This is a genomic window from Streptomyces mayteni, assembly GCF_054783955.1.
On record NZ_BAAGPR010000002.1, the window covers coordinates 55,753 to 110,937 of the forward strand.

At 72.3% G+C, this 55,185-nt stretch carries 55 protein-coding genes (2 of these 55 cut by a window edge); 27 read left to right on the plus strand and 28 right to left on the minus strand.

Annotated features, from left to right (window positions below):
* Window positions 1-4, plus strand: partial view of a hypothetical protein gene (locus ACYVPE_RS01315; RefSeq protein WP_461031450.1) — the 3' portion only. It extends 182 nt beyond the left edge of the window; the window shows 4 of its 186 coding nt (coding positions 183-186); its start codon lies off the left edge, out of view; the stop codon is at window positions 2-4.
* 138 nt (window positions 5-142) lie between these two features.
* Here ACYVPE_RS01315 and ACYVPE_RS01320 read toward each other — a convergent pair whose 3' ends face one another.
* A complete protein-coding gene (locus ACYVPE_RS01320) occupies window positions 143-754 on the minus strand; it encodes a TetR family transcriptional regulator (RefSeq protein ID WP_461031451.1) in 612 nt (203 codons plus the stop codon).
* Between the two features lie 155 nt (window positions 755-909).
* Between ACYVPE_RS01320 and ACYVPE_RS01325 the strand changes: the two genes are divergently transcribed.
* Window positions 910-2,130, plus strand: coding sequence for an MFS transporter (locus ACYVPE_RS01325; RefSeq protein WP_461031452.1), 1,221 nt, complete (start codon window positions 910-912; stop codon window positions 2,128-2,130).
* A 175-nt stretch (window positions 2,131-2,305) separates the two neighbouring features.
* Window positions 2,306-3,025, plus strand: a complete 720-nt coding sequence (locus ACYVPE_RS01330) for a helix-turn-helix transcriptional regulator (protein WP_461031453.1) — start codon at window positions 2,306-2,308, stop codon at window positions 3,023-3,025.
* A gap of 90 nt (window positions 3,026-3,115) precedes the next feature.
* Here the strand turns inward: ACYVPE_RS01330 and ACYVPE_RS01335 are convergent, their stop codons facing one another.
* The 3 genes from ACYVPE_RS01335 to ACYVPE_RS01345 are packed head-to-tail and all read right to left on the minus strand — an operon-like array spanning window position 3,116 to window position 6,572.
* A complete protein-coding gene (locus tag ACYVPE_RS01335) occupies window positions 3,116-3,868 on the minus strand; it encodes a succinate dehydrogenase/fumarate reductase iron-sulfur subunit (protein WP_461031454.1) in 753 nt (250 codons plus the stop codon).
* Window positions 3,865-5,829 (minus strand): fumarate reductase/succinate dehydrogenase flavoprotein subunit, encoded by a 1,965-nt coding sequence (locus ACYVPE_RS01340; RefSeq protein ID WP_461031455.1) that lies wholly within the window; start codon window positions 5,827-5,829, stop codon window positions 3,865-3,867. Before ACYVPE_RS01340 ends, ACYVPE_RS01335 begins: the two co-directional genes overlap by 4 nt.
* 8 nt (window positions 5,830-5,837) lie before the next feature.
* Window positions 5,838-6,572, minus strand: a complete 735-nt coding sequence (locus ACYVPE_RS01345) for a succinate dehydrogenase (RefSeq protein WP_461031456.1) — start codon at window positions 6,570-6,572, stop codon at window positions 5,838-5,840.
* 97 nt (window positions 6,573-6,669) lie between these two features.
* On the opposite strand from ACYVPE_RS01345, the gene ACYVPE_RS01350 reads away from it, so the two are divergent.
* Window positions 6,670-7,569, plus strand: a complete 900-nt coding sequence (locus ACYVPE_RS01350; RefSeq protein ID WP_461031457.1) for a LysR family transcriptional regulator — start codon at window positions 6,670-6,672, stop codon at window positions 7,567-7,569.
* A gap of 130 nt (window positions 7,570-7,699) precedes the next feature.
* Window positions 7,700-8,986: an RNA-guided endonuclease InsQ/TnpB family protein gene (locus ACYVPE_RS01355; protein WP_461031458.1), complete on the plus strand. Its 1,287-nt coding sequence runs from the start codon at window positions 7,700-7,702 to the stop codon at window positions 8,984-8,986.
* 24 nt (window positions 8,987-9,010) lie between these two features.
* Here the strand turns inward: ACYVPE_RS01355 and ACYVPE_RS01360 are convergent, their stop codons facing one another.
* The 6 genes from ACYVPE_RS01360 to ACYVPE_RS01385 all read right to left on the minus strand — a co-directional run bounded on the left by ACYVPE_RS01360 (window position 9,011) and on the right by ACYVPE_RS01385 (window position 16,936).
* A complete protein-coding gene (locus ACYVPE_RS01360; RefSeq protein WP_461031459.1) occupies window positions 9,011-9,616 on the minus strand; it encodes a hypothetical protein in 606 nt (201 codons plus the stop codon).
* 5 nt (window positions 9,617-9,621) lie between these two features.
* The gene (locus ACYVPE_RS01365; protein WP_461031460.1) at window positions 9,622-10,530 is read right to left on the minus strand and encodes a carbohydrate ABC transporter permease; all 909 of its coding nucleotides are present in this window, start codon (window positions 10,528-10,530) and stop codon (window positions 9,622-9,624) included.
* The gene (locus tag ACYVPE_RS01370; RefSeq protein WP_461031461.1) at window positions 10,527-11,489 is read right to left on the minus strand and encodes a carbohydrate ABC transporter permease; all 963 of its coding nucleotides are present in this window, start codon (window positions 11,487-11,489) and stop codon (window positions 10,527-10,529) included. Before ACYVPE_RS01370 ends, ACYVPE_RS01365 begins: the two co-directional genes overlap by 4 nt.
* Window positions 11,490-11,549: 60 nt before the next feature.
* Entirely contained in the window at window positions 11,550-12,839 is a 1,290-nt protein-coding gene (locus tag ACYVPE_RS01375) for an ABC transporter substrate-binding protein (protein WP_461031462.1), read from the minus strand.
* 304 nt (window positions 12,840-13,143) lie between these two features.
* Complete coding sequence (locus tag ACYVPE_RS01380; RefSeq protein ID WP_461031463.1) at window positions 13,144-15,126, minus strand: rhamnogalacturonan lyase; 1,983 nt, start codon at window positions 15,124-15,126, stop codon at window positions 13,144-13,146.
* 211 nt (window positions 15,127-15,337) lie between these two features.
* Window positions 15,338-16,936 carry a GDSL-type esterase/lipase family protein gene (locus ACYVPE_RS01385; protein WP_461031464.1) on the minus strand — a complete coding sequence of 533 codons (1,599 nt, stop codon included), beginning with the start codon at window positions 16,934-16,936 and terminating at the stop codon, window positions 15,338-15,340.
* A 304-nt stretch (window positions 16,937-17,240) separates the two neighbouring features.
* Between ACYVPE_RS01385 and ACYVPE_RS01390 the strand changes: the two genes are divergently transcribed.
* The 3 genes from ACYVPE_RS01390 (at window position 17,241) to ACYVPE_RS01400 (ending at window position 19,392) form a co-directional block, all read left to right on the plus strand.
* A complete protein-coding gene (locus tag ACYVPE_RS01390; RefSeq protein ID WP_461031465.1) occupies window positions 17,241-17,585 on the plus strand; it encodes a glyoxalase superfamily protein in 345 nt (114 codons plus the stop codon).
* Between the two features lie 106 nt (window positions 17,586-17,691).
* Entirely contained in the window at window positions 17,692-18,786 is a 1,095-nt protein-coding gene (locus ACYVPE_RS01395) for a hypothetical protein (protein ID WP_461031466.1), read from the plus strand.
* A gap of 63 nt (window positions 18,787-18,849) precedes the next feature.
* Window positions 18,850-19,392: an MOSC domain-containing protein gene (locus tag ACYVPE_RS01400; RefSeq protein WP_461031467.1), complete on the plus strand. Its 543-nt coding sequence runs from the start codon at window positions 18,850-18,852 to the stop codon at window positions 19,390-19,392.
* A gap of 69 nt (window positions 19,393-19,461) precedes the next feature.
* Here the strand turns inward: ACYVPE_RS01400 and ACYVPE_RS01405 are convergent, their stop codons facing one another.
* Both ACYVPE_RS01405 and ACYVPE_RS01410 read right to left on the minus strand, forming a co-directional pair.
* Window positions 19,462-19,665: a hypothetical protein gene (locus ACYVPE_RS01405; RefSeq protein WP_461031468.1), complete on the minus strand. Its 204-nt coding sequence runs from the start codon at window positions 19,663-19,665 to the stop codon at window positions 19,462-19,464.
* Window positions 19,662-19,820 (minus strand): hypothetical protein, encoded by a 159-nt coding sequence (locus tag ACYVPE_RS01410; protein WP_461031469.1) that lies wholly within the window; start codon window positions 19,818-19,820, stop codon window positions 19,662-19,664. Before ACYVPE_RS01410 ends, ACYVPE_RS01405 begins: the two co-directional genes overlap by 4 nt.
* 166 nt (window positions 19,821-19,986) lie before the next feature.
* Here ACYVPE_RS01410 and ACYVPE_RS01415 point away from each other — a divergent pair, with 166 nt between their 5' ends.
* Window positions 19,987-21,156, plus strand: a complete 1,170-nt coding sequence (locus tag ACYVPE_RS01415; RefSeq protein ID WP_461031470.1) for a helix-turn-helix domain-containing protein — start codon at window positions 19,987-19,989, stop codon at window positions 21,154-21,156.
* A gap of 70 nt (window positions 21,157-21,226) precedes the next feature.
* A complete protein-coding gene (locus ACYVPE_RS01420; protein ID WP_461031471.1) occupies window positions 21,227-21,460 on the plus strand; it encodes a hypothetical protein in 234 nt (77 codons plus the stop codon).
* A gap of 42 nt (window positions 21,461-21,502) precedes the next feature.
* Here ACYVPE_RS01420 and ACYVPE_RS01425 read toward each other — a convergent pair whose 3' ends face one another.
* Together ACYVPE_RS01425 and ACYVPE_RS01430 are read right to left on the minus strand one after the other, a co-directional pair.
* Window positions 21,503-22,489: an NAD-dependent epimerase/dehydratase family protein gene (locus ACYVPE_RS01425; RefSeq protein WP_461031472.1), complete on the minus strand. Its 987-nt coding sequence runs from the start codon at window positions 22,487-22,489 to the stop codon at window positions 21,503-21,505.
* 62 nt (window positions 22,490-22,551) lie between these two features.
* A complete protein-coding gene (locus ACYVPE_RS01430; protein ID WP_461031473.1) occupies window positions 22,552-23,472 on the minus strand; it encodes an NAD-dependent epimerase/dehydratase family protein in 921 nt (306 codons plus the stop codon).
* 159 nt (window positions 23,473-23,631) lie between these two features.
* On the opposite strand from ACYVPE_RS01430, the gene ACYVPE_RS01435 reads away from it, so the two are divergent.
* Entirely contained in the window at window positions 23,632-24,357 is a 726-nt protein-coding gene (locus tag ACYVPE_RS01435; protein WP_461031474.1) for a TetR/AcrR family transcriptional regulator, read from the plus strand.
* 30 nt (window positions 24,358-24,387) lie between these two features.
* Here ACYVPE_RS01435 and ACYVPE_RS01440 read toward each other — a convergent pair whose 3' ends face one another.
* Both ACYVPE_RS01440 and ACYVPE_RS01445 read right to left on the minus strand, forming a co-directional pair.
* Window positions 24,388-25,002, minus strand: coding sequence for a response regulator (locus tag ACYVPE_RS01440; protein WP_461031583.1), 615 nt, complete (start codon window positions 25,000-25,002; stop codon window positions 24,388-24,390).
* A gap of 53 nt (window positions 25,003-25,055) precedes the next feature.
* A complete protein-coding gene (locus ACYVPE_RS01445; RefSeq protein ID WP_461031475.1) occupies window positions 25,056-26,231 on the minus strand; it encodes a sensor histidine kinase in 1,176 nt (391 codons plus the stop codon).
* Between the two features lie 159 nt (window positions 26,232-26,390).
* Here ACYVPE_RS01445 and ACYVPE_RS01450 point away from each other — a divergent pair, with 159 nt between their 5' ends.
* Window positions 26,391-26,621: a hypothetical protein gene (locus ACYVPE_RS01450; RefSeq protein WP_461031476.1), complete on the plus strand. Its 231-nt coding sequence runs from the start codon at window positions 26,391-26,393 to the stop codon at window positions 26,619-26,621.
* Window positions 26,622-26,684: 63 nt separating this feature from the next.
* Window positions 26,685-27,278 (plus strand): NADAR family protein, encoded by a 594-nt coding sequence (locus ACYVPE_RS01455; protein ID WP_461031477.1) that lies wholly within the window; start codon window positions 26,685-26,687, stop codon window positions 27,276-27,278.
* A gap of 16 nt (window positions 27,279-27,294) precedes the next feature.
* Here the strand turns inward: ACYVPE_RS01455 and ACYVPE_RS01460 are convergent, their stop codons facing one another.
* From ACYVPE_RS01460 to ACYVPE_RS01470, 3 genes are all read right to left on the minus strand, one after another.
* Window positions 27,295-27,786 carry an SRPBCC family protein gene (locus tag ACYVPE_RS01460; protein WP_461031478.1) on the minus strand — a complete coding sequence of 164 codons (492 nt, stop codon included), beginning with the start codon at window positions 27,784-27,786 and terminating at the stop codon, window positions 27,295-27,297.
* The gene (locus ACYVPE_RS01465) at window positions 27,783-28,184 is read right to left on the minus strand and encodes a metalloregulator ArsR/SmtB family transcription factor (protein WP_461031479.1); all 402 of its coding nucleotides are present in this window, start codon (window positions 28,182-28,184) and stop codon (window positions 27,783-27,785) included. Before ACYVPE_RS01465 ends, ACYVPE_RS01460 begins: the two co-directional genes overlap by 4 nt.
* A gap of 78 nt (window positions 28,185-28,262) precedes the next feature.
* Entirely contained in the window at window positions 28,263-28,853 is a 591-nt protein-coding gene (locus ACYVPE_RS01470; protein WP_461031480.1) for a TetR/AcrR family transcriptional regulator, read from the minus strand.
* A 142-nt stretch (window positions 28,854-28,995) separates the two neighbouring features.
* Here ACYVPE_RS01470 and ACYVPE_RS01475 point away from each other — a divergent pair, with 142 nt between their 5' ends.
* Entirely contained in the window at window positions 28,996-29,883 is an 888-nt protein-coding gene (locus tag ACYVPE_RS01475; protein ID WP_461031481.1) for an NAD(P)-dependent oxidoreductase, read from the plus strand.
* Between the two features lie 55 nt (window positions 29,884-29,938).
* On the opposite strand, the gene ACYVPE_RS01480 is transcribed toward ACYVPE_RS01475, so the two are convergent.
* The gene (locus ACYVPE_RS01480; protein ID WP_461031482.1) at window positions 29,939-31,501 is read right to left on the minus strand and encodes a pectate lyase family protein; all 1,563 of its coding nucleotides are present in this window, start codon (window positions 31,499-31,501) and stop codon (window positions 29,939-29,941) included.
* 466 nt (window positions 31,502-31,967) lie between these two features.
* Here ACYVPE_RS01480 and ACYVPE_RS01485 point away from each other — a divergent pair, with 466 nt between their 5' ends.
* The gene (locus ACYVPE_RS01485; protein ID WP_461031483.1) at window positions 31,968-32,339 is read left to right on the plus strand and encodes a MerR family DNA-binding transcriptional regulator; all 372 of its coding nucleotides are present in this window, start codon (window positions 31,968-31,970) and stop codon (window positions 32,337-32,339) included.
* Window positions 32,340-32,939: 600 nt separating this feature from the next.
* Here ACYVPE_RS01485 and ACYVPE_RS01490 read toward each other — a convergent pair.
* Entirely contained in the window at window positions 32,940-33,533 is a 594-nt protein-coding gene (locus tag ACYVPE_RS01490; RefSeq protein WP_461031484.1) for a TetR family transcriptional regulator, read from the minus strand.
* 34 nt (window positions 33,534-33,567) lie between these two features.
* Window positions 33,568-37,116 (minus strand): DNA polymerase III subunit alpha, encoded by a 3,549-nt coding sequence (gene dnaE / locus ACYVPE_RS01495; RefSeq protein ID WP_461031485.1) that lies wholly within the window; start codon window positions 37,114-37,116, stop codon window positions 33,568-33,570.
* A 103-nt stretch (window positions 37,117-37,219) separates the two neighbouring features.
* Here dnaE and ACYVPE_RS01500 point away from each other — a divergent pair, with 103 nt between their 5' ends.
* Window positions 37,220-37,807, plus strand: a complete 588-nt coding sequence (locus ACYVPE_RS01500; protein WP_461031486.1) for a 3'-5' exonuclease — start codon at window positions 37,220-37,222, stop codon at window positions 37,805-37,807.
* Window positions 37,808-37,840: 33 nt separating this feature from the next.
* Window positions 37,841-38,407 (plus strand): DinB family protein, encoded by a 567-nt coding sequence (locus ACYVPE_RS01505; protein ID WP_461031487.1) that lies wholly within the window; start codon window positions 37,841-37,843, stop codon window positions 38,405-38,407.
* A 61-nt stretch (window positions 38,408-38,468) separates the two neighbouring features.
* Here the strand turns inward: ACYVPE_RS01505 and ACYVPE_RS01510 are convergent, their stop codons facing one another.
* Window positions 38,469-39,899, minus strand: coding sequence for an MFS transporter (locus tag ACYVPE_RS01510; RefSeq protein WP_461031488.1), 1,431 nt, complete (start codon window positions 39,897-39,899; stop codon window positions 38,469-38,471).
* Between the two features lie 120 nt (window positions 39,900-40,019).
* On the opposite strand from ACYVPE_RS01510, the gene ACYVPE_RS01515 reads away from it, so the two are divergent.
* Window positions 40,020-40,523 (plus strand): MarR family winged helix-turn-helix transcriptional regulator, encoded by a 504-nt coding sequence (locus ACYVPE_RS01515; RefSeq protein ID WP_461031489.1) that lies wholly within the window; start codon window positions 40,020-40,022, stop codon window positions 40,521-40,523.
* A complete protein-coding gene (locus ACYVPE_RS01520) occupies window positions 40,520-40,951 on the plus strand; it encodes an NUDIX hydrolase (protein ID WP_461031490.1) in 432 nt (143 codons plus the stop codon). The genes ACYVPE_RS01515 and ACYVPE_RS01520 overlap by 4 nt, the downstream gene beginning before the upstream one ends.
* A 16-nt stretch (window positions 40,952-40,967) precedes the next feature.
* Here ACYVPE_RS01520 and ACYVPE_RS01525 read toward each other — a convergent pair whose 3' ends face one another.
* The 3 genes from ACYVPE_RS01525 to ACYVPE_RS01535 form a co-directional block, all read right to left on the minus strand.
* Window positions 40,968-41,519, minus strand: a complete 552-nt coding sequence (locus ACYVPE_RS01525; RefSeq protein WP_461031491.1) for an NUDIX hydrolase — start codon at window positions 41,517-41,519, stop codon at window positions 40,968-40,970.
* A gap of 10 nt (window positions 41,520-41,529) precedes the next feature.
* A complete protein-coding gene (locus ACYVPE_RS01530; protein WP_461031492.1) occupies window positions 41,530-41,781 on the minus strand; it encodes a hypothetical protein in 252 nt (83 codons plus the stop codon).
* 96 nt (window positions 41,782-41,877) lie between these two features.
* On the minus strand, window positions 41,878-44,994 hold the full coding sequence (locus ACYVPE_RS01535) for a BTAD domain-containing putative transcriptional regulator (RefSeq protein WP_461031493.1): 3,117 nt from the start codon (window positions 44,992-44,994) through the stop codon (window positions 41,878-41,880).
* Window positions 44,995-45,116: 122 nt separating this feature from the next.
* Between ACYVPE_RS01535 and ACYVPE_RS01540 the strand changes: the two genes are divergently transcribed.
* The gene (locus tag ACYVPE_RS01540; protein WP_461031494.1) at window positions 45,117-46,016 is read left to right on the plus strand and encodes an NAD(P)-dependent oxidoreductase; all 900 of its coding nucleotides are present in this window, start codon (window positions 45,117-45,119) and stop codon (window positions 46,014-46,016) included.
* Window positions 46,017-46,084: 68 nt separating this feature from the next.
* Here the strand turns inward: ACYVPE_RS01540 and ACYVPE_RS01545 are convergent, their stop codons facing one another.
* Entirely contained in the window at window positions 46,085-47,302 is a 1,218-nt protein-coding gene (locus tag ACYVPE_RS01545) for a rhamnogalacturonan acetylesterase (RefSeq protein WP_461031495.1), read from the minus strand.
* Between the two features lie 281 nt (window positions 47,303-47,583).
* Window positions 47,584-48,219 carry a TIGR03085 family metal-binding protein gene (locus ACYVPE_RS01550; RefSeq protein WP_461031496.1) on the minus strand — a complete coding sequence of 212 codons (636 nt, stop codon included), beginning with the start codon at window positions 48,217-48,219 and terminating at the stop codon, window positions 47,584-47,586.
* Window positions 48,220-48,265: 46 nt separating this feature from the next.
* Between ACYVPE_RS01550 and hisI the strand changes: the two genes are divergently transcribed.
* The 7 genes from hisI to trpB all read left to right on the plus strand — a co-directional run.
* Entirely contained in the window at window positions 48,266-48,625 is a 360-nt protein-coding gene (hisI, locus tag ACYVPE_RS01555) for a phosphoribosyl-AMP cyclohydrolase (RefSeq protein ID WP_461031497.1), read from the plus strand.
* A gap of 203 nt (window positions 48,626-48,828) precedes the next feature.
* The gene (locus ACYVPE_RS01560; protein WP_461031498.1) at window positions 48,829-50,331 is read left to right on the plus strand and encodes an anthranilate synthase component I; all 1,503 of its coding nucleotides are present in this window, start codon (window positions 48,829-48,831) and stop codon (window positions 50,329-50,331) included.
* A complete protein-coding gene (locus ACYVPE_RS01565; protein WP_461031499.1) occupies window positions 50,328-50,942 on the plus strand; it encodes a TIGR02234 family membrane protein in 615 nt (204 codons plus the stop codon). The genes ACYVPE_RS01560 and ACYVPE_RS01565 overlap by 4 nt, the downstream gene beginning before the upstream one ends.
* A gap of 183 nt (window positions 50,943-51,125) precedes the next feature.
* Window positions 51,126-51,455 (plus strand): HGxxPAAW family protein, encoded by a 330-nt coding sequence (locus tag ACYVPE_RS01570; RefSeq protein WP_461031500.1) that lies wholly within the window; start codon window positions 51,126-51,128, stop codon window positions 51,453-51,455.
* 69 nt (window positions 51,456-51,524) lie between these two features.
* On the plus strand, window positions 51,525-51,926 hold the full coding sequence (locus ACYVPE_RS01575; RefSeq protein WP_461031501.1) for a DUF2752 domain-containing protein: 402 nt from the start codon (window positions 51,525-51,527) through the stop codon (window positions 51,924-51,926).
* A 146-nt stretch (window positions 51,927-52,072) separates the two neighbouring features.
* A complete protein-coding gene (trpC, locus tag ACYVPE_RS01580; protein ID WP_461031502.1) occupies window positions 52,073-52,879 on the plus strand; it encodes an indole-3-glycerol phosphate synthase TrpC in 807 nt (268 codons plus the stop codon).
* Window positions 52,880-53,952: 1,073 nt separating this feature from the next.
* On the plus strand, window positions 53,953-55,185 hold the 5' portion of the coding sequence (gene trpB, locus ACYVPE_RS01585; protein WP_461031503.1) for a tryptophan synthase subunit beta. 96 nt of this gene lie beyond the right edge of the window; the window shows 1,233 of its 1,329 coding nt (coding positions 1-1,233); it begins with the start codon at window positions 53,953-53,955; its stop codon lies beyond the right edge, outside the window.

Sequence of the window (55,185 nt, forward strand, 5' to 3'; positions counted from 1 at the left end):
CTGAGCGGGTCGGGCGAAGTCCGCCGGGGTTCGGCAGCGCCCCGAAGGGGCGCGGGGAAGTGATGCCTATGGGGGCACCTCCCAGACGGAGTCTGGGGGAGGCTTCGCCGCGTGGGCGCGACCAGCCACGACGCACCCGCGGCTAGACCTCCCCACCGGCCTCCCCGACCCGAGAGACCGGCGCGACCAGGCGCCGCACGCACTCCGCGACGAACCGCTCGTGTTCCTCCAGGATGGCCTCGTCCGGCTCCCGCCCGAACAGCAGCCGCACGATCTGCGGCACCGCGAACCAGTAGTTGACCATCCCGAGCAGCACGATCATCAGGTGCCGGGGGTCGAGTTCCGGGTCGACGGTGCCGTCCTGCTGCGAGGCCCGCACGGCGTCGATCTTGTCGGCGAAGTGCGCGGCCCGCTCCTCGACCGCCGCAGCGCCGCGCATGTCGATGCCCTCCATCCCCTCCCACAGACACAGGCGCAGATAGCGCGGGTCGTGCCGGTAGTGCCGGAACAGGCCCGCCGCGTACTCGTCGAGCGCGTTGGCCTCCGGGGTGACCGTCTCGCCGTTGCGCCGCAGATACTCGCTGAGCACCTGCTCGAGCAGCTCCTCCTTGAGGCCGTAATAGCGATAGATCGACTCCTTGTTGGCCTTCGCGTTCCGGGCGATCCGGTCCACCCTGGCCCCGGCCACGCCGTGTTCGGCGAACTCGGCCAGGGCCGCGGCCATGATGCGGCTCTTGGTGTCCAGCGACGTCATATGCCCACTCCGTCCACGGGGTTGCCACACGGGAAACCATGCGGTTTCATGACGATAGCGCCCAACCAAACGGTTTGACCGTGTGGTTTGACTCCTTCGTCTAACTAACAAGTTGCAGCTGGGTAAACGACCCGGCCCCGAAGGAAGACGTTCGCATGCAGATAACGCCATCACCCCGCTTTGTCTGGCTGTTGACCCTCGCCTGCGGCCTGACGGTGGCGAACCTGTACTACACACAGCCGCTGCTGCACGCCATCTCGGAGAGCTTCGGCGTCTCCCAGGGCAGCACGGGTGCCGTCGTCACCGCGACCCAACTCGGTTACGCGGCCGCCCTGGTGCTGCTCGTGCCGCTGGGCGACATCGTGCCACGCCGTCCGCTGGTGTGCGGGCTGTTGCTGGTCGACGCCGTCGCGCTCACGGCCAGCGCGGCCGCCCCCAACCTGCCCACCCTGATCGTCGCCGCCACCGTGGTCGGCGTCAGCTCCGTGGTGGTGCAGATCCTGGTGCCTTTCGCGGCGTCCGTGGCCGGCGACGCCGTGCGGAACCGCGTCATCGGCATGCTGCTCAGCGGGATGCTGGTCGGCGTCCTCCTCTCCCGCACCTTCGCGGGTCTGGTCTCCGAGGCGGTCGGTTGGCGTGCGGTCTACGCGCTCGCGGCGCTGTTCATGCTGGTGGCCGCGGGCGTGCTGTACCGGTTGCTCGGCCCGCGGCCGGCCGACCTCGCCATCACCTACCGGCAGCAGATGCGGGCCATCGTGGCGGTCGCGGCGAGCCAACCGGTGCTGCGCCGCCGGGCGTTCATCGGCGCCTGCGTCTACGCGGCCTTCAACTGCTTCTGGACCACCGTCGCGTTCCTGCTCACGGACGCCCCCTACCACTTCGACCAGGGGGCCATCGGGCTGTTCGGCCTGGTGGGCGTCGCCGGCGCGCTGACCACCAACCTGGCCGGCCGCTACATGACCGACGCGCGCCAGAGCGTGCTCTCCGGGCTGATGCTCTCCGCGTTGGCGCTCTCCTTCCTCGCGATGGGCGCCGGCGGCGAGAGCCTGCTCCTGCTCATCGTCGGCGTGTTGGTGATGGACGCCACCGTGCAGGGCGTGCACCTGCTCAACCAGGGCGTGATCTACGCCCTCCAGCCCAGCGCCCGCGCCCGGCTGACGGCCGTCTACATGACCAGCTACTTCATCGGCGGCGCGCTCGGCTCGGCCATCGGCTCCGCCACCTACCAGGCGGCGGGTTGGGCCGGCGCCACGGTCGCCGGCGGGGCGCTCTCGGTGGTCGCGCTGGTCGCGTGGGCCGTCAGGTCCAGGCCCCCGAAGAGGAAGGAGCCGGTCGGGGAACCGGCGCCCGAAGTCGCCACGGCGCGCACCTCCTAGCGCCTTACACGCACCTTTCCGAGACGGTGTGGGGCAATGTGCAGGGAGAAATTCTCGGCATACTCGAAAACGATTTCCGCGGCCTCAGCATGATATTTCTCGCATTACCTTCATGGTCTTCTTTTGGGTATCCCTTGGGGTAACCTTTAAGTGCACTCCAATGACCATGGCGTGCATGGCCATACGACTGGGGGTCGTTATGTTGGATGTCACGGGAAGTCAGGAGAGAGGGCTTGTCACCGGCAGAGTCACCGTGGGAATCGGGAATGGGCTGCTCCGCTTCGGGATCGAGCGGATGCTGCAACTCATGCCCCGCGAGCCGGAGATAAGCATGAGGTCGGGGCTGGCTGGGGCGCTGGCCTCCGAACTCGAGGCGGGCGATGTGCTGATCGCCCTGCTCGGCGAGGTCGACGAGGTGTCGGCCGACGAGCTGCGGGACCACGCGGCACGCGGCGTCGGCATCGTCCTGCTCATCGAGGACGGCGACCTCTTCGAGTTACCCAAGGTCATGGGGCTCCGCGCGGGATTCGTCAGGTCGAGCAGCGTCAACGAGTACAGCCTGCGCAAGGCGGTGGCCGCCGCAGCCGACGGCGGGGCCGCCATACCAGAGGAAATCGCCTACGATCTGGTGCGTTTCGCGGGCCGTCACAAGGCGCCACCACAGGTGCGTCTCCGACTCACTCCACGGGAACAGCAGGTCCTCGTTCTCATGGTCGAGGGAATGAGTAACAAGCAGATAGCTCGCGGCCTGCAGATATCCCAGAACGGAGCGAAGCGACTGGTGGCGAACATCCTCGCGAAGATGGACTGCAACAACCGCACGCTCGCCGTCTCGAGGGCCCTCCGCGAAGGTCTCTACGAACGCTATGCGCACGTCCGCCCGGCAGCCCCGTAACCGGCGCCGTCGGCCACCCTCGGCGCACAGTGAGCGGCCCCCGCCACCCCACCTGGCGGGGGCCGCTCCTCGTGCCGGCCGGCTCAGGCCCTAGCTCGGGCGGCCGCCCTTGCGGGTGGCGCGCAGGAACTCGCGGTTCATGGTCGTGATCGAGGACAGCGGGATGCCCTTGGGACAGACGGTCGTGCACATCCCGGTGACGGTGCAGCCGCCGAAGCCCTCGGCGTCCATGGTGTCGATCATGTCGAGCACCCGGCTCTCCCGCTCCGGCGCGCCCTGCGGCAGCGAGTTGAGGTGGACGACCTTGGCCGAGGTGAACAGCATCGCCGAGCCGTTGGGGCAGGCCGCCACGCACGCCCCGCAGCCGATGCACTCGGCGTGCTCGAACGCCTTGTCGGCCGCCGGCTTGGGCACCGGCGTGGCGTGCGCCTCGGGGGCGCTGCCGGTCGGCGCGGTGACATAGCCGCCGGAGCCGATGATCCGGTCGAACGCGGACCGGTCGACCACCAGGTCCTTGACCACCGGGAACGCGGCGGCCCGCCACGGCTCGATGTCGATGGTGTCGCCGTCCTGGAAGCCGCGCATGTGCAGCTGGCAGGTGGTGGTGCGTTCCGGGCCGTGCGCGTCGCCGTTGATCACCATGCCGCAGGCGCCGCAGATGCCCTCGCGGCAGTCGTGGTCGAAGGCGACCGGCTCCTCGCCGCGCAGGATCAGCTCCTCGTTGAGGGTGTCGAGCATCTCCAGGAACGACATGTCGGGGGAGACGTCGGCGACCTCGTAGGTGGTCATGGCACCGGGGGTCTCCGGGTCGCGCTGCCGCCAGATGCGCAGGGTGAGGTTCACGCGTAGCTCCGTTGCGTGGGGTGGACGTAGTCGAAGGTCAGTTCCTCGCGGTGCAGGACGGGGGCCGCTCCGGTGCCCCGGAACTCCCAGGCGGCCGCGTAGCCGAACTCCTCGTCCCTGCGGGCCGCCTCGCCGGAATCGGTCTGGCTCTCCGCGCGGAAGTGGCCGCCGCAGGACTCGGCGCGGTGCAGGGCGTCCAGGCACATCAGCTCGGCCAGTTCCAGGTAGTCGGAGATCCGGTTGGCCTTCTCCAACGACTGGTTGAGCTCCTTGCCGTCACCCGGCACCCTGACCCGGCGCCAGAACTCCTCGCGCAGCTCGGGGATCCGGCCGAGCGCCTTGCGCAGGCCGTTCTCGTCGCGGGCCATCCCGCACTCGTCCCACAGCAGTTCGCCGAGCTCGCGGTGGAACGAGTCGGGGGTGCGGTCGCCGTTGTTGGAGAGCAGCCGGTAGAGCCGGTCGGTCACCTGGAACACGGCGTCGGTCACGGCCGGGTGGTCCTGGTCCACCTCGTCCTGCGGGTGCGTGGCGAGGTAGTCGGCCAGGGTGGTCGGCAGGATGAAGTAGCCGTCCGCCAGGCCCTGCATCAGGGCCGAGGCGCCGAGCCGGTTGGCGCCGTGGTCGGAGAAGTTGGCCTCGCCGATCGCGAACAGGCCGGGGATCGTGGTCCCTAGGTCGTAGTCGACCCAGAGGCCGCCCATCGTGTAGTGGATGGCGGGGTAGATCCGCATCGGCACGCGGTACGGGTCCTCCGCGGTGATCCGCGCGTACATGTCGAAGAGGTTGCCGTACTTCGCCTCGACGGCCGGGCGGCCCATCCGGGCGATGGCGTCCGCGAAGTCGAGGTAGACGCCCTGGCCGCCGGGGCCGACGCCGCGGCCCTCGTCGCAGACGTTCTTGGCGGCCCGGGAGGCGATGTCGCGCGGCACCAGGTTGCCGAAGGAGGGGTAGATCCGCTCCAGGTAGTAGTCGCGCTCGTCCTCCGGGATGTCGGCCGGGGCGCGGTCGTCGCCGGCGCGCTTCGGCACCCAGATACGGCCGTCGTTGCGCAGCGACTCGCTCATCAGCGTCAGCTTGGACTGGTGGTCGCCGGAGCGCGGGATGCAGGTGGGGTGGATCTGGGTGAAGCACGGGTTGGCGAAGTAGGCGCCGCGCCGGTGCGCCCGCCAGATGGCGGTGGCGTTGGAGTTCTTCGCGTTGGTGGAGAGGTGGAACACGTTGCCGTAGCCGCCGCTGGCCAGCACCACGGCGTCGGCCAGGTAGGTGTCGACCCGGCCGGTGATCAGGTCGCGGGCCACGATGCCGCGGGCCCGGCCGTCGATCACGATCAGGTCCAGCATCTCGGTGCGCGGCCGCATCTCGACGTTGCCGGCCGCGATCTGCCGGGAGAGCGCCTGGTAGGCGCCGAGCAGCAGCTGCTGGCCCGTCTGGCCGCGGGCGTAGAAGGTGCGGGAGACCTGCACGCCGCCGAAGGAGCGGGTGTCGAGCAGGCCGCCGTACTCGCGGGCGAACGGCACGCCCTGCGCCACGCACTGGTCGATGATCTCCACCGAGACCTGGGCGAGCCGGTGCACGTTGGACTCACGGGCGCGGAAGTCGCCGCCCTTGACGGTGTCGTAGAACAGCCGGTGGATCGAGTCGCCGTCGTTGCGGTAGTTCTTGGCCGCGTTGATGCCGCCCTGGGCGGCGATCGAGTGGGCCCGGCGCGGCGAGTCCTGGTAGCAGAACTGCAGGACGTGGTAGCCCTGTTCGGCCAGCGTGGCGCCGGCGGCGCCGCCGGCGAGACCGGTGCCGACCACGATCACCGTGTGCTTGCGGCGGTTGGCCGGGTTCACCAGCTTCGCCTCGAAGCGGCGCCGGTCCCAGCGCTCGGCGATCGGCCCGCCAGGCGCCCTGGTGTCGCTGATCGGGTCGCCGACGGTGTAGTCGAGGTAGGCGAGGTAGTCGCGAGAGTCGGGCATGTTCCTCACTACTCCACGATTCCGGTCATGACGCCGACCGGTACGGACAGGAAACCCACGGTCAGCAGCAGGGCCAGCCCGTTGGCGGTCGTCCTGAGCAGCCGGTCGCGGGTGCGGCCGCCGGCGCCCAGGGTCTGGGCGGCGCCGTAGAAGCCGTGGCGGATGTGCAGGCCGACGGCGAGCATGGCGACGATGTAGATCGTGTTGCCGTACCAGGTGTTGAAGGCGGCGACGATGTTCTCGTAGGGGCGGCCGGCCTCGCCGTTGGGGTTCACCGTGCCGGTGGTCAGGTCGAGGATGTGCCAGACCAGGAAGAGCGCGATGATCACGCCGCCCCAGCGCATGGTGCGGGTCGCGTAGCTGGTGCGGGCCCTGCGGTGCTGGTAGCCGACCGGCCGGGCGGCCACGTCGCGCCGGCTGAGCTGGTAGGCGGCCGTGGCGTGCGCGACGACGGCGGCCAGCAGGGCCACCCGCGCGATCCACAGGAACCACTCGTGGTGCAGCACCGGCTCGCCGACGGTGCGCAGCCAGTGCGCGTAGCCGTTCATCTCGTCGGGGCCGAAGAAGACCTTGAGGTTCCCGGCCATGTGGAAGACCAGGTAAAGCAGCATGATCGCGCCGCTGACGGCCATCACCGTCTTCTTGCCGACCGTCGAGCGCCAGAACCTGGCAGGCGCGGACGGTGGCCTGCGGGGTGCCGTGGTCTTGGAGGACCGAGTCGGCGTGCGTGTCGCCAGAGCCATGACACAGACGGTAGGAGCCACCCACGGAATCAGTCCAAGACATAGATCACCTGATTTCGATAGGCGATGGCTATCGTGTCACCGTACGCTTTCGGCCATGCAACTTCAGCAGCTCCGCTACTTCACCGCGGTCGCCGAGACCCGGCACTTCACGCGGGCGGCCCGCCGGGAGCACGTGGCCCAGCCCTCGCTCTCCCAACAGATCCGCGCGCTGGAACGGGAGCTCGGCGCCGAGCTGTTCTCCAGGGCGCGCGGGCACATCACCCTGACCGACGCCGGCGCCGCGCTGCTGCCGCTGGCCCGCCGGATCCTCGCCGACGCCGAGACCGCGCGGCGCGAGGTGCAGGAGGTCGCCCAGCTGCGCCGCGGCCGGGTGCGGCTCGGCGCCACGCCGAGCCTCTGCGCCAGCCTGGTGCCCGACGTGCTACGCACCTTCCGGGACAGCTATCCGGGCGTCGACCTCAAGGTGCACGAGGACGGCTCGCAGGACCTGGTGCGGATCCTGGCCGCCGGGGAGCTCGACCTTGCGCTGATCATCACCCCGCTGCCCTCCCAGGGCCCGGCCCTGACCACCTTCGAGCTGCTGCGCGAGGAGTTGGTGGTGATCTCCTCGCCGGCCGACCCGGCGCCCGGCGCCGGCGGCCACCTCGGGATCGGCGACCTGCGGAACCAGCCGCTGGTGATGTTCCGGCACGGCTACGACCTGCGGGAGCTGACGCTGGCCGCCTGCCACGGGGCCGGCTTCGAACCGTCGTTCAGCGTGGAGGGCGGCGAGATGGACGCGGTGCTCGGCTTCGTCAGGGCCGGCCTCGGGCTCGCGGTGGTGCCCAGCATGGTCGCGGACCGGTCGGGGCTGCGGGCCACCCCGTTCGACCCGCCAGGGCTGCACCGGACGATCTCGGTGGCACACCGGGGCGACGTCTCGCCGCCGCGGGCCGCGCGTGAGCTGCAACGCATTCTGATGACCCACCGTGGCGGCTTCCCGCATTCGGGATAGATCCCGGACAGGGGAGAAGTGGACCGAACCCGCCGGAGTCCGGCTGCCCACTACCCAACTTTCGTGCAGGTCTTCGGGGATACGCAAAGTGAACTTGATCAGGCCGCTTTTGTGCCGTTATCGTGACGGCATGTCACGTTTCCGGATGTACCCGACGCCCGCGCAGGAGCAGCGGATGCTGCTGCATTGCGCGCATGCCCGGTACGTCTGGAACCTCGCTGTCGAGCAACACTCGCACTGGCGGCCCGGCCGCAAGTCGGCCCCCGGCTTTGCGGAGCAGTGTCGCCAGCTCACCGAGGCCAGGCGAGAGAATGAGTGGCTCGCCGCAGGGAACGCGGACGTCCAGCAGCAGGCTCTGAAGGACTTCGCCAGGGCAAAGGCCGCCCGCATCATCTCCGGGTTCGGTGAGCCGACCTGGCGCAAGAGGGTCCGGCACGAGGGCTTCCGTGTCATCGGCACCGACCGTGTGCCCGAGTTCGAGGCGGACGGCAGCCCGAAGCTGAACGCCAAGGGCAAGCAGGTCGTGGGCCGCTCCGTTGTGGTGGAGAAGCTGAACCGGCGCTGGGCGCAGGTGAAGGTGCCAGGCTGCGGCTGGGTGCGCTTCCGCCTCACCCACGCCCACCTGCCCGCCGCGAAGACATTCCGGGCCACCTTCCGGAACGGGCAGTGGCATGTCGCGTTCGCCGTCATCCCCGAGCCGATCGACGCGCCTGGCACGGGCGAGGTCATTGGCGTCGACCGGGGGGTGGCCATCACCGCCGCCTTCTCTGATGGGCGGAAATTCAACTGCCCACAGCTCACGACCAAAGAGCGCGCCCAGATCCGCAAGCACCAGCGGCGCGCCGCCCGTGCCCGCAAGGGAGGCGAAGCCAAGGCCGCCGAGTACGCGCAAGTTGCCAAGCTCAAGGCTCGTGAGGCGAACCGGCGCAAGGATTGGTGCGAGAAGACCAGCACCATGCTCGCCCGATCCTACGACCTGGTGCGGTTCGAGAAGCTGAACATCAAGAACATGACCCGCTCGGCGAAAGGGAACCTCGCCGAGCCGGGCAAGAACGTTCGGCAGAAGGCCGGGCTCAACCGGGCCATCCTCGCTCAAGGCTGGGGCCTGCTCCGGCGGCGCACGGAACACAAGGCCCCGGGCCGGGTCGAAGACGTGCCCGCACCCTTCACGTCTCTGCGGTGCAGCGCCTGTGGATGGATCGAGAGGAAGTCGCGCAAGAGCCAAGCCGACTTCGTCTGCGTATCCTGCGGCTTCACCTGCAACGCCGACGAGAACGCAGCCAACAACGTCGCGGCAGGACAGGACGGGATACCCCGCCCCCGGCAAGCAGCCGGTGCCGGAGGGGTGACAGCGGCCACCAGCTGTTCGAGCACCCGTGAACCCCAACCCACCCGGGTTGAAATCCCCCTCTTTTAAAGAGGGGGAGGATGTCAACTTCTTCTACAAGTCGCTCTCCGCCACCTGATCGCGCGCCGCGAGCCGCTGCTCCACGGCGATCGCGGCCAGCGCGAGCAGCCCACCGGCCAGCAGCGCCAGCGGAAGCAGCATCCACACGAACACCGCGCACATCAGCCAGCCGAACGCCAGCAGCACGGAGCCACCGGGATCGCGCACCGCGCGCTCGGCGGACTCCCGCAGCAGCGCAGGACCCTTCGTTCCGTCCTGGCGCCAGCCCGCGGCGGCGCGCAGCAGCACGACGCCGAGGGCCAGCAGCATCAGCGGCGTCACCATCAGCAGCCCACCGGCGCCCGGCAGCACGTCGGCCTGCGCGAGCGACAGGTTCCACAGCAGCACCAGCGCGATCCCGGTCACCGCGAGACCCGCCGCCCACAGCGCGCGGCAGGCCGCCACGAAGTCCCGCAGCAGGTCGGCGACCCGCACGCTGTCGCCCGACAGATGCCGCCGCAGGTGCGCCGCGCCGGCCGCGAGCGCGGGCAGCGCCGTGACCACCGGCAGCACCAGCAGGGCCACCAGCGCCCCGACGATCACCACCTCGCCGAACAGCGCGAGACCGGTGCCGAACCGCCCCTCCCGCCGACCCGCCACGGCGCTCACCCCTTCAGCCCCTGGGTGGCCACACCGTCCACGATGTAGCGCTGGAACAGCACGAAGAAGATGATCACCGGAGCCAGCGCCAGCACCGCGGCCGCCATCTGCGCGCCGTAGTCGGAGACGCTCGTCTGGTCGGTGAACTGGCGCAGCATCAGCGGCAGCGGGTACTTGTCGGGACTGCGCAGGTAGATCAGCGGCGCCAGGAAGTCGTTCCAGCTCCAGATGAACGCGAAGATCGACGACGTCGCCAGCACCGGCCGCATCAGCGGCAGCATGATCGAGGAGAAGATCCGCAGGTGCCCGGCGCCGTCGATGCGCGCCGACTCGTCCAGCTCACGCGGCAGGTTCCGCATGAACTGCACCATCAGGAAGACGAAGAACGCGTCCGCCGCCAGGAACTTGCCGATCAGCAGCGGGATGTACGAGTCCGTCCAGCCCACCTCGTTGAACATGATGAACTGCGGAATGATCACCACGTGGAACGGGAGCAGCAGGGTGCAGACCATCAGCGTGAAGAACAGCCCGCGGCCCGGGAACTCGATCCGCGAGAAGGCGTAGGCCGACACCGAACAGGACAGGCAGATCCCGATCACCGAACCGACGCCCAGCACCATCGAGTTGGTGAAGAACGTCCAGAACGAGATGCCGCCGATGCCGTCCAGCGCGTTCCGGAAGTTGTCCAGCGTGGTGTTGTCCGGGATCAGGCCGGTCTCGCCGATGATCTGGTTGGTCGGCCGGAACGACGACAGCAGCATCCAGACGCCCGGGTAGAGCATCACGATCGCCACCGCCCAGACCAGCACGTGGAACCCCACGGTCCGGCCCGCGCGCCGGCGCCTCGCCCGGCGCCGCATCGTCTCGCGATCGGTGGCCGGAGCCCGGCGCTCGTCGAGGGTAGCGGTGCTCATCGCCCCTCCCCGGTGTAGTGGACCCAGTAACGCGAGGTCCTGAAGAAGATCAGCGTGATGACGCCGACCACGATCACCAGCAGCCAGGCCATCGCCGCCGCGTAGCCCAACTGCCCCTGGCCGAAACCGCGCTGGTAGAGGTAGAGGGTGTAGAACAGCGTGGAGTTGGCCGGGCCGCCGCGGCCGCCGGAGATGATGAACGCGGACGCGAACACCTGGAACGAGTGGATCGTCTCCAGCACCAGGTTGAAGAAGAGCACCGGCGACAGCATCGGCAGCGTGATCCGGGTGAACTTCCGCCACGGGCCCGCGCCGTCCACGTCGGCCGCCTCGTACAGCTCGCCGGGGATCTGCTTGAGGCCGGCCAGGAAGATGACCATCGGGGCGCCGAACTGCCAGACGGTCAGCAGGATCATCATCGGCATCGTCTTGCCCGGGTCGCCGACCCAGCCGCCCTGCCAGGTGCCGAAGAAGTCGCCGATGTCGTCGACGATGCCCTGGTCGTTGAACATCGCCTTCCACACGATGGCGATGGAGACGCTGGCCCCGATCAGCGAGGGCGCGTAGAACAGCGACCGGTAGGTGCCCTGGCCCCGGCGGCGGTTGTTGAGCAGCATGGCCACGCCCAACGCGGCGGCCAGTTTGATCGGCGTGCCGACGACCGCGTACGTCACGGTGACCTGGACCGAGTCCAGGAAGCGCGGGTCGTCGAAGAGCCGGGTGAAGTTGTCGACGCCGATCCATTCGCCGCCGCGGATCGGGTGGAAGTCGGTGAAGGCCAGATAGAGCGAGGCGATCATCGGTCCGGCGGTCAGCGCGATGAAGCCGAGCAACCAGGGCGCCAGGAAGGCGTAGCCGGCCCTGGTCTCGGCGGCCTTCCGCGACGGCCGCTTGTTCTGCGGCCGTCGCGGGGGCTTGCCGACCTTGGCGGACCGGTTCGCCTCATGGGTGATGGTCATGAGGGGGGTTCCGTTCGGTGCGGTCGTCGTGACCCGGGGGTCACACGGGGTCGGCGGTGATCAGTTGGTCACCAGCAGGTTGGACGCCTCGGAGAACCAGCGCTCCGCGAACTCGGCCGCGTCGATCTGGCCGTAGTCGAACTCCGGGCCGAGCACCTCGACGTACTCGGTCTCCAGGGGACCGAAGCCCTCCGGCTGGAACGGCACGGTCTCGGTGGCGTAGCCCTCGTCCCGCACCAGCTGCTCGTACTCGATGACCCGCTGGTCGAGGCTGCCGTCCTCGACCTCGAGCGCGTCGAGCCTGGCCTGCGACGACGGCACGCCCAGGTCGGTGCCGATGATCTGGCCCGCCTCCGGGTCGTTGATGAGGAAGTCGATCAGCTGCGCGGCCTCCTCCGGGTGCGAGGTGTTGCCGCCCATCGCCAGCTGCATCGTCGGCTTGAAGAACATGTGCTTCTCGCCGTCCGCGCCCGTCGGCATCGGCATCAGCTGGATGTTCTCGCTGCCGAGGTCGGCGCTGTAGCCGCTGATGAAGTTGTCCCAGTGGAACTCGACGGCGGCCTCGCCGCTGGTGAACCCGCCCAGGGGCAGCAACTGCTCGCCGCGCTCCCGCGGGAAGAACGCGCTGTCACCCTCGCGGACCGACTGGGCGCTCTCGATGAAGGCGCGCATGTCGTCCTCGGTGAAGTTCATCTCGCCGGTCTCCGAGAACGGCTCGACGCCCTGCTGGATGAGGTGCTGCATGAAGAACCACCACGTCATGGTGTAGTCGCCCGCGCCGTACACCTGCGGATCGCGGTCCGCGCCGGCCTCGCTGGCCGCCCGGACGAACTCCTGGTAGTCCTCCCAGGTGTAGTCCCAGTCCGGCACCTCGACGCCGAGCTCCGCCACCAGATCGGGGTTCACCATCAGCGCGAGGGTATTGCTGCCGGTGGGAATGGCGACCAACTGTTCGTTGGAACGACCCGAGGCGAGCAGCCCCTCGTCGATCGTCGAGGTGTCGAGGCCGCTTCCCTCGAATTCGCTCATGTCGTACAGCAGACCGTTGTTGGAATATTCCAGGAGCCGGGAGACATCCATCTGCATCACGTCGGGAAGTTCACCCGAGGTGGCGTCCGTGCTGCGCTGCGTCCAGTAGTCCTGGAACTCGGCGAAGCTGGTCTGCACCGTGATGCCCGGGTTCTGCTCCTCGAACAGGTCGATGACGGCCTCGTAACGCGAGGACCGCTCGTCACTTCCCCACCAGGTGAAGTTGAGCGTCACGTCGCCCCCATCGCCGCCGTCATCGCCCCCGGAGCCGCAGGCGGTGAGGGCCAGCGAACCGGCCAGGGCGAGGGTGAGACCACTCATCGCGGTCTTTCTGATTGACATAGGAGCCTCCCTGCTCTGTCAATGTGTAACAACACTCCGGTGGCGGTGGCTTGGCCTTTCCGGCTCCGGCGCCACCCGAAGTGAATCGTTACAATACCTCCGGGCTCCTACGCGGCAACCGGATGGTGGATAACTTTTCAGAAACGCCGTCGTGATCCACCGACACGCGGATCAACTACGAGAACTCTCGAATAAGTAACAGGCCATTCCGGGCGGCCGGCCCCGCCTCCGAGAGGAAGGGAACCGGCCGTTTCCGAAAGGCGATTCAGCAGACTCTGGACATTCAGCTACGCGCCGTGTACCGGATGTTCGGCCGCGGCTGCCGCTCCGCCATCCCCTCCCCGATGAAGTAGCTGGGATGCGGCGGCTGGTTGTACGCCACGTTCTGCCAGGCCACCGCCAGCCGGTACTGCGGGTCGTGCATCAGCGTGCGCAACCGCGACTCCGTCTCCTCGGTGGTCGTGTAGATCCGCAGCGCCGAGTCGTCCTGGGTGCGGTAGACGACCTCCTCGCGCCAGTCCCCGTAGAGGTCCGCCTGGAGCACCGGGGTGCCCTTGGTGTAGTTGTTGGTGTAGACGCCCTCCGGCGCGAAGACCTCGCGCTGCTCGCCCGACTCCCAGTCCCACTTGGCGACGTAGGGTGTGCCGGCCGGATCGATCCCCTCCGCGAAGTCGTGGTCCAGGATCTCCCGCAGCGGGTCCCCGTCCCACCAGACCATGAAGTTGGCCGACGGGATGTCCGTGCCGATCAACGTGCCGTCGGCGGCCCGCAGTTGGCCCTCCCGCGAGTTCCAGGCACCGGTGGCCGTGACCGCCCAGCTCTCCGCGCCCTCGTGGGTCGGGTCGATGTCGCCGATCGCGCCCCGCCCGGTGTCCCTGATGCCGGGCATCTCGTGGATGATCTCGCCGGTCGCCGCGTCCCGGAACGTCGCGCCCCGGTTCCCCGAGGCCGACATGGACTCGTGCGGCGCGAAGACCTCCAACCCCGGGCGGTCGGGAGCGAAGTCGCCCACGTGGAGCGCGTCCCCGTGCCCGAGCCGGGTGTTGTAGAGCACCGAGCCGTCGTCGTCCAGCGTCATCGAGCCGTAGACGATCTCGTCCCTGGCGTCGCCGTCGACGTCCGCCACCGACAGGTTGTGGTTGCCCTGCCCCTCGAACTCCCGGCCCGCCTCGGCCGAGTCGAACGTCCAGCGCTGCTCGAGCCGCCCGCCGGCGAAGTCGTAGGCGGCCAGCACCGTGCGCGTGTAGTAGCCCCTGGCGAACACCACCGACGGGTGCTCGCCGTCCAGATAGGCCACCCCGGCCAGGAACCGGTCCACCCGGTTGCCGTAGCAGTCGCCCCAGGAGCAGGTGTCGCCGCGCGGCGGGGTGTAGTCGACCGTGTCGACGGCGGCGCCGCTCTCCCCGTCGAACACCGTCAGGTACTCGGGGCCCGCCAGCACGTAGCCGGCGGCGTTGCGGTGGTCGGCGGTCGGGTCACCGAGCACCGTGCCGGTGCCGTCCACCGTGCCGTCGGCGGTCTTCACCGCCACCTCGGAGCGGCCGTCGCCGTCCAGGTCGTAGACCATCAGCTGGGTGTAGTGCGCGCCGGCCCTGATGTTGGGGCCGAGGTCGATCCGCCACAGCTGCTCGCCGTCGAGGGTGTAGGCGTCCAGGTAGACGTTCCCCGTGTAGCCGGAACGCGAGTTGTCCTGGGCGTTGCTCGGCTCCCACTTCTGCACGATCTCGTACCGGCCGTCGCCGTCGAGGTCGCCGACGCTCGCGTCGTTGAGGCGGTAGCTGTACGAGGCGCCGCTCGGCGTGACGCCGTCCGGCGGGCGGTTCACCGGGATCTCCCGGTACTGCTCGGCCCAGACGCCGAACCGCGCCGTGCGCTCGGCCTGCCGGCTGCCGCGCACCACCGCCACCTGGTAGACCGAGTCGGCGGTGCCGTGTCGGTCGGTGAAGCTGGTGGCGCCGCTGATCGGGCGGCGGGTGATGCGCTCGCCGTCCCGGTAGACATGGAAGGAGACGGACTCCGGATCGAGGCCGAGCATCCGCCAGCCGACGAAGATCCCGTCCTCGGTCTGGACGGCCACCGGGGCCCGGTCCAGGTTCTCCATCTGCCGGGCCGGCTGGTGCGGCCGCCCGCCGTCGGCGGCGGCGACCGCGGGGGTCGCCAGGCCGGCGGCGGCCGTCGCGAGGGCGGCGAGCGCGGCGGTGAGCAGCGCGCCGAGGCGGCGGGTGCGTCGTGATCCGGGGACGGGGGCGGCGGCTCTGCTGCCCATCCGGGGCTCCTTTGCTGGTCGGAAGGGGGTAGTCCGCTGAGGTATGAATCGATTCATTCGAGCGATGGAAAGCGCTCTCATGTTCGGGGGAGTCTCGCAATCGCTGATCGGTTCCGTCAAGACTTGTGGGAGCCTGTTGGAACTTTGACGGTCGTTGACGGTTCGGTGGGGCCGCTACCGGCGGACGTGCCTGGCCCCTCCGCGGTCGGCGTCAGCCGACCCGGGTGATCACCAGGCCGTTGAGGTGGCCGGTCTGGCCGTAGACGGTGACACCGAGCTGCCCGTCCTGGACCTCGATCAGCGTGAACGTCTGCCGGGTGATGGCGTTGGGCGAGCCGATCACCTGGCCCCGGTCCCCGCCCTCGAGGACGAAGCCGGAGCGGGAAGAGCCGGCCGCGTCGCCCACGTAGGCGGTGGCGGCGTAGGTGCCGTTCGGCACGTCGGTCCTGAACTCGTAGCGACCGTCGAAGTAGGCCACGAAGTCGCGCCCGAGGTCGTCGGTGCCGGGGCCGCGGTCCCGGCTGATGAGGTTGGTGGCGTCGGTGAAGCCGTAGCCGCGCTCGGCCGTGTACAGGGTCTCCGGGCCGACCCCGACGAAGCCCTCGGCGACCGGGCTGTCGGCGGGGCCGAAGTCGTACCGCAGGTCCGCGGAGCGGGTGGTGAGCCGCAGCTTCGCCGAAGGGGCGGACTGGCCACGCCCGTTGACCGCGATCACCCGCACCTCGTAGGCGGTGTCCTCGGCCAGCCCGCCGATGTCGGTGAGCGGGATGGGGGAGGTGGTGGCGAGCGCGAACTCCTCGTCCGAGTGCCGGCGCCGGCGCTGGATCCGGTAGAGCTCGGCGCCCGACACCTCGTCCCAGGTGAGCCTGGCGCCCTCGTGCGAGACCAGTCCCGCGGTCGGCGCGCCCGGCCGGTCGGGGCGGCGGCGCGGCGGCTCGGTGCCGCGGACCAGGCGGGCGAGCGGGACGTCGAGCCGCGCCACGTCGAGCGCGATGAGCCGGGCGACGTGGATCGCGCCGTACCGCTGGAAGTGGGTCTCGTCGATGGTGCCGTAGGGGCGGTTCGGGTAGACGCCGGGCGGCACGTGGAGGAAGAGCGACTTGGCCTCCTCGATGCCGACGCCGTCCAGGTAGGCGCGGCTGGACGCCGAGAGGTCGACCAGCGGCACGTTCTCCTCGGCCGCCACCTCGATCGCCTTCGCGACGTACTCGGGGAACGAGACGTTGAACCGCCCGGTGGTCGGGTTGAAGTCCCGGCGCGAGGCGGGGGTGACGATCACCGGGATGGCGCCGCGGGCGCGGGCGCCGCCGATGTAGTCGTTCCGCAGGAACTCCTTGTAGTCGGCGGGCGGCGTGTAGCGCTCGGGGCGGCTGATGGTGGCGTCGTTGTGGCCGAACTGGACGAACAGGTAGTCGCCCGGCTGGATCTGGTCGAGGATCGCCTGGAGCCGGCCCTCGGCGATGAAGCTGCGTGAACTCCGGCCGCCGATGGCGTGGTTGGCGACGGTCACGGTGTCGGAGAAGAACTGTCCCAGCACCTCGCCCCAGCCGGCCTGCGGCGCGTAGGAGGGGTCGTAGGTCTGGGCCGTCGAGTCGCTGGCGAGGTAGATCGTGGGTCCGGTGCCGGCCTCGGTGCCGGTGCCGGTGCCGGTGTTTGGGGTGCTCGCGTCGGCGGCGCGCGCGGTGCCGGGCAGCGCGAGGCCGGCGGCGCCGGCCGCGGCGGCTCCGGCGACGGCGGCCCGCAGAATCGTCCGTCTGCGGTGGCCTTCGGGGCGGCGTCCCTCGGCGGGCGTGGCAGCTGTTCCGTCCATCCGTTCACTCCTGTGTGGTTGGTGGCACGGGCCTGCCCTGGGCGCTCTCCGCTCCCGCCCGGGCAGGCCGGGGCGCGCGACGACCGGAGGTGAATCGATTCATCGCGTGACCGTGGACGACCTGGGGTGAAGGGGAGGGGGAGCGCCGGGGCAAGCGCTTGCTGATATCGCCGAGAGTGTTCCCGTTGGGGCGAGCGGGAGTCAAGGGGCGTGACGGCGTGACGTGTTGGGTCCGTGTGGAGCGCCCTGTCCGCCACTGCCGGTGGCGCCCCGCGTTGTCAGTGCCGGGGGAGACAATCGCGGCATGGAAGAAAAGGTCATCCCGATCCTGCGCGTGGCGGACGCCGCGGCCGCCGTCGCCTGGTACCGGCGGCTGGGCTTCGTCCAGCAGTGGGAGCACCGGTTCGAGCCCGGTTTCCCCGTGTTCACCGAGGTGGCGCGCGGCGGTGTCCGGCTGTTCCTGTCGGAGCACGAGGGCGACGCGCGGCCGGACACCCTGGTCTATCTGCGGGTGCGCGATGTCGACACCGTGGCCGCCGAGTTCGGCGTCGAGCCGGAGGCCGCGCCGTGGGGCCGCGAGATCGAGTTGCGCGACCCCGACGGGAACCGGCTCCGGATCGGCACGCCGGAGGCCGCCTCTGAGAGTTGAGCCGCGCCCGCCGGTTCGGGCTGAACGAACAGAAGTTCGGGCATACTGTGAAGAAGTGTCGAAGATCGCGGGCGGTGGGACGGCCGTGGATCGGGGGGTGGCGGGGATGGCGGAACGAGCGGTGGGAGCGACCCTCGCGTGGAAGTGGCAGCCGGCCGCGGCCTTCGGCCTGTTGCTCGTGCTGGTGGCGGGTTGGCTGTTCGCCCTCGTGCCGGGCCGGCTCGACGCGCGCGACGCGTGGGAGGCCGCACCCGCCTGCGCGGCCGGCGAGCCGGCCGCCGACTGCCGGGCTCCGGTGCCGGCCACCGTCGTTCGCACGGAGGACGAGGCCCGTGGGAAGGGCGTCCGGTACTGGCTCGTCGTCACCGAGGCCGGCGCGGACACCGAGCGGTATGTCCGGATGCAGGGCCGGGAGCCCGTCTACGACGCGGTGCGCCCCGGCGACGAGGTCACGCTGACGTACTGGCGCGGCGAGATACGGGAGGTCGGCTTCGCCACCGGCATCCAGAGCGCCTACGCCTCGCCGTTCCAGGGCTGGCAACTGCCGCTGGGCTTCGGCCTGATGATGCTGTCCTTCGGTCTGTCGGTGCTGTGGATGGCCTGGTGGATCCGCTACCGCTACCCGCGCACCACGCATGCCGTCCCCTGGCAGTCCACCGTCGTCGTCGGCGCCGTCCTGCTGGGCACCGTCGGCGTGGTGGCGAGCATGGCGAGTGCGGGCGTGCCGCAGGCGCTGTTGGTCACGGCGGCGGCCATACCCCCGGTGGCGGGGCTCACCGCGCTGCTCGGTTGGTGGTGGCTGCGGCGGGCGCGGCATGCGGAGCGCGTCGAGCACATCGTCGCCGTGCTCCCCGGCGAGCGGATGATCGTCCGCGCCACCGTCCAGGGGGACGTGTCCTACAGCCGGCCCGGGTTCGACTTCCTGGTGCTGGGGGACGGCCGCCCGGCGGCCACCCCGGACCCGGCCGGGCGGGTGGCGCTCCGGGCGCTCCCCGAGGCCCTGACGGTCCTGGGCGTCAGGCCGTTCCGGCCCGGCGACCACAACGCCTGGCCGAACGCCTACGGTTGGGATGGCGTCGTCATCGAGTGCCGGGACGGCGCGGCGGCGGTCCTCATCGCCGCCAGGCGCCGCGACGCCCCGTCGATCCTCGGCGCCCTGGCCACCGCGCCGGTGGCCGGCAGCCACCCGGCGCCGCGCTGAGGGCCGGCGGCGGCCGGGAGTTGGGCTCGTGACGGATCACGGCGGGAAAGAGGGGGTCAGGGCATGAGCGGAACGGTGGCGGCGGTCAGCAGCAACGGGGAGTACTCGTTCACGAAGCCGAACCGGGAGAGCATCACCCTGCTCGCCGGCCTGGGCGTCGAGGGGGACGTACACGCGGGGGTGACGGTCAAGCACCGCTCGCGGGTCGCCCAGGACCCCACCCAGCCGAACCTGCGCCAGGTGCACCTGATCCAGGAGGAGCTCTTCGCCGAGCTGGGGGAGGCGGGCTTCCTGGTGGCCCCTGGCGAGCTCGGCGAGAACATCACCAGCCGCGGCGTCGACCTGCTCGGCCTGCCGGTGGGCGCGCTGCTGCGCATCGGTGCCGAGGCCGTGGTCGAGGTCACCGGCCTGCGGAACCCGTGTCTGCAGATCGACGGCTTCCAGCCGGGCCTGCTGAAGCAGGTGGTCGGTCGCGATGACCTCGGCAACGTCGTGCGCAGGGCCGGGATCATGAGCATCGTGCAGGCGGGCGGCGCGGTGCGCCCCGGCGACCCGATCACCGTGGAACTGCCGGCCGGGCCGCATCGCCCGCTGGACCGGGTCTGAGCGGCACCGGTCTCGGAGGGCCGGGGCTTCCATGAGGCCGGAGCGGTGGTGGCGGAGACACCGGTGACGTCACGGATCGTCAGGCCGGACCTGCAGGTAATGCCAGCAGGGGACCCGTAGCGCCCCGCCGTCCTCCCAGATCAGGAGGGCGGCCAGGCCGCCGGCGCCGACCGGCGTCAACGAGTGCGACGTCACCGTGTGCCACCGTCCGCCGTGTATGACGACCGTGCCCGGCTCGATGCCGATCGCCATCCGGGTGGGCAGGTCGGTCACGACTCGGAGGCGGGCTTCAGGTTGTCGAAGGCGGTCGTCCATTCGTAGCCGCCTCCTCGGGGGCGGACGAACGCCAGGCGGCTGGTGATCCGGTCGGTTTCCTTCTCCCGCTCGATCAGCCCGGCCATCAGGAGCCCCACGCGCCCCGTTGGCACGTCCTGCACCACGGTCGGCTGCTGTTCGGATCGTGTGCTTGCGGACACACCAAGTGAACGACCCTGCTGGTCGGCGAACTTGCACACGGCTCGCACAGCTGCCGAGCGATTGGTGCGAACCGGTGGAACTATGGAGGGAAGGACAGTCGACGGAGAGACGCACCCCATGAGTGGCACCATGGTTCCCGGACCCGGCACCAATGTCGCCAACCTCCGCAAGGAGCGTGGCCTGAAGCAGGTCGCCCTCGCCCGACGCGCCGGCATCTCCGTGTCTCTGCTCAGCAAGATCGAGGTGGGCGACCGGACGCTGACCCAGGGCGTGGCGGCATCGCTCGCCCACGCCATGGGGCTGACCCTCGACGAGTTGTTGGGCCGGGTGCCGGTCGGCCGCTCGGCGGAGGAGAACCTGACCAGCCTCACCTTCGCCATCCGCCGGTTCGACATCGCGGACACTCCGCCGACCGCGCCGCACGAGTTGCCGCGCGAGGTGGCCGAGCTGATCCAGCACCGGCACAACTCCGAGCTGGCCCGGGTCCTGGCCAAGCTGCCGGGGATTCTGACGAGGGCCACCAACCACGCCCACGCGGTCGGCTCGCCCGCGGCCTGGACGCTGGTCGCCGACGTGTACAGCGCCGTGTACTGGCTCGCGGCTCGGCACCGGTGGATGCACCTCGCCGAACTGGCGGTCATGAAGCAACGCTTGGCGGCGGAGCGGGCCGACCCCGTCGCGGCCACCCTCGCCGCCCGCGATGAGGCCGGCGCCTTCCTGAACTCAGGGGATTTCGCGGGCGGCCTGGCGGTGGTCGACCGCGCGGTCGTGGCGGCCGAGTCGACGCTGCGCGGGAGGGATCGCGCCTTCGGGCTCGGCATCCTCCACCTGCGGGGGCTGACGCTGGCGGGACGCCTCAACGACAGGGCCACGGTTGAGCGGCACACCGAGGCCGCGTGGCGGGTGGCCGACGAGTTCGCCGAGGATGTCGACGAGCACGGCCTGCACTTCGGACCGGAGAACACGGCGGTGCACGTGGTCTCCACCGCCACCGACCTGGGGCTGCACCGGAACGCCATGGACACCGCCCAGGACCTGCTGCGGAGCGGACTGGCCCTGCCGTCCACCCGGATCGGTCCCCTGTACATGAACCTCGGCCGGTCACAGCTCGCGTTGGGGGACCGGGACGGCGCTCTGGAGTCGCTGGAGTCGGCGTGGGACGCGGCCCCCGAGATGGCGGCCGTGCACCCCACGAGCCAGGAACTCATGCGGGTGCTGACGTCCCTTCACCGGCGGAGCAACCCCCGCCTGACCCGGCTGGCGAAGCGCGCGGGCGTCAGGATCTGACCGCCGTCGAACGTGCGGCAGACCCGCCGGGCCGTGTTTCGATCGGCAGCCAGAGGTAAGGCGAATTGTCATGTCTGCCTACAAAGTGCGTTCCGGCCCAGTGGCGTCAGCGATCGCCGTCGTCGTAGACATCGCCGCGGCCGTCATCGGTCTGTGGATCCTGATGTACCTGCTGGACGCTAACCCGGACAACGATCTGGTGAGCCTTCTCAGACACCTGTCGAGATGGTTGGCGAGCGGACTCGCGGCCGTGGTCTACCTGTTCGTCGGCCATCTGGTGGCATCCCGGGTACGCCGCCTGTAGGGCGTTCCGAGCGACGAGCGGCAGCGATGGCCGGCGCCGCGTTCAGGTAAGCGCCGCGAGGAGTTCGCGTTCGCGCCGCGCGCTGAGGCCGGCGCGGCGTTCGCGGGTGAGGCCCTGGTCGCGTTCCCAGCGGAGGGTGTCGGCCAGCAGCTCCGCTCGGGGGCGGTGGCGGAGTCCCGCGGTGCGGGCCGCGGTGCCGGTGCGGGCCGAGAAGCCTTCCCAGCCGGGCTCGACCAGCCACATCGGCAGCGACTCGGGCCCCATGAACTCGGCCACGTCGTGCGCCAACAGCCAGTCCGAAGTGGCGGTCACCACCGGGCCGGCGTGGCCGCCGACGGTGCGGGAGAGGTCGATCCACTCGCCGAGCGGGAGGACGGGGCCGACCGCGTCGTAGGTGCCGGTGTGGCCTGCCTCGGCCGCGTCCAGCAGCCAGTCGGTGAGGTCGCGGACGTCGACCACCTGGGTCGGCATGGCGGGCGTGTCGGGGACCAGCATCGGGCCGTGGGGGTCGCGTGCCGCGCGGGCCACCCAGTAGCCGGAGCGGCCGCTGTGGTCGCCGGGGCCGCCGATGAGGCCGGCGCGGGCGATGAGGAGGCGGTCGCCGACGGCGGCCGTCGAGGCCGACTCGCAGGCCGCCTTGGCCTCGCCGTACAGCTCGCGGTCGACCTCGTCCCGGTCGGTCGGCGCGCGAAGGGGCGTCGACTCGTCGGCCCCCGACTCGGCGTGCGAGGCGTAGACGTTGCCCGAGGAGACATAGACCCAGTGCCTGGCCCGGCCGGCCAGCGCGGCCAGGGCCCGCCGGACGAAGCCCGGCTGCCAGGACACCTCGACGACCGCGTCCCAGTCGCGGTCGAGCACCCGCTCGTACGCCGAGGGGGCGCGGCGGTCGGCGGCCACCAGCTCCGCTCCGGCCGCCACGGCTCCGCTCTCGCCGCGGGCCAGGCACGTCACCCGGTGACCGCGCCCGATCGCCGCCCGCGACACCTCGCGTCCCACCCATGCCGTTCCGCCGAGCACCAGAATGTCCATGCGGCCAGCCAAGCACCGGCGAGCGGCCGCCGCCCAGGAAGTTAGCCGAGGGCAGAGCCGCGCTACCGCGGCAGGCCGCGCACCGTCTCCGCCAACGCCTCGTCGGTCGGCGTCGGTTCGATGCCGAAGGTCGCCGTGGCGGCGCTGGAGTCCAGCACGAACGGCTTCCTGAACTGGTACTGGGTCTCCCGGAGTTCCCTGACCGTGGGGTTGCCAAGGCCGCCGAGCCACAGCACCGCGCCCGGCATCCCGGAGAGGCGGGGCGCGGGGGCGTCGGCGAGGGAGCAGGCGAGGGTGGCGAGTTGGCGGATCGACCGAGGCGGGGGCGTCGGCACGTGCCAGGCACGGCCCCAGGCGCGCTCGTCGGTGGCGACGGCGACGAGGGTGCGGGCGACGTCGCCGGCGTACGTCCAGCTGTGCGGGGCGTCGACGTCGGCCGGCACCCGCGCCCGCCGGCCGGCCAGCACCGCGGGCAGCACGGCGGCGGTCAGCATCGACGAGGTGCCGGCGCCCAGGTAGTCCGAGCCGCGGACCTCGGTGGCCCTGACCTGCCCGGCCTCGTGCGCGGCGCGGGCGTCCTCCCACATCCGGGCCCGCACTCGCCCCTTGACGCCCGCGGCGCGCAGCGGGGTCTCCTCGGTGAGGACGCCGTCGACCGGCCCGTAGCCGTAGAGGTTGGAGGTGGTCGCCAGGACGGCGCCGGTCGAGCGGGCGGCCTCCAGCAGCGCGGCGGCCAGCGGCGGCCACTCCGTGGCCCAGCGGTGGTAGGGGGGACCGGCGCAGTTGTAGAGGGCGGCGGCGCCTTCGGCGAGGCCGGTGAGGGCCGCCGCGTCGGCCGCGTCCGCCGTCACCCGCTCGACGGCGGGGTGTTCGGGGCCGGTGCCGCTTCGCGTCACCAGCCGCACCTCGTCGCCGCGGGCGGCGAGGAGGCGTGCCGTGGCGGATCCGACCGGACCCGCTCCGACGATCACGTGTAGGGACATGGGGCAACGCTCCTTGGGCACCGTTCTGGGGGTACGCCGTTCTCGTGCGAGAACACCGTTCTCGCGGGGCTTCGTGCAGCGTACGCCCTCGGAAGGGCGATTTTCAAGAACGATGTTCTCGTATCGCTCCACCGTTCTCGCCCGTGTCATAATCCGGGCATGTCAGGGAGAAGGTTCCGCGAGCGGGTCCGCACCGAGATCACCGAGGAGATCCTCAGTGTCGCCCGCCGCCACCTGGCCACGGAGGGAGCCAGCCTCTCGCTGCGGGCGGTGGCCCGAGACACGGGGCTCGTGCCGTCCGCGCTGTACCGCTACTTCGACAGCCGCGAAGCCCTGCTCACCGCGCTGATCACCGAGGCGTACGAGGCCCTGGCCGGCTCGGTGGACGCCGCCGTCGCCGCCGTCCCGCCCGCCCGCCCGGCCGAGCGCTGGCTCGCGGTCTGCCACGCGGTGCGCGCCTGGGCCCTCGCCCACCCGGCCGAGTACGGCCTGATCTACGGCAGCCCCGTGCCCGACTACGCCGCCCCCCGGCAGACGGTCGCGCCGGCCGCGCGCATCCTGCTCACGGTGACCGGCATCCTGATCGACGGCGCGGCCGCCGGGCACCGCCCACCCGTGCCGGACCGGCCGCTGCCCCCCGCGGTGCGCGAGGACCTGAACCGGCTGACGGCCTACTGGCCCACCACCCTCCCCGACCTGCCCGTCTCCCTGGAGTCCGTGCTGGCCATGGCCCTCACCCTGTGGACCCAGCTCTTCGGCCTGGTCGGCTTCGAGACCTTCGGCCGGCTCGACGACATGATCGAGGCCAGGCGCGACTACTTCGACCACCAGGCGCGGGTGATGGCGGACCTGGCAGGTCTCACCGCGCCGCCGGCCGGGTCCTGAGCGAAGGACCGGCGGCCGGCTCCCGGGCGATCAGCCGGCGGTGTCGTCCCACGGCGGGTCGGCGTCGTGGACCAGCAGGGCGATCTGCACGCGGTTGTTGAGGCCGAGCCGGGTGAGGATGCGGGAGACATGGGTCTTCACCGTCGGGACGGCAAGATGGAGTCGCCTGGCGATCTCCGCGTTGGAGAGGCCACGGCCGATGGCCCCCGCCACCTCGCGTTCGCGCTCGCCGAGCAGGGCGAGCCTGGCCCTGGCCGCGGTGGCGCGGTCGTCCTGGCCCGGGGCGCCGGTCACCCGCTGGATCAGCCGGCGGGTGACGGCGGGCGAGAGGACCGGGTCGCCGGCGGCCACCGAGCGGATGGCCGCCACGATCTCGCGCGGCGGGGTGTCCTTGAGGAGGAAACCGGCCGCGCCGGCGCGCAGCGCCCGCAGGACGTGCCCGTCGGTGTGGAACGTCGTCAGCACCAGCACCTCGGGTGCGTCGACCCCGGCGCGCAGCGCCTCGGTGGCGGTGAGCCCGTCGACGTCCGGCATCCGGATGTCCATCAGCACCACGTCGGGGCGGTGGCCGGCCACCAGCGCCGCCACCTCGCGGCCGTCGGCGGCCTCGGCGACGACCTCGACGTCGGGCGCGCCGCCCAACATCAGGCGGAGCCCGGCCCGCACGATCGCGTCGTCGTCGACGAGCAGGACGCGGATCACCTGCCGACTCCCTTCTCCGCCGGCGGCCAGGGCAGCCAGGCGCGGACCAGGAACCCGTCGGCTGCCGGGCCGGCCCTGAGCTCGCCGCCGGCCAGCCTGGCCCGTTCGGCGAGCCCGACCAGGCCCTGGCCGCCGCCGGCGACCCGGGGGAGCGGGTGGGGGCGCGCGGTGGCGGCGGACGGCGCGCTGTGGATCTCGACGGTGAGCCGGTCGGCCGGACGCCCGGCCACCCGGATCGCGACGGCCGCGCCGGGGGCGTGCTTGCGCGCGTTGGTCATGGCCTCCTGGACGATGCGGTAGGCCGTCCTGCCGACCAGCGGCGGCGGCGAAGGGCCGGCCGGCGGCCCGGTGAGCTCGATGCGGCCGCCCGCCGCCCGGCCCTCGGCCACCAGCCGTGGCAGGTCGGCGAGTTCGGGCTGCGGCCGGTCGCCGTCCGACGGGTCGGCGCGGAGCACGCCGATGACCTCCCGGAGGTCGCTCAGGGCCAGGTGCGCGCTCTCCCTGATCACCCCGGCGGCCCGGGTGATCTCGTCGCGCGGGGCCGCGGTGTTGAACTCCAGCGCGCCGGCGTGCACGCTCAGCAGCGAGAGGCGGTGGCCGAGCACGTCGTGCATCTCGCGGGCGATCTCCTCGCGGGCCTCGCGGCGGGCCCGCTCGGCCCGCAACCCGGCGTCCGCCTCCGCCAGTTCGGCCCGCTCGCGGAGCGAGGCGATCAACTGCCGCCGGGAGCGGCGGAACAGCCCCCAGCCGATCGTCCCGGCCAGCAGTGCGAAGTAGGTGCCGGCCGACGAGGCCCGGTCGGGGGCCAGATCCGGCAGCTGCCACAGGAGGACGGGCAGCGGCGCGAAGGCGAGCGCCGCCACCCAGGCCGTGGTCCGCCAGGGGCGGGTGGCGGCCACCGTGAACACGGCCACCATCGCCGGGCCCGTCAGATAGTGCGCCTGGCTGCCGGCCAACAGCAGCGCCACCGCCAACTGCACAGGCCAGCGGTGCCGCAGCAGGATCGCCGCGCAGCCCAGGCCGCCGACGACCTGGTCGACGGCCCGCCAGACGGGGCCCGGGTCGCCGTCGACCGGGATCGACTGGGAACTGACCGCGGCGAAGCCGGCGGCGAAGAGCAGCAGCCCCAGGTCGACGGCCCAGTCCCGGCGGCCGCGTGGGATGTGGCGCATGTCCTGGCAATCTACGCGGCGGGTGGCCCGGGCGGGAGCGGTGGCCGGGGAGTCGATACCTAAGGATGACGGGCGGCCGGGCGAAGTGCGCCTTTGGACCCCGGGGTTCGAGACCGAAGCCGGACGCGCGGCCGGGACCCGGCTCCCTAGCGTCGAGGCATGATGTCGACCGCGCCGCGGAACTCGCCGCTGACCGCCCTGTCGGGCCTGATCTGCTTCGTCCTCGTCGTGGGCGGGGCGAGTGGGCTGCTTTATGAGTGGTTCGGAGTGTTCCGGGTCTTCGGGTTCCTCCGCGTGCTGGCGCCCGGAGGCTACGAGACCTACGCCTATGTGGTCATGATCGTGCTCGGCCTGGCGATCGGCGCGGCCGGCGAGCGGGCCGGGCGATGAGGCGGGCGGGGGTGGTGGATATCCCGTGGCCGGTTGTCAGTGGTGGCTGAGAGTATCGACGGCATGGGGACACAGCGGGAGGGAAGCGCGGTTCAGGCCAGGAGCCGCGAGGAGTTGGCGGCGCTCGTCGCCGCCGGCGCGAGCCCGAGATGGCTGATGTTCTGGGGGCACCAGCCCCGGGCCGACGGCCGGTTGGGGGCCGGGGTGCTCAGCCAGTGGTGTCCCTCGCCCTTCGTGGTGGCCGGGGTGGAGTACGCCACCGCGGAGCACTGGATGATGGCCGGCAAGGCACGGCTCTTCGGCGACGCCGACTCGGCGGCGAGGATCCTCGCCTCCGACCAACCGGCCCAGGCGAAGAAGCTGGGCCGGCGGGTGCGGGGATTCGACGAGGAGCGCTGGCTCGCCTCCTGCTTCGAGCTCGTGGTCGAGGGGAACGTCGCCAAGTTCGGCCAGGACCAGGCCAGGCTCGCCTACCTGTCCGGCACCCGCGACCGGGTGTTGGTCGAGGCCAGCCCGCTCGACCGAATATGGGGCATCGGGCTGGCCGCCGACGACGAGCGGGCCGAGGATCCGGCCCGCTGGCGTGGGCGGAACCTGCTCGGTTTCGCGCTGATGGAGGCGAGGGCCCGGCTGGCCGCCGCGCACGGCGAGGCGTGAAGGACCCGGGGGCGCCTCAGGCGAGGGACTCGAAGTAGGCCCGCTGCGCCGGGAAGTAGTCGGCGAAGTCGGGCCGCGGCCCGCCCGTGCGGGCGGCGGTGAGCAGATCCAGGTAGTACTCCCATCCCGGGCCCACCGAGCCGAGCTGCTCCGTGGAGGCGAGGTGGTGGACCAGCCGCAGCTCGGTGGTGCCTTCGGTCTCGGCGAGCAGCAGCTCCATCGCCCAGCTTCCGGCCTCGTCCTCCATCGCGACGGCGAGCTGCCGCGGCGGCTCGCAGGCGTCGATCCGGACCGGGCACCACGGCGCCGAATCCTCGAACGCCAGCTGCACCTCCACGGTGCGCCCGGGCGCCGCGTCACCGCGCCAGGGGCCGAACCAGCGTGCGGTGCGGTCCGGTTCCGTGACGCTCGCCCAGACGTCGGCGACCGGGGCGCGGTAGGTGCGGGTCAGGATCAGATCGCATCCCGTCGGCGTGGGAACGAGTCGGCCGGTGGGCTCCTGGGTCATGCCGTGTCCTCTCTGGGGCTGGGTTCGGCGTCCGCCGCGGCGGTCTCGGTCTCGGTCTCGGCCCGGCTCCGCTCCCGGCGCGTCCGGTGGACCTCGGTCCCCAACGCGTCGAGGCGCTGCGACCAGTTGGGCTGCTGGGATTCGAACCGGGCGAGCCAGGCGGCGAGCTGGGACAGCCGGGAGGGCACGAGCGAGTAGTGCCGGTGGCGCCCGACCTGCTCGTCCCGAACCAGGCCGCTCTCCCGCAACACCCGCAGATGGCGGCTCACCGCGGGCCGGCTGATGTCGAACCGGCCCGCGATCGCGCCCGCCGTCAACGGGGCGTGGCGCAGCATGACCAGGATCTCCCGGCGCACCGGATCCGCGATGGCGTCCGCCACCTCGCTCAGCTCGTCCACGAACGAAAGCGTAACCTATGGGTTACGCGTTAGGCCAGCGCCCGGGCGGCGGGCACCCTCGGTGGCATGGCGCCGAGCCTAGGGCGTGTTGGCCGGGGTGATCTCGTACGACCGCAGCAGCCGGGCGAGTTGTCGGCCGGCCGCGAGCAGCGGTTCCTCGGTGCGTCTGACCTGGGCGGTGACCTCCGCGCCCTCCAGGGTGCTGATGACGGTGGTCGCCAACTCGCGCGCCACGTCGGCCGGGAAGCCGCCCCGCAGCAGCTTGTCCGCGACCAGTCGCTCCCAGTCGTGCAGCGCGGCGCCGCAGGCCCGCTGGATCTCCGAGTCGGTGCCGAGGGTCTCCAGGGCCGCCGCCGTGACCGGACAGCCGTCGATCCAGCCAGAGGCGCGCAGTTCCTTCGCGAGCAGCCGGGCGCTGGCGTCCACCGCCTCGGCCGGTTCTTCCCGGCTGTCCAGCGCGGTCGCGAGGAGCGCGGCGAACTCGCGGCCGCTGTGCTCGATCGCCGCGACGGCCACGGCCTCCTTGCCCCCGGGGAAGAAGTGGTAGACGGAGCCCATGGTGGCCCGCGCCTCCTGGGCGATCTGCTTGACGCCGGTGCCGACGTACCCCTGCCGCTGGAGCAGGCGCGCGGCGGCGACGACGATCCGGTCCCGGGTGCTGGTCTGCATGGCGCCACCGTACCGCGCCGCTGAGTAGAGCGTTCGTTTTAGTGGTGTGCTACGGTGCCCTGGCTCTGGATAGAGCGTTCGTTTTAGTGATGAGAACGAGCGAGAACGAGCGAGAACGAGCGAGAACGAGGGAGATCCCGACATGAGCAGCGTCAGTTCCGGCCGGTCCGTCACCGTGGTGGGCCTCGGCCCGATGGGCCAGGCGATGGCCGGCGCTTTCCTGGACCGCGGCTACGCGGTCACCGTGTGGAACCGCACCGCCTCCCGCGCTGACGACCTGGTGGCGCGCGGCGCCGTGCTCGCGCCCGACGTCGCCGAGGCGGTCGCCGCCAACGAGGTCGTGATCCTCAGCCTCACCGACTACGCGGCGATGTACGCCGTGTTGGAGCCGGCCGAGGCGTCGCTGGCCGGCCGGGTCCTGGTCAACCTCAGCTCGGACACGCCCGAGAAGGCCAGGGCCGCCGCCCGCTGGGCGGACGAGCGCGGCGCCGCGCACCTGACCGGCGGCGTCACCGTGCCGCCCGCCGGGGTCGGGCAGCCGGAGTCGTCCACCTTCTACAGCGGACCCCGGGGCGCGTTCGACGCCCACCGGCCGCTGCTGGAGGTGGTGACCGGCCGGACGCCGTACTGCGGCGAGGACCCGGGTCTTGCCGCGCTCTTCTACCAGATCGGCATGGTGATGTTCTGGACCTCCATGCTGAGCTACTGGCAGGCGATCGCCCTCGCGCGGGCGAACGGTCTGACGGCGGCCGACATCCTGCCGCACGCCACCGACACCGCCAACTCGCTGCCCGGGTTCTTCGCCTTCTACGCCGGACGCGTGGACGCCGGTGACCACCGGGGCGACGTCGACCGGCTGGCCATGGGCGTGGCGAGCGTCGAGCACATCCTGCGCACCAACGTCGACGCCGGCGTCGACACCGCGTTGCCGGCCGCGGTCGTCGACCTCTTCCGGCGCGGCATGGACGCCGGCCACGCGGCGGACAGCTTCTCCAGCCTGGTGGAGCTGCTGAGGAAGCCCGCCGCGTAGCCGGCGCCCGAGTGCCGCGAGGGGGCGGCCGTGGTCCGGCCGCCCCCGAGCGGAACTAGCTCGCGTAGGTCTCGTACTCGGCGACCCTCGGGGTGCCGGTCGAGCTGGTGATCTCGAAGGTGATCTTGCGCAGCGAGGTCGCGGGGAAGGTGATGACGCGCGCCCCGGTGCCGGAGGCCAGGACGGCGCCGGTGTCGGCGTTGACCACCCGCCAGGACCCGATGTTGCCCACCGCGCCCGACGCCTCGCGGATGTTGATCGAGGAGACGGTGGTGGCCGAGCTCCACTTGATCGAGACGGAGCCGGTCGAGCCGGACGGCGACCAGTAGGTGTTGAGGTTGCCGTCCCGCACGTTGCCGTAGCTGGTGCCGCTGGCCTTGCTGCTGCCGTCCGAGTCGCCCGCGAGGCTCAGGTTGGTCCCGGTCGGCGGGTCGGTCGGATCCGGGTCCGTCGGATCCGGGTCCGTCGGGTCGGGGTCGGTCGGGTTCGGGTCGGTCGGGTCGGGGTTCTGCGGCGTGCAGTTGCCGTCCGACTCCCGCAGCCCCTTGTTGGCGCCCGCCGTCTGGCTCACGACGCTCGGCACGCAGCTGGCGGCGTCCAGCGTGTAGGAGTAGGGGATGCTGACCGAGGTGTTGGACTGCGGGTTGGGCCCGGCCGGGTTGGTGTCCGTACCGGGGCTCGACCAGGTCACGTTGTCGAACGTGTTGCCGTTGACCTGCCAGTAGCCGGCCTCGGAGGTGTAGAAGGTGCCGAGGACGTCCTTGGAGTCCTCGAAGTAGTTGTTGTCCACCCTGGCGCGCGCCCCGGCCCGGGAGTTGATCCCGGACTCGTTGAGGTTCACGTAGTGGTTGTTGTAGATGTGCGCGATGCCCCCGCGCAGCAGCGGGGTGCGGGAGTCGATGTTCTGGTACAGATTGTGGTGGTAGGTGATGAAGCCGTTGGAGCGGTCGCTCTCGCTCGACCCGACGAGCCCGCCGCGGCCGGAGTTGCGCAGGATGCTGTAGGACAGCGTCACGTACTGGGTGTTGTCCTTCAGGTCGAAGAGCCCGTCGAAGCCCTCGGACTCGCCGCCCGACGCCTCCAGCGTGACGTGGTCGACCCAGACGTTGCGGACGTCGCTCTCCATGCCGATGGCGTCGCCGCCGTTGGAGGTGGGGGAGCCCGACTTCTTGACGTTCCTGACCGTCACGTTCTGGATGATGATGTTGCTGGCCTCACGGATGTGGATGCCCAGCTGGTCGAAGACGGCTCCGCCGCCGACGCCGACGATCGTCACGTTGCTGATCTGCTTGAGCTCGATCACGCCGTCGGCGGTGTTGCAACTGCCGCCCGACACCTTGCTGGTGTTGCCGTGGTTGATGGTGCCCTCGACCTGGATGGTGATCGGGGTGCTGCTGCTGGCCCGGCCGCACAGTGCCTGGTGGATCGCGGTTCCGGTGGTGGCCCGGACGGTCGCTCCGCCGGCGCCGCCCGTGGTGCCGCCGTTCTGGGTCGCGTAGCCCGTGGCACTGCCCGACGCCGCCGACGCCTCAGGCATCGACAGCACCACGCCGGTCATGACCAGCATGGCCAGCAAGGCCAGCGCCGCGTACATACGTGGCGCGACTGAACCTCTCATTGTCGGCTCGCCCTTCGTGTGGGGGGTGCGTGGAGGCCGCCGTGCCGTGCCCCGCCGAGACACCCCGGCACCGCACGGAGACCTGTTGCGGGAAGCCGCCGTCGCGGAACCGCGAGGGGACGGCCTGGAACGTGTACGTGACGGTGCCGTAGGCCCGTCACCCCGTCCCGGGGGCGAAGGGGCACGCCCGAACACTGGTGGCTCACGTGCAACGTGGAGCGGGGGATGGAAGGTGACGGGAAAGCGGGGATGGGAAAGCGCTTTCTGTTCGGCGACAATAGGTTGATGCCGGGCGAGCTGACAAGGGATCGGCCGATACGAGTTCGAGCGCGGGGGCCCGTCCTCGTCAGCGGAAGATGGCGAGGGCGTCCAGCTCCAGACGACGTCGACGGGCGGAAAGCTGCTGACTGATTGATTGACCATGATTGGTCGTACCGGGGTATAGCTTTCCGTCATGGATCAAGGGATGGTTTCGGCGACGCGGGCCGCTCGGATACTCGGGGTGTCAACGCGGACGCTGCGCAGGTATACGGCTTCTGGGGTGCTGGCTGACCGGCGGTCTCCGGGTGGGAAGCGGATCTTCTCCGTGGTGGAGTTGGAGGCGTTGCGCACGGAGGCCGGGAAGCTCCCGGACGTTGAGGGCGTGGTGCTGTATGGCCGGGTGTCGTCCCAGCGGGAGCGCGCCGAAGGGGGTCTTGATCGGCAGATGGCCCGGTTGCGGAAGGCCGCTGCGGGACGGCCGGTGGTGGGCGAGTTCTTCGACGTTGCTTCGGGGCTGTCGGACCAGCGGCGGGGCCTGCGGCGGGCGATGCCGTGGGCCACCAGCGCCTCGGCGTAGGGGCGGAAGGTGGCGAGCACGATGGGGGTGAGGAACGGCCGGTGCACGTTGGCCTTCGGGAACTCCCCGCTGACCAGTTCCGCCGCCGGCTGGCCCGAGGGGAAGACGAAGTCGTAGCCGTCCAGGTTGCCGTTGGCCATCGCGCGCGAGCCGGGTGCCCGCGTCATGTGCACCTCGATGTTGTGGCGCAGCAGGATGCGCCTGACCTCGGCGTCCTCGAAGAACTCGGTACGGGAGGCCGCCCGGCCCTCCAGTGTGACGACCCGCTCGAAGGGGAGTGGCAGCACGCCACCGAGGGACAGCAGGAGGCAGCCGGCCAGCACTGCGGCGAACACCGGGCCGGCCGACCCGAAGAACCGCCGGTGCACCCGGAAGAAGGAGGGCGGCGCTTCGATCGTTAGGAGTGGCTGCTCCACAGTGCTGGCTCCCCCGTCACCCGACGCTCCCCATGCGCGGGACCACCAGGACAGGCAACCACCCACCGGTGGCATCGGCCGGTCGCCGTTGTGGCCGTCACGCCAACGCGGCGTGGATGAACCGTGAATGCCTCAGGGAGAATCCGTCGCGGCGCACTCCGGGACGACGAGCCCCCGACGCGGGTCACTGACGGCCCGAGGTCTCCAGGCGGTTCGCGATCGCACGCAGGCCGAGGGCCAACTCATCGGCGTCCGGGGCCCGTTCGGGATCGACCAGCCACTGGTGGATGAGGCCGATGGTGAGCGCCATGTGGACGGAGCCGATGGCCCGCGCCGTGCGCTCGTCGACCTCGGGATCGGTCTCCGCGTCCACGCCGTGCAGCTCCCTGGCCATCCGGGGGCGGGACGCCTCGAGCGCCTCGGCGATCTGCCGGCGGATGTCAGGGGACCGCTCGGCCTGGGCGTACGCCTCGACGGCGGCCAGCAGCATCGGGCGGTCGGCGGAGACCGACGCGATGATCCGGGACCACATCCGGTCGAGGCGCTCCGCGTCGTCCCCGGCCGCCGGCTCGGCGGGCGGCACGGTGCGGTCGCCCCACTCGTGCAGCGCCTCCAGGAGCGCGGCGTTGAGCAGCGCCTCCTTGGAGCCGTAGTGGTAGTTGAGGGTGCCGAGCGGGGCTTCGGCGGCCGCGGCGAGGTCGCGCGAGGTGATGCGGGCGTAGCCGCGCTCCGCCAGGAGCCGCCTGGCCCCGACCATCAACCGCTCCCGGTGTCCCATGCGGCCACCCTACCCCCGGCCGTTGAACGGTCGTTCAGACCAGCCGCCGGACGGCCGCGGCCGCCTTGAGGTCGGCCCACAGGCCGGGGCCCGCCGTGACCCGCGGACCGAGCCGCAGCACCGTCGTCTTCTCCCGGCCGCGGACGTGGAGCCGGACCTCGGTCGGCCCCGGGTGGGCCAGCACGGCCTCCTTGAGGCGGCGCACCGCGGCGGGGGTGATCGCGGACTCGGCCATCTCCAGGCGGACGGGGGCGTCGGGGCCGGCGTGGCTCAGGTCGGGGACCTGGAGTTCCATGGCGACGAGGCGGGGGACGTCCTCGCGCTTGTCGAGGCGGCCCTTGACGAAGACGACGGCGTCCTCGACGAGTTGGGTGGAGACGAGCTGGTAGCTGGCGGGGAAGAACATGCAGTCGAGCGAGCCGCCGAGGTCCTCGACGGTGGCGATGGCCCAGGGGTTGCCCTGCTTGGTCATCTTCCGCTGTAGACCCGAGATGATCCCGCCGACGGTGACCACCGCCCCGTCCGGGTAGTCGCCGCTCAGGGTGGCGATCGTCGCGTCCGCGCGCTCCGTCAGCAGGTGTTCGAGGCCGGAGAGCGGGTGGTCGGAGACATAGAGCCCCAGCATCTCCCGCTCCTGGGCGAGCAGTTGGGGCTTGGGCCACTCGGCGTCCGAGAAGGCCACCGGCGGGCCGAGCGCCGGCGCGTCCGCGCCCGCGCCCCCGGTGCCGCCCGCGCCGCCGAAGAGGTCGAACTGGCCCTCGGCCTCCCGGCGTTTGACGGCGACGGCGGCGTCCACCAGCGGTTCGTACGCCTCCGCGAGGCCCCGGCGGGTGTGGCCGAGCTGGTCGAAGGCGCCGGCCCTGATCAACGAGTCGGTGGCGCGCTTGTTGCAGGCCACCGCCTCGGCCTTGTCCAGGTAGTCGGTGAACGAGGCGTACTTCCCCCTGGAGTCGCGGGCCCGGATCACCGAGTCCACCACGTTCCGGCCCACGTTGCGGACCGCCGTAAGACCGAAGCGGATCCGGTCGCCGCCGTTGGGCGTGAAGTCGGCGTCCGACTCGTTGACGTCGGGCGGCAGCACCCTGATGCCCATCCGGCGGCACTCGTTGAGGTAGAGCGCCATCTTGTCCTTGTCGTCCTTGACCGAGGTCAGCACGCCGGCCATGTACTCGGCCGGGTGGTTGGCCTTGAGGTAGGCCGTCCAGTAGGAGACCAGGGCGTAGGCGGCGGCGTGCGCCTTGTTGTAGGCGTAGCCGGCGAAGGGCACCAGGACGTCCCAGACCGCCTGGACCGCCTCGTCGGAGAACCCCTTCTCCCTGGCGCCCTGTTGGAAGGTGACGAACTCCCTGGCCAGCACCTCGGGCTTCTTCTTGCCCATGGCGCGGCGGAGCAGGTCGGCCTGGCCCAGCGAGTAGCCGGCGAGCACCTGGGCGGCCTTCTGCACCTGCTCCTGGTAGACGACGAGGCCGTAGGTGATCTCCAGCACGTCGCGCAGCGGATCCGCCAACTCCGGGTGGATCGGGGTGATCTCCTGCTGGCCGTTCTTCCGCAGCGCGTAGTTGATGTGGCTGTTCATGCCCATCGGTCCTGGCCGGTAGAGCGCGGTGACCGCGGTGATGTCCTCGAACTGGTCGGGCCGCATCAGCCGCAGCAGCGAGCGCATCGCGTTGCCGTCGAACTGGAAGACGCCCAACGTGTCGCCACGGCCGAGGAGTTCGAACGTGGCGCGGTCGTCGAGCGGCAGCGCGAGCAGGTCGAGCCGGGTGCCGCCGTCGCGTTCGATCAGCGCGAGGGCGTCGTCCATGATGGTGAGGTTGCGCAGGCCGAGGAAGTCCATCTTCAGCAGGCCGAGCGACTCGCAGGTGGGGTAGTCCCACTGGGTGATGGTGACCTGGTCCGTGTGCCTGACCCAGACCGGGATGTGGTCGGTGACGGGCTCGCTCGACATGATGACGCCGGCGGCGTGCACTCCCATCTGCCGGACCAGGCCCTCCACGCCCCTCGCCGTGTCGATGACCTTCCTGACGTCCGGCTCGTTCTCGTACATCGACCGGACCTCGGCGGCCTCGGCGTGCCGTGGGTGGTCCTTGTCGGTGATGCCGGAGAGCGGGACGCCCTTGCCGAGGACGTCGGCCGGCATGGCCTTGGTGATCCGGTCGCCGACCGCGTAGGGGTAGCCGAGGACGCGGGCCGCGTCCTTGATGGCGTTCTTGGCCTTGATGGTGCCGTAGGTGCCGATCAGGCAGACCTTGTCCGCGCCGTACTTCTCGGTGACGTAGCGGATCACCTCGCCGCGCCTGCGCTCGTCGAAGTCGATGTCGACGTCGGGCATGGAGACGCGCTCGGGGTTGAGGAACCGCTCGAAGATCAGCCCGTGTTCCAGGGGGTCGAGGTCGGTGATGCCCATCGCGTACGAGACGAGTGACCCGGCGGCCGAGCCGCGCCCTGGGCCGACCGCGATGCCCTGGGCCTTGGCCCACATGATGAAGTCCGCGACCACCAGGAAGTAGCCGGGGAACCCCATCTGGACGATGACGTCCATCTCGTACTCCGCCTGGTGGTGGTGCGCCGCCGGGACGCCGCCCGGGTAGCGGCGGGCCATGCCGCGCGCCACCTCCTCGCGGAACCAGGAGACCTCGGTGTGGCCGTCCGGCACGTCGAAGCGCGGCATCAGGTCGTGTTTCTCGAACCACCCCGTGGTGTCGACGCGTTCGGCGAGGCGTGTGGTGTTGGCGCAGCCCTGCTGCCAGGCGTCGGAGGAGTCGATGGCGTACATCTCCGCCGGCGGCTTGAGGTAGTAGCCGGTGCCGTCGAACCGGAAGCGGTCCGGGTCGGAGAGGTTCTTGCCGGTCTGGACGCAGAGCAGCGCGTCGTGCGCGCTCGCCTCCTCGGCGTGGGTGTAGTGGGAGTCGTTGGTGACGATCGGTGGGATGCCGAGCTTCCTGCCGATCTCCAACAGCCCGTCGCGGACCCGGGTCTCGATGTCGAGGCCGTGGTCCATCAGCTCGAGGAAGTAGTTCTCGGCGCCGAAGATGTCGCGGTAGTCGGCGGCGGCCTTCATCGCCTCCTCCGGCTGGCCGAGCCGCAGCCGGGTCTGCACCTCGCCCGATGGGCAGCCGGTGGACGCGGCCAGGCCGGTGGCGTGCGCGGCGATGGTCTCCCGGTCCATCCGGGGCCACTTGACGAAGAAGCCCTCCGCGTAGGCGTCGGAGGAGAGCCGGAACAGGTTGTGCAGGCCGGTCCTGTCACGCGCCCAGATGGTCTTGTGGGTGTAGCCGCCGGAGCCGGAGACGTCGTCCCGCTTCTGGTGCGGTTGCCCCCAGCGCACCCGGCGCCTGTGTCGGCGGGACTCCGGCGCGACATACGCCTCGATCCCGATGATCGGCGTGACGCCGGCCGCGGTGGCCTGCTGGAAGAAGTCGTACGCGCCGTGCAGGTTGCCGTGGTCGGTGATGGCGAGATGCGTCATTCCGTGCTCCCGACACGCGGCGAACAGGTCCCGCAGCCGGGCCGCGCCGTCCAGCAGCGAGTACTGGGTGTGGACGTGGAGATGGGTGAAGCCCCGGTCGTTCGCGTTGCCCATGGGAGCACACCCTACCCAGGTTTTGAACGAGCGTTCAGGACGCTCGTTCAAAACGGAGGAAACGCGGATGCGGGCGGCCTGCCGGCGGCCTAGGGTCGACGGCATGGGGACGGGGACGGTGGGCGAGTTGCTGAACGTGGTGGACGTCGAGGCGACCTGCTGGTCGGGGGAGCCGCCGGCCGGCCAGGTGAGCGAGATCATCGAGATCGGGCTGACCGTGGTCGACCTGGCCGCGCGGGAGCGGCTCGGCCGCCATCGGATCCTGGTGCGGCCCGCCAGATCGCGGGTCAGTCCCTTCTGCACCGAACTGACGGGGCTGACGCAGGCCGAGGTGGACGGGGGCGTGTCGTTCGCCGAGGCGTGCCGGCTGCTGGCCGTGGAGCATGAGGCGGGCCGGCGGCCCTGGGCGAGCTGGGGCGACTACGACCGCAACCAGTTCACCCGCCAGTGCCGGGCGGCCGGCGTGCCCTACCCCTTCGGTGCCCGACACACCAACGCCAAGCGGGCGTTCACTGACGGCTACCACCTGGACAAGCGCCCCGGCATGGCGCGCGCCCTGGAGATCGCCGGGCTGCCGCTCGACGGCCGGCACCACAGCGGCGAGGACGACGCGTGGAACATCGCCGCGCTGGTCCTCGACCTGGCGGCCCGCGGTTCCTGGCCCCCGGCGGCCACGGACGCCGACGCGTAAAGCGGTGGCGCGCCAAGGCCGTCGCGGACGACGATGGGCCGCGTGAGTGACGAACCCGCACGATGGACCCAGGCCACCGTCTACCCCGACATGTGGGCCGATCCGGACGACGACCCGCGCAACGAGGACTCCAGCCCGGACGGCGAGCTGGCCACGCTCGAGGACTACCTGGTGAACTACCGGCTGACCCTGCGCATGAAGTGCGAGGGCCTGGACGCCGAGCAGTTGGCCCGCCGGTCGGTGCCGCCGTCGACGATGTCGCTGCTCGGCCTGGTCAGGCACCTGGCCGAGGTGGAGCGTGACTGGCGCAACTGGATCACCGACGGCGACCCGCTGCCGAAGCTGTACGGGGCGCGCGACGCGGACTTCGACGGTGCCGTCGCCGAGCAGGCCGTGGTGGACGCCTCGTTCGCCGACCTGGCGCGCGAGCAGGCCGCGACCGACGCGGCGCTGGCCGAGCACCAGGATCTGGGGGAGCGGCTGGGGAAGAACCGGATCGCGGTCCGGGAACTGCTGGTGCACCGGATCGAGGAGTACGCCAGGCACTGCGGGCACGCCGACCTGCTGCGCGAACGCGTCGACGGACGAGTGGGCCAGTAGCCGGGCGGGCCGGCGCGGCGCTCGGCCGCGCCGCGCCGACCCGACCCGACTCATCGGGCCGTCAGGTGGCCGCCGGCGTCGGGCGGCGGGGGAGCAGCGCGGTGGCGGCCAGGGCCACGGCGAGCAGCGCGGCGCCGAGCCACAGGGTGTCGTGGAAGGCGGCGCCGACCGTCGTGACGTCGGGCGCGCCGTCCCGGAGCCCGGCGAAGAAGAACGTGCCGAGCACGGCGACGCCGACGGCGGCCGCGAGTTGGGTGACGGTGTTGAACAGCGCCGATCCGGAGCCCGCGTGCTCGGGCGGGACGTCCGCCAGCGTGAGCTGGATGACGGGCGCGACGACCAGGCCCATGCCCGCCCCACCGAGCGCCACGCCGGGCAGCAGGTCGAGGAAGCCGGTGTCGCCGGAGGCGCTCGCCGCCGTCCCGGCCATCAGCAGCATCGCGAGGGCCAGCGCCACCAGTCCGGCCTGGACGGTGAGCCGGCCGATCCTCGGCAGCAGCACGGCGGCGCCCACGCCGGCGAACACGGCGACCGCGATCGACCAGGGCACCAGGGTGAGCCCGGCCCTGGTCGGGCTCATCTGGACGCCCACCTGCAGAAACTGCATCAGCACCATGAAGAAGCCCATCACCGGTACGAAGAACAGGAGTTGGACCAGCAGCCCGCCGGCGAGCGAGCGGTGGCGGAGCAGCGAGACGGCGATCAGCGGCGAGCCGCCGGCGCGTTCGGCCCGGCGCTGCGCGACCGCGAACCCGGCGAGCACCGCGATCCCCGCCAGCACACAGCCGGTGGCCCAGCCGGGCCAGTGCGCCTCGTCGGACGCGGCGATCAGCGGGTAGAGCACCAGGAGCAGCCCGGCGGAGGAGACGAGCACCCCCGGCACGTCGAGCCGCGGGGCCGCCGCGGCCCGGCTCTCCGGCAGCAGGCGCAGCGAGGCGTAGGCGGTCGCGAGCCCCAGCGGCACGTTCACCCAGAAGACCAGCCGCCAGCCCGTGCCGGCCAGGTCGGCCTCGGTGAGCAGCGGTCCGAGGATCGGCCCGAGGGTGGCGGCCAGGCCGGTGAGCGAGGCGAACCCGGCCATCGGGCCACCCCGTTCGTGTGGCGCGTAGAGCAACTGGATCTGGGCCAGCACCTGGGGCACCATCGCCGCCGCGAACAGCCCCTGGGCCACCCGGCTGGCGATCAGCATGCCAGGATTCAGGGCCAGGGCGCAGATCGCCGACGCGGCGGTGAAGCCGAGCACGCCGACGACGAGGACCCGCCGGTGGCCGGCGATGTCCCCGAGCCTGGCGCCGCTGATCAGGCCGGTGCCGAGCGCCAGCGTGTAGGCGCTCAGCATCCACTGGAGCTGGGCGGGCGAGGCGTCGAGGTCGGCCTGGATGGAGGGCAGGGTGACGGTGAGGATCGTGACGTCGATCAGGTCGATGAACGCCGCGAGCAGGATGGCCGTCAGGGCCAGCGTTCGGGACTTTCCAGCCGGCGGGGATGACACCCGTGGCTCCTCTCAACCGGTGATGCGCGGAGGCGTGAGATTTAGCTGAGCGAGGCAGATGCTGCATCGCTCATTATCTGAGCGAGTAAGATAAATCCCCGAGTGAAAGGCGTCAAACCCGTGCCCGAGCCAGAGCCCGCGGCTGCCCGGCTGATCGACGAGATCCTCTATCTGATGCCCGACATGGCGACGGCGACGGTGCAGCTCAACGAGCTGGTGGCCGCGCGCCTCGGCGTCTCCACCACCGACCTGCAGTGCCTGCACGCGCTCGCCAAGTCCAACGGGCCGCTCAGCGCGGGCGAGTTGGCCAGCCGCCTGTCCCGCACCACGGGCGCCGTCACCCGGATGATCGACCGCCTGGAGGCCGCCGGCTACGTCGGGCGCGAGGCCGACCCGCACGACCGCCGCCGGGCGCTGGTCCGCGTCACGGAGCGCGGCGAGACGCTTCCCGCCTCCTACTACGACGGCATGGGCCGCCGCGCCACCGACCTGCTCTCCCGCTTCGGCGACCGCGAGCTGCGCGCCGTCCTCACCTTCGTCGCCGCCACCCGGGACGACGCGACCGCCGAGGCCACGCTGCTGCGCGACGCGCCGAACCCGAAGGACCGGGGCCGGGCGCGGTGAGTCAACGACCCCACCTCGACGCGCTGATCATCCTCGAACGCGCCGGGCAGGTGCTGCTCGCCGAGCGGGCCGACACCGGCTACGCCGACGGGCTGCTCAACCTGCCGAGCGGCAAGGTGGAACACGGCGAGAGCGTGGTGGCCGCCGCGATCCGCGAGGCGCGCGAGGAGGTCGGCGTCGACCTCGACCCGCACGCGCTGCGGATCGTCCACACCATGCACTACCGGACGCCCGAGGGCGCGCCACGCGTCGGCTTCTTCTTCGCCACCGCCCGGTGGGACGGCACGCCGCACAACGCCGAACCCCACAAGTGCGCGGGGCTGTTCTGGCACGACCCGCACCGCCTGCCGACCACCGTGGTCCGCTACAACGCGCTGGGCATCGGCCACTACCTGCGCGGCGAACCGGCGTCGGTGCACGGCTGGTAGGCCCACCCCGCCCGGTTCAGGCGGGCGGCGGGACGTCGGACGGCGGGCGGTCGGGCGTCAACCCCAGGGCCCGCGCGGCCACCCGATGGACGAGCTGGTCCTCGGGCCCGCGGTTCTCCTTGAGCCGGTCGAGCTCCCCGGGGCCGAACCAGCCGAACTCCGGGTGCTTCTCCCACTCCAGGGCCGGCGCCGCCAGATCGCCCACCACGTCCACCAGGTAGTCGGCCTCGTGGCGGCGGCCGAGGCCGTCGTCCCCCACCCAGGTCAGCACGCCGAGGAAGCGCCGCACCCGGCACACCCGCCAGCCGGTCTCCTCGGCGACCTCCCGGACCAGCGCCGCGAGCAGCGACTCGCCCGGCTCGACGTGACCGCCCACCAGGTCCCAGGTGTCGGGGAAGAGCCGCCGCCGCGGGCTGCGGCGCTGGGCGAACACCTCGCCCCGCTCGTTCAGGATCGCCGCGCTCACCGCCCACAACTCGCCGGGCGCCGGCACCGGGAACTCCACGCCCGGATCCACCGCGACGGGCCGCCCCGCGTCGCCGGCGGCGGAGGAAGAGAGCCGCGTCATGCCCGCCAGCCTAATCCCGGCCCCGATCGCCACCCCGGCCCCGGCCCCGGCCCCGTCCCCGGTCCTCGCCGAGCATCCCCTCCAGCCGGTCGAACCGGTCCCGCAACTCCCGCATGGCGTGCTCCGACTGCGTCACCGCGCGCCGCCGCCGCTGCTCCCGCCCGACGAACCACGCCGCGATCACCACCTGCTGGTGCAGCGAGCGTCGGCGGCGCTGGTTCGTCAGCGCCGTGATCGTCCGGCTGAGGAACGCGGGCACCATGGGGGGATGGTGCGGTACGGCCCGGCGCCGGATGGGCCGGCACGCCGGGTGGCCCGGGGCGCCACCTGATCGGTCCGCGTCCCCCACGCCACCCCGCTATGCCATGTCCGCCCGCTCCACGGCCAGCGCCTCGGCCAGCGAGAGCTCGGCGCCCGCCACCAACCCGGCCGCCAGCGCCGGCTCACCGAGCGCCGCCAGGATCGCCCGCTCGGCGCGCTCCACGTCGTCCCGCTCCCCGGCAGGCAACGGAGCTCCCACCGCCGCGCGGGCAGCCGCGGCCGCGCCGAGCAGCCGGGCCGCGATCCCGAACCGGCCGGCCGCGGCCGCCGCGCACCCCAGCCCCTCCACGGCGAGCGCCACCGCCCGCGGGTCCCCACCGGCCACGGCCGCCGCGCCGCCCTCCTGGTGCAGCCGCCGCGCTCCCGCCGGATCGCCCCGAAGCTCCGCCACGAACCCCAACTGGGCCAGCACGAACGCCCTCCCCGCCGTACCGCCGATCCCGCCCAACCAGTCGAGCCACGGCCGCAGATGCCGCTCCGCAGCCGACAACCGCCCCTGCCGTCGCGCCACCAGGCCGAGACCGATGTCCGCGAACTCCTCCGCCGCCCGGTCGCCGTGCTCCACCCCCAGCCGCCGCGCCCGACTCAACGCCTCGTCGGCGCCAGCCAGATCCCCGGAGAGCAGCGAGAGGCGGCCCAACCCCGAGAGCCGGAACGACACGTCCGACCACAGGCCGAGCTCCTCAGCCCCGCGCAGCCCGGCCCGCAGCCACCCCTCGGCCTCCGCGTACTCCCCGGCGATCTCGGCCCGCATCCCCAGCGCATAGCCGGCCTCCAACTCGCCCCAGCGATCGCCGAGCTCGCCGAACAGCTCCAGGGCGGCGGCCGCGTCCGCCGCCATCGTCGTGAAGTCCGCCCGCCCCACCGCCAGTTTGGCCCTGGTGCTCAACGCCGCCGCCTCCCCCCATCGGTCGCCGAGCCGCCGGAACGTCGCCAACGCCCGCCCCACCCGCGCCTCGTGCTCCCCACGATCGCCGAGCGACCAGTGCGACAGCGCCAGGAACCACTCCGCGAACGCCAGCGCCGCCGGCTCGTCGAGACCCGCGAAGCCACGCAGCGCCGCCTCGTCGCGCGCCTCGCCCTCCGCCGGGTCGAGCGCCGCCATCCCGGCCAGCCACGCCCGGGCCACCGCCCGGTCGACCGCGGGCGCCGGCCCCTCGGCGGCCAGCGCCAGCGTCAACGAACGCCGCGCCTCGCCCCGGCGGCCACGCAGAAACCAGTACCAGGACGACGAGTTGGCCAGCCGCAAGGCCCGCTCCGCCAGGCCGCGCCCCGCCGACCACTCCAACGCCGCCCGCAACTGCGCCGCCTCCGCGTCGAGCCGGGCGAGCCACTCGCACTGCCGAGGCCCGCGTAGCTCGGGCGCCGCCCGCTCCGCCAGCGCCGCGTAGTAGCCCGCGTGCCGGTCCCGCACCGCCTCCTCCTCGCCGGCCTCCCGCAGCCGCTCCAGGGCGTAGGCCGCCACCGACTCGAGCAGCCGGAACCTGCCCTCCTCGGCCACCACGAGCGAACGGTCGACCAGCAGGGTCAACGTGTCGAGGCCGCCCCCGCACACCCGCGCCACCGCGTCCCGCGAGCAGCCGTCGGCCAGCACCGCGAGCCGTCGCAGCAGCACCCGCTCCGGCTCGCCCAGCAGTTCCCAGCTCCAGTCGATCACCGCCCGCAGCGTCCGTTGCCGAGGCGGCGCGTCGCGCGCGCCGGCCGAGAGCACCATGAACCGGTCGTCGAGCGCCACGGCCAACTCCCGCACGCCCAGCGTTCGCACCCGGGTCGCGGCCAGTTCCAGCGCCAACGGCAGCGCGTCGAGCCGCCGGCAGATCGCGGCCACCGTCGCACGGTCGGCCTCGTCCAGCCGGAAGCCCGCCGCTGCCGCCGTCGCCCGCGCCGCGAACAGCCGCACAGCGTCCGGTAGTTCGAGCGAACCGACCGGGTAGACGTGCTCCCCGCGGATCGCCAGCGGCTCCCGGCTGGTCGCCAGGATCCGCAGCCCGGGCGCCGCCGCCAGCAGCCGGGCCGCCAACGACGCCGCGGTGTCCAGCAGGTGTTCGCAGTTGTCCAGCACGAGCAGCGCCTGCCGATCCCGCAACGCCTCGGCCAGCCGCCCTGTCAGATCGGCGCCGTCCTGGGCGTCGTCCCGCATCCCGAGCGCCGCCGCCACCGCCTCTGGCACCTCGTCCGCACCACAGGCCGCCAGCTCCACCAGCCAGACGTCGTCGGCGAGCGTGGCACCCGACGCCCGCTCGGCCACCGCCAGCGCGAGCCGGGTCTTGCCCACCCCGCCGGTGCCGGTCAGTGTCACCAGCCGGCAGCCCGGGAGCAGCCGCCCGACCTCGGCGAGCTCCCGGTCCCGCCCGAGCAACTCGGTGAGCGGCACCGGCAGTCGGGGCCGGGCACCGGCCGACCGCGCCGGGACCGCGAGGTCCTGTCGCAGGACCGCCGCGTGCAGCGTGACCAGCTCGGGGCCGGGATCCACCCCCAACTCCTCGGCCAGACCCAGGCGAACCTCCTCGAACACCGCCAACGCCGCGTCCTGCCGGCCCGCCTGCCACAGCGCGCGCAGCTGGATCGCGCGCAGCCGCTCCCGCAGCGGATGGACGACGACGAGCTCCGCCAACTCACCCAACAGCGCCTGGTGTTCCCCCAATCCCAGCCGCGCCTCGGCCCGCAGCTCGACCGCCGTCAGCCGCTGTTCGGCGAGCCTGGCCGCCATCGGCCGGCCGAACTCCGCGTCCGCGTGATCGGCGAAGGCCGGGCCCCGCCACAGCGCCAACGCCTCGTCCAACAGCGCCACCCGCGCCGCCGACACCGCCCCCGAGCCCCGGGCGAGCAGGGCGACGAACCGGTCCGCGTCCACCGCGCCGGGCGCGGCGCTCAGCGCGTACCCGGCCGGGCCGTGCGCCACCAGCGCCCTGCCGCCCCGCTCCGCGCCGGCCAACGCGCCCCGCAGCTGCGAGACCCGGGCCTGGAGGGTGCCGACGGGGTCGCGCGGCGGGCGGTCGCCCCACAGGTCCTGGACCAACCGGTCGACCGGGACCGGCTCGCCGCCGTGCGCCAGCAGGTCGGCGAGCAGCGTCCGCACCTTGGCGTCCGGGACGGTGACCGGCTCACCCTCGTCCGTCCACACTGCGAGCGGGCCCAGCACTCCGAAGCGCATCCCGCCAGGTTAACCGGCCCCTTCGGGCCCACCCGTGGCGGAACCGTGGGCGACCCGAGGCGACGAGACGCACCGTGGGGCCCGTCGAACGACCGCATGTCAACGATCTTGGAGACGACACGATGACCGACCGCACGCCGGAACCCGTGACCGTGATCGGTCTGGGCGCCATGGGCTCCGCCATGGCCACCGCACTGCTGGACGCCGGCCACCCCGTCACGGTGTGGAACCGGACCGCCGCCAAGGCGGAACCCCTGGTCGCCAGCGGCGCCAGGCTCGCCGCCTCGCCCACCGAGGCGCTGGCCGCCAGCGAGTTGACCGTGTTGAGCCTCGTCGACTACGCGGCGATGCACGCGATCCTGGACGACGCCGAGCCGTCCGCGCTCCGCGGCCGGGTGTTGGCGAACCTCAGCGACGACACCCCGGAGCGGCTGCGCGCGGCCCACCGCTGGGCGGTGGAACGCGGCGTCGAACTGTTGACCGGCGGAGTCATGACGCCGCCACCAGGCATCGGCAAGCCCGGCGCCTACGTCTTCTACGCCGGAGCCGAGGCGGCCCTGGAAGCCCACCGGGACGCCCTCGGGGCGCTCGGCCGACCCGACCACCTCGGCACGGACCCGGGGCTCGCGATGCTCCACTACCAGGCGCTGATCCTCGTGTTCTGGTCGGCACTGACCAGTTACTTCCACGCCGCCGCGCTGCTGGAGACCGCGGGGGTGCCGGCCGCCGAGGCGCGGTCCCACGTGGTCGGACTGCTCCGCGACCTCACCGCCGAGGGACCGCTCGGCTTCTTCGACGGCGTCACCGAGCAGATCGAACGCCGCGTCTACCCGGGTGAGTTCAACAGCCTGGACATGCAGGTCACCGGTGCCCGGCACCTGGTGGAGACCTTCGCGGACGCCGGTCTCGGCACCACGTTCCCGACCGCCCTGTGGGAGCTCTTCCGCCGCACCGCCGCGGCCGGCTACGGCGCGAACAACCTGACCAGCGTGATCGAACTGATCAGGAAGCCGGGGGAGTAGCCGCCTGAGCGGCGTGAAGTGGTCCGGGCGCCCGCTGGTGTTGGGGGCCTTGGACGCCCGGACCGGTCTCAGGCCGCCGGCAGGATCTCGACGGCGTTCAGGTGCCCGGTCTCGCCGGACACCACCAGGTTGAGCACGCCGTCCGTCACCGAGACGTTCGCGTACGTCTGCGCGGTGGCGGTGTTGGCGGCGGGGGCCAGCCGGCCCGTCACCGAGCCCTCGACGGTGACGTTGGTGCGCGCCGAGCCGGTGGCGTCCCCGACGCTGACCCGCACGTCGTAGACGCCGTTGGGCACGTTGGCGCGGAACTCGTACTGGCCGTTGAAGAGGGCCACGAAGTCCCGCTGGAGCTCGTTCATCGCGGTGCCGCGGTCACGCTCGATCAGCCCGCTGCCCACGATGCCGTAGCCGCGCGCCGCGGTGTAGGCCGTGGCGGCGGTGACCTGCGTGAACGAGGAGGCGACCGGGCCGCTCGCGGGGCCGAGGTCGTAGACGTCGCTCACCGTGTCCCGCACCAGGGAGGAGAGCGCCAGGCCCTCGCCGCGCACCTCGCGGGCGATCAGCCGGGCCATCTGCAGCGCCCCGTACCGCTGGAAGTGCGTGTCGTCCGCGGTGCCGTTCGGGCGGCCCGGGTACTCGCCGGGGTCGGTGTGCAGGAAGACGTCCTTGGCGGCCTCGGGGCCGATGGAGTCGAGGTAGGCGCGGCTCGAAGCGGAGAGGTCGATCAGCGGCGCGTTCTCCTCCCGGGCCACCTCGACGGCCCGTTGCACGTATTCGGGGAAGGAGACGTTGAACTGGCCGGTGGTCGCGTTGAAGGAGCGGCGCGAGACGGGGGTGACGATCACCGGGATGGCGCCGCGGGCGCGGGCGCCGCCGATGTAGTCGTTCCGCAGGTACTCCTTGTAGTCCGCCGGGGAGGTGTACCGGTCGGGGATGGTGGCGGAGGCGTCGTTGTGCCCGAACTGGACGAACAGGTAGTCGCCGGGCTGGATCTGGTTCAGGATCGTCTGGAGCCGGCCCTGTTCGATGAAGTTGCGTGAACTCCGGCCGCCGATGGCGTGGTTGGCGACGGTCACGTCGTCGGCGAAGTAGCGGTCGAGGACCTGGCCCCAGCCCGTCTGCGGCTCGTAGCTGGAGTTGTACGTCTGCGCGGTGGAGTCGCTCGCGATGTAGACGGTCGGGCCGGCGGCGGCCGCCGCGGCCGTGCCGGGCAGTCCGACGGCCGCCGCGGCCGCGGCGGCGACCACGGCGAGCGCGGTGCCGGCGGCTCTCAGGATTCCTTTCATCCATCACTCCCGTGTGCTGGACTCAGGCGCCGACCGCGGGGGCCGGGGATCGCGTCGAACGTGAATCGATTCATTCGATACCCGCGAAACCTCGTTGGTAAGCGCTTTCAAGGGAACGGCGGAAGCGTGGCAAGGCCGCGCCCGACTGTCAACAGACGTGGCTCACGAGGACGTTGAACGGTCGCGGGGCGCGCCGAACGGTCGCCTCGGCGCCGGAGGCGGAATCGGCGGCCGGAGGCGAGAGCGGGTCGCGGGGGAGACGGGGCTGGGCGGCGCGACCGTCAGGCGAAGCCCAGCTTGGCGGCCCGGAGCTTGGCCACCGCCTCCTCGTCGCCCTCCAGGGTGACCTTGGCCGCGTCCTGCCGACCCGAGGCGAACATCAGCAGCTCGCCGGGCTCGCCGGTGACCGTGACCACCGGGGCGCCCTTGTGCGCGACGGCCACCTGCCCGTTCGGCCGGCGCAGCACGAGCCCCACCGGGCTGCGCCGCCCCATGATGCGGGCGCCCGACTCGACCCGGCGCCACAGCGCGTCGGCGAAGACCGGGTCGAGCGGCCGCGGCGACCACTCGGGCTGGGCACGCCTGATGTCCTCGGCGTGGACGAAGAACTCGACCGTGTTGGCCGCCTCGTCGACCTGCTTCAGCGAGAACGGCGACACCCGCGGCGGCCCGAGCCTGATCAGCTGGATCAGCTCGTCGTACGGCTTGGCGGCGAACTCGTTGCGCACCCGCTCGCCGCGGGCCGCCAGCGGCTTGATGATGATGCCGCTCGCCGCGTCGGGCCGGCGCTCCCGCACCACGACGTGGGCGGCCAGGTCCCGGGTCGTCCAGCCCTCGCACAGGGTGGGAGCGTCCGGGCCCGAGGTCTCCAAGAGATCGGCCAGCAGCAGCCGTTCACGCTTCGCATGGGTAGACATGATCTCCACCTTAGGGTCTGGGGCGGCGGGGCGGCAGAATGGACACATGCCCAGCTCCCCCGCTCTCGACCCGGCCGTCGCCGCCCGCCTCAAGCGGAATCCGGACGGCCTGGTGCCCGCCATCGCCCAGCAGTACGACACCGGCGAGGTACTGATGCTCGGCTGGATGGACGACGAGGCCCTGCGCCGCACCCTCACCACCGGGCGTTGCACCTACTGGAGCCGCAGCCGCCAGGAGTACTGGGTCAAGGGCGACACCTCGGGCCACGTGCAGCACGTCAAGTCCGTGGCGCTCGACTGCGACGGGGACACCGTGCTGGTCAAGGTCGACCAGGTCGGCGCGGCCTGTCACACCGGGGACCGCACCTGCTTCGACGCCGGCTCCCTCCCGGTGGGGCCTGCCTGACGATCCCCGGTGGGCTCGCGACGCGCCCCCAGCCTGGCGGCTGGGAGGTGCCCCCAGGCATCCCGCCTGGCTGCGTTGCCGAATCGCGTGAGTACGACCAAGTACGAGCTGCGATCCGGCGCCTTGCCAGACGGGCGCCATCCGCCGCTCGCTGATCCACCGGGAATCATCAGGCAGGCCCCTGGGCAGTAGGCTCAGCCGGCATGGACCTCGACCGTTTCCGGGTGCTCGCCAAGGAGCGCCGGGTGATTCCCGTCACCCGCCGGCTCCTCGCCGACGGCGACACCCCCATCGCGCTCTACCGCAAGCTCGCGGGTGAGCGCCCCGGCACCTTCCTCCTCGAATCCGCGGAGAACGGCCGCACCTGGTCGCGCTACTCCTTCGTCGGGGTCCGGAGCTCGGCCGCCCTCACCGTCAGGGAAGGCCGCGCCCACTGGCTGGGCACCCCGCCCGTCTCGGTGCCGCGCGAGGGCGACCCGCTGCACGTGCTGCGCGAGACGCTGCGCGCCCTGCACACCCCACGGGACCCGGAGCTGCCGCCGTTCACCGGCGGCCTGGTCGGCTACCTCGGCTACGACGTGGTGCGCCGCCTCGAGTCGGTCGGCGACAGCACCCGCGACGACCTGGCGCTGCCCGAGCTGACCATGCTGCTCGCCTCCGACCTGGCGGTCCTCGACCACCGCGACGGCACGGTGCTGCTGATCGCCAACGCGATCAACCACAACGACCTGGACACCGGCGTCGACGAGGCCCACGCGGACGCGGTGGCCAGGCTCGACGCGATGGAGGCCGACCTGGCCAGGCCCGCGCCCGCCGGCGCCGTGGCCCTCCCGCCCTCCGAGCTGCCGCCCTTCACCGCCCGCTGGGGCGGCCCCGACTACCAGGCGGCCGTCGAGCGGGTCAAGGAGTACATCAGGGCGGGCGACGCCTTCCAGGTGGTGCCCTCGCAGCGCTTCGAGACGCCCTGCCCGGCCAGCGCGCTCGACGTCTACCGGGTGCTGCGGGCCACCAACCCCAGCCCCTACATGTACCTGTTCAGGTTCGCCGGCGAGGGCGGCGCCTTCGACGTCGTCGGCTCCAGCCCCGAGGCCCTGGTCAAGGTCGAGGACGGCCGGGCCATGCTGCACCCGATCGCCGGCACCCGGCCGCGCGGCGCCACCCCGCAGGAGGACGCGGCGCTCGCCGAGGAGCTGCTCGCCGACCCCAAGGAGCGCGCCGAGCACCTGATGCTGGTCGACCTCGGCCGCAACGACCTCGGGCGGGTCAGCCGCCCCGGCAGCGTGGAGGTGGTCGACTTCATGTCCGTCGAGCGCTACAGCCACGTGATGCACATCGTCTCCACCGTCACCGGGCGGCTGGCCGAGGGGCGCACCGCCTTCGACGCGCTCACCGCCTGCTTCCCGGCCGGCACCCTCTCCGGCGCCCCCAAGCCGCGCGCCCTCCAGATCATCGAGGAGCTGGAGCCGACCAGGCGCGGCGTCTACGGCGGCTGCGTCGGCTACCTCGACTTCGCGGGCGACGCGGACACCGCCATCGCCATCCGCACCGCCGTGCTGCGCGACGGCGTCGCCCACGTCCAGGCGGGCGCCGGGGTGGTGGCCGACTCGGATCCGGTCGCCGAGGACACCGAGTGCCGGAACAAGGCGGCGGCCGTGCTCAGGGCGGTGGCCACGGCCGGGAAGCTGCGAGGTAGCGTGGAGGCGTGAAGCGTGACCCCAATGCCGGCAGTTCGAGCGCGCCGCGGCGCGCCCTCGCCGGCGCGCTGCTGAGCGGCGCGGCCGGGGCCGCCGTCGTACTGATCGCCGCCGGCCAGACCTGGGGCGAGGGCGAGGCGTCGGCCGCGGGTGCCGAACTCCCGGTGACGGCCAACGGCAACGCCGTCTCAGCCCTGCCCAGCGCCCTGGCCCTGGTCGGACTCGCGGCGCTGGTCGCCGTGTTCGCCGTCCGCAGCACCGGCCGCACCGTCGTCTCCTCGGTGCTCGCGCTCAGCGGCGCCGGATCGATCGGCGCGGCGCTGCTCGGCGCGGGCGACACGGACGCCCTCGAGGGGAGCGCGGCCGAGGTGATGGGCCTCAGCGAGGCCGCCGTCAGCAGCGTCAGCCACACCGGCTGGCCCTGGGTCTCCGCGCTCGGCGGCCTGCTGCTGCTGTGCGCCGGGCTGCTGGCGCTGAGCTACGGCCGGCAGTGGCCCGCCATGTCCGCCCGCTACGAGCGGACGGGACGCCGCGCGGAGCGGCGCGGGCCCGGGGCGACCGGGCACGGCGACCGCCCCGAGGACATCTGGCGGGCGCTCGACCGGGGCGAGGACCCGACCTGAGCGCTCCGCCTGGGCGCTCCGCCTGAGCGCTCCGCTGGAAAACCGGTGCGGGGCCGTCCCGCGCGGGCTTCTCCCCGGCCAGCCGGGACCCCGGCAGGGACTGTCGGGACCGGCTGCGACAATGGATGACAGCGCCCGAGCGAACGCCCGCACGCCCGACTCTTGGACCCACAAGGAGCACACATGGCGGACAAATACCACCACGGAAACTCTCCCGCCGCCTGGATCGCCGTCCTGATCATCTTCGTCGGCACGGGCGTCAGCAGCGCCTACACGATCATGGCCCAGCCGCTCGGCGTGCTGGCCGGCCTCGTGATCGTCGCGCTCGGTGGCGTCGCCGGCCTGGTGCTCAAGGCGATGGGCTTCGGCCAGCAGCAGGTGCCCGCCGACCAGGCGCACGGCGCCAAGGCCAAGGTCAGGGCCGGCTCGGCCGCGCCGGCCACCGTCACCGTCGGCGCCGACCAGGCCGGCGACTCCGACGCCGAGGCGGAGCAGGCCACCGTCAGCGGCTGACGTCTCGCTCGGGCCGCACCCGAGGCCGTACCGATTGCGGGGTGGGCGGGGCGCCCTGAAGCTGGGCGTGTGCCACCTCCCCGCGCCCAGGGCGCCAGTCCGCTCGTCTTGGCCGCCGCGGCCGGCGCCCTCTGCGCCGGCGCGGTCCTCGTCGCCCCCGCGGCGCTTCTGCCGCACCCGGCCTGCCCGGTGCCGGCGCTCACCGGGCTCCACTGCCCAGGCTGCGGCGGGCTGCGTTGCGCCGCGGCCCTCGCTCACGGAGACCTCGGCGCCGCGCTCGGCGCCAACGCGCTCGTGGTGGCCGCGCTCGCCGTGCTGGCGCTGTTCCTCGCCCTCCGGCTGACGTCGGCCCTCCGCCGCCGCCCCCCGCCGGCCCCGCCTCCCCGTGTCGTCGCCTGGGGCCTCGGCGGCGCCACCCTCGCCTTCACGGTGCTCCGCAACCTGCCGATCGGCGCCGCGCTGGCCCCCTGACCAGGCGAAGTGTCGGACCCGTCCGATATGTGGGACAACGCCCGGGCGGATGCGAAACCTCTGCCCACCGCCGGATACCATCGGTGTGATTGCTCCCCCAGGACGGTGGTCCGGGATTCCCAAACCGACAGGAAGGGGCCGGTCGCGTGAGTGTCCTCGACGAGATCATCGAAGGAGTCCGCGCCGATCTTGCCGAGCGGCAGGCGCGGGTAAGCCTCGACGAGCTCAAGGAAACCGCGGCGAAGGCCCCACAGGCCAAGGACGGGGTGGCGGCCCTCAAGGGCGAAGGCGTCTCCGTGATCTGCGAGGTCAAGCGCTCCAGCCCGTCCAAGGGCGCGCTGGCCGCGATCGCCGACCCGGCCGGCCTGGCCGCCGACTACGAGTCGGGCGGCGCGGCGGCCATCTCCGTGCTCACCGAGCAGCGCCGCTTCGGCGGCTCCCTCGACGACCTCGCCGCCGTCCGGTCCCGGGTGGACATCCCGGTGCTCCGCAAGGACTTCATCGTCACCTCCTACCAGCTGTGGGAGGCGCGCGCCCACGGTGCCGACCTGGTGCTGCTGATCGTCGCCGCGCTCGACCAGCCGGCGCTGGTCTCCCTGGTCGAGCGGGCCGAGTCCATCGGCCTCACGCCGCTGGTCGAGGCCCACGACGAGGACGAGGCGGCGCGCGCCGTCGACGCCGGGGCGCGCATCATCGGGGTCAACGCCAGGAACCTCAAGACGCTCGAGGTCGACCGCGGCACGTTCGCCCGGGTCGCGCCCGAGATCCCGGACCACATCGTCACGGTGGCCGAGTCCGGCGTGCGCGGCCCGCACGACCTGATCGCCTACGCGAACGAGGGCGCCGACGCCGTGCTGGTCGGCGAGTCCCTGGTGACCGGTCGCGACCCGCGAAGCGCGGTCGCCGACCTGGTCGCCGCCGGCACCCACCCCGCGCTGCGGCACGGCCGCTGATGCGGGGCGCTGCCGCGGGCTCGACCGCGGGCGGAGGCGGCGGAGCCGCCACGCCCGGGCGGTCGCCCGCGCCGGCGCCCCGGCGGGACGGCTCCCTCGGTCTCGGCCGGCCGGGCGAGGTGCCGCGGAGCGGCATGGCCGCCGACCACGGCCCGCGCGGCGAGGAGCCGCAGGGCTGCTGCGCAGGCTGTGCTGGTCGCGCCTTGCTTGGTGAGACGGCGCTGGCCGGCGCGGGCCGTGGCCGGCCACGGCCCGCGCCGCAGGGTAGCGGCCTGGCTGTCGGCCACGGCCCGCGCGGCGAGGCCCCGCGGGGCCGCTGTGCAGGCTGTGGCGGTCGCGCCTTGCTTGGTGAGACGGCGCTGGCCGGCGCGGGCCGTGGCCGGCCACGGCCCGCGCCGCAGGGTAGCGGCGGCGACGACGGGTTCTCTGAGGTGCCGTCGGGCCGCGGCGAGTCCGCCGGCCACGGCTCGCCGTGCCTCGCTCCGCGGGGCGAGGTGCCGAGCGGCCCGGGTGCCGGGCCGGCGAGTGGGCTCGACCGTGGTGGCTTCGTGATGACCGCCGGCGTCCGGGAGACGGCGCCGCCGTCCCGTGACCCGGGTCGTGGGCGTCGGCCCCGAGGCTGCCGGGCGCCCGCCCGGCGCGTGCTGGGGCGTCGTGTTCGTTACCACATCGGCTGCGAGCCGGGCCAGGTCAACGGCCGCCGATGGCCGGCGGCCTGACCGGCGAAGCCGGGCCGTCGTCGCTCACCGGACGTTTCGGCGGGTGACCATACCGGGCCCGTCCGTCACGTCAGGACCTCACCTGACCATCAGAACCGACGTCCGGTAGCACCGGCCCACGCCGGCCCGGCCGGCATCGGCCGCGCTCCCCGCAGGACCCCGGTCGCTGAGCCCGTTCGCCCGAGCGACGCCCAGCGCTGTCCCGACGGCCTGCGGGCGACTGGCCGCCGACCGGACCGGACCGGACCTGCGTGCGGTATCGGCCCGCGCCCGGTCTCGTCGTCGATCTCCTCGTTCTCGATCTCGTTCTCGTTCCTGATCTCGATCCATTCGGAAGGCAAGGCAACGAACCGTATGTCTGACTTCGAGTCCGCAGCGACCACCCGGTCCGCGGCGGAGTACTTCTTTCCCGACCATGAAGGGCCCGTGCCCAACGCCACCGGGTACTTCGGGGCGTTCGGCGGCATCTTCGTGCCCGAGGCGTTGCGCGCCGCCGTGGAGGAGGTGGCGGTCGAGTACGAGAAGGCGAAGGCCGATCCCGCCTTCGCCGCCGAACTCGACCGGCTGCTCACGCACTACACCGGCCGGCCGAGCCCGTTGACCGAGGTGCCGCGGTTCGCGGCCGAGGCCGGCGGGGCGCGGGTGTTCCTCAAGCGTGAGGACCTGAACCACACCGGTTCCCACAAGATCAACAACGTGCTCGGCCAGGCGCTGCTCACCCGCCGGATGGGCAAGACCCGCGTCATCGCCGAGACCGGCGCCGGCCAGCACGGCGTGGCCACCGCGACCGCCTGCGCCCTGTTCGGCCTCGAGTGCACCATCTACATGGGGGAGATCGACACCCAGCGGCAGGCGCTCAACGTCGCCAGGATGCGGATGCTCGGCGCCGAGGTGATCCCGGTGAAGTCCGGCAGCCGCACCCTCAAGGACGCCATCAACGAGGCGTTCCGCGACTGGGTCGCCAACGTCGACCACACCCACTACCTGTTCGGCACGGTCGCCGGGCCGCACCCCTTCCCGGCACTCGTGCGCGACTTCCACCGCGTGATCGGCGTCGAGGCACGCCGCCAGATCCAGGAGGAGGCCGGCCGGCTGCCCGACGCCGTCGTGGCCTGCGTCGGCGGCGGGTCGAACGCGATCGGCCTGTTCCACGCGTTCATCCCCGACGAGGGCGTGCGTCTGGTCGGCTGCGAGGCGGCCGGCCACGGCGTCGAGTCTGGCGAGCACGCCGCCACCCTCACGGTCGGCGAGCCCGGCATCCTGCACGGCTCACGGTCCTACGTCCTCCAGGACGACGAGGGCCAGATCACCGAGCCGTACTCGATCTCGGCCGGCCTCGACTACCCGGGGATCGGCCCCGAGCACGCCTACCTCAAGGACAGCGGCCGCGGCGAGTACCGGCCGGTGACCGACGACGAGGCGATGCGGGCGCTGCTGCTGCTGTCCCGCACCGAGGGCATCATCCCGGCCATCGAGAGCGCCCACGCGCTCGCCGGCGCCCTGGAGGTCGGCCGCGAGCTCGGCCCGGAGGGACTCGTCGTCGTCAACCTCTCGGGCCGCGGCGACAAGGACATGGACACCGCCGCC

Coding starts and splice junctions, on each gene's coding strand:
- ACYVPE_RS01320 (WP_461031451.1), bottom strand. CDS start 754: ATGACGTCGCTGGACACCAAGAGCCGCATCATGGCCGCGGCCCTGGCC.
- ACYVPE_RS01325 (WP_461031452.1), top strand. CDS start 910: ATGCAGATAACGCCATCACCCCGCTTTGTCTGGCTGTTGACCCTCGCC.
- ACYVPE_RS01330 (WP_461031453.1), top strand. CDS start 2,306: ATGGCCATACGACTGGGGGTCGTTATGTTGGATGTCACGGGAAGTCAG.
- ACYVPE_RS01340 (WP_461031455.1), bottom strand. CDS start 5,829: ATGCCCGACTCTCGCGACTACCTCGCCTACCTCGACTACACCGTCGGC.
- ACYVPE_RS01345 (WP_461031456.1), bottom strand. CDS start 6,572: ATGGCTCTGGCGACACGCACGCCGACTCGGTCCTCCAAGACCACGGCA.
- ACYVPE_RS01350 (WP_461031457.1), top strand. CDS start 6,670: ATGCAACTTCAGCAGCTCCGCTACTTCACCGCGGTCGCCGAGACCCGG.
- ACYVPE_RS01355 (WP_461031458.1), top strand. CDS start 7,700: ATGTCACGTTTCCGGATGTACCCGACGCCCGCGCAGGAGCAGCGGATG.
- ACYVPE_RS01365 (WP_461031460.1), bottom strand. CDS start 10,530: ATGAGCACCGCTACCCTCGACGAGCGCCGGGCTCCGGCCACCGATCGC.
- ACYVPE_RS01370 (WP_461031461.1), bottom strand. CDS start 11,489: ATGACCATCACCCATGAGGCGAACCGGTCCGCCAAGGTCGGCAAGCCC.
- ACYVPE_RS01375 (WP_461031462.1), bottom strand. CDS start 12,839: ATGAGTGGTCTCACCCTCGCCCTGGCCGGTTCGCTGGCCCTCACCGCC.
- ACYVPE_RS01380 (WP_461031463.1), bottom strand. CDS start 15,126: ATGGGCAGCAGAGCCGCCGCCCCCGTCCCCGGATCACGACGCACCCGC.
- ACYVPE_RS01385 (WP_461031464.1), bottom strand. CDS start 16,936: ATGGACGGAACAGCTGCCACGCCCGCCGAGGGACGCCGCCCCGAAGGC.
- ACYVPE_RS01390 (WP_461031465.1), top strand. CDS start 17,241: ATGGAAGAAAAGGTCATCCCGATCCTGCGCGTGGCGGACGCCGCGGCC.
- ACYVPE_RS01395 (WP_461031466.1), top strand. CDS start 17,692: ATGGCGGAACGAGCGGTGGGAGCGACCCTCGCGTGGAAGTGGCAGCCG.
- ACYVPE_RS01400 (WP_461031467.1), top strand. CDS start 18,850: ATGAGCGGAACGGTGGCGGCGGTCAGCAGCAACGGGGAGTACTCGTTC.
- ACYVPE_RS01415 (WP_461031470.1), top strand. CDS start 19,987: ATGAGTGGCACCATGGTTCCCGGACCCGGCACCAATGTCGCCAACCTC.
- ACYVPE_RS01420 (WP_461031471.1), top strand. CDS start 21,227: ATGTCTGCCTACAAAGTGCGTTCCGGCCCAGTGGCGTCAGCGATCGCC.
- ACYVPE_RS01425 (WP_461031472.1), bottom strand. CDS start 22,489: ATGGACATTCTGGTGCTCGGCGGAACGGCATGGGTGGGACGCGAGGTG.
- ACYVPE_RS01430 (WP_461031473.1), bottom strand. CDS start 23,472: ATGTCCCTACACGTGATCGTCGGAGCGGGTCCGGTCGGATCCGCCACG.
- ACYVPE_RS01435 (WP_461031474.1), top strand. CDS start 23,632: ATGTCAGGGAGAAGGTTCCGCGAGCGGGTCCGCACCGAGATCACCGAG.
- ACYVPE_RS01440 (WP_461031583.1), bottom strand. CDS start 25,002: ATGTTGGGCGGCGCGCCCGACGTCGAGGTCGTCGCCGAGGCCGCCGAC.
- ACYVPE_RS01445 (WP_461031475.1), bottom strand. CDS start 26,231: ATGCGCCACATCCCACGCGGCCGCCGGGACTGGGCCGTCGACCTGGGG.
- ACYVPE_RS01450 (WP_461031476.1), top strand. CDS start 26,391: ATGATGTCGACCGCGCCGCGGAACTCGCCGCTGACCGCCCTGTCGGGC.
- ACYVPE_RS01455 (WP_461031477.1), top strand. CDS start 26,685: ATGGGGACACAGCGGGAGGGAAGCGCGGTTCAGGCCAGGAGCCGCGAG.
- ACYVPE_RS01460 (WP_461031478.1), bottom strand. CDS start 27,786: ATGACCCAGGAGCCCACCGGCCGACTCGTTCCCACGCCGACGGGATGC.
- ACYVPE_RS01470 (WP_461031480.1), bottom strand. CDS start 28,853: ATGCAGACCAGCACCCGGGACCGGATCGTCGTCGCCGCCGCGCGCCTG.
- ACYVPE_RS01475 (WP_461031481.1), top strand. CDS start 28,996: ATGAGCAGCGTCAGTTCCGGCCGGTCCGTCACCGTGGTGGGCCTCGGC.
- ACYVPE_RS01480 (WP_461031482.1), bottom strand. CDS start 31,501: ATGAGAGGTTCAGTCGCGCCACGTATGTACGCGGCGCTGGCCTTGCTG.
- ACYVPE_RS01485 (WP_461031483.1), top strand. CDS start 31,968: ATGGTTTCGGCGACGCGGGCCGCTCGGATACTCGGGGTGTCAACGCGG.
- ACYVPE_RS01490 (WP_461031484.1), bottom strand. CDS start 33,533: ATGGGACACCGGGAGCGGTTGATGGTCGGGGCCAGGCGGCTCCTGGCG.
- dnaE (WP_461031485.1), bottom strand. CDS start 37,116: ATGGGCAACGCGAACGACCGGGGCTTCACCCATCTCCACGTCCACACC.
- ACYVPE_RS01500 (WP_461031486.1), top strand. CDS start 37,220: ATGGGGACGGGGACGGTGGGCGAGTTGCTGAACGTGGTGGACGTCGAG.
- ACYVPE_RS01505 (WP_461031487.1), top strand. CDS start 37,841: ATGGGCCGCGTGAGTGACGAACCCGCACGATGGACCCAGGCCACCGTC.
- ACYVPE_RS01525 (WP_461031491.1), bottom strand. CDS start 41,519: ATGACGCGGCTCTCTTCCTCCGCCGCCGGCGACGCGGGGCGGCCCGTC.
- ACYVPE_RS01530 (WP_461031492.1), bottom strand. CDS start 41,781: ATGGTGCCCGCGTTCCTCAGCCGGACGATCACGGCGCTGACGAACCAG.
- ACYVPE_RS01535 (WP_461031493.1), bottom strand. CDS start 44,994: ATGCGCTTCGGAGTGCTGGGCCCGCTCGCAGTGTGGACGGACGAGGGT.
- ACYVPE_RS01540 (WP_461031494.1), top strand. CDS start 45,117: ATGACCGACCGCACGCCGGAACCCGTGACCGTGATCGGTCTGGGCGCC.
- ACYVPE_RS01545 (WP_461031495.1), bottom strand. CDS start 47,302: ATGAAAGGAATCCTGAGAGCCGCCGGCACCGCGCTCGCCGTGGTCGCC.
- ACYVPE_RS01550 (WP_461031496.1), bottom strand. CDS start 48,219: ATGTCTACCCATGCGAAGCGTGAACGGCTGCTGCTGGCCGATCTCTTG.
- hisI (WP_461031497.1), top strand. CDS start 48,266: ATGCCCAGCTCCCCCGCTCTCGACCCGGCCGTCGCCGCCCGCCTCAAG.
- ACYVPE_RS01560 (WP_461031498.1), top strand. CDS start 48,829: ATGGACCTCGACCGTTTCCGGGTGCTCGCCAAGGAGCGCCGGGTGATT.
- ACYVPE_RS01570 (WP_461031500.1), top strand. CDS start 51,126: ATGGCGGACAAATACCACCACGGAAACTCTCCCGCCGCCTGGATCGCC.